Genomic DNA, 55,301 nt, shown 5'->3' on the forward strand with positions numbered 1-55,301 from the left:
TCGGTGATGCAGACCATACCGCCCTCGTACACCCGCGCCGCAAAATCCATGGGCGCGACCAACTGGACGACATTCTGGCGCATCTACTTCCCGCAATCCATTCCTGGCATTGGCGCGGGCTCAATCCTCGTGTTCATTCTGGCGATCGGCTACTACATCACGCCTGAAATCGTTGGCGGCACCAAAGGTGTTTTTATTTCGAACCGGATTGCCTATCACATCTCGTCCTCACTGAACTGGGGGCTGGCCGCGGCATTGGGAACGATCCTTCTGGGCGTCGTACTGCTGCTCTACTGGTGCTACGACAAGATTGTCGGCATTGATAACGTGAAGCTGGGATAATCGACATGGCCGCACTTACTCCGATATCCCGCAAACCTTTGTCCATGGTCTTGCCAAGCGTTGCGCTGGCAGGCGCCTTCGCCGGTATCTTTGTCGGCGCGGGCAATGGCTCGGTCTTCCTCGGCATCATTGGCGGGGCAGCCTTGATCGCCGCTGTGGCCTGGGTCTACATCACGTTACTCAAGAACGAAAAGCTGGCACGATGGATCAATATTCTTGGCTTTGGCATCGTCGGTTTTCTATTCTCTGGCCCAATGGGCGGCGTTCTGGGCCTGTTGGGTGGATGGTTCTTCGTCTGGTTTATCTTTTGGCTGTACGAAGGTCGATATCGCCAAAAATTGTTGCCCTATCTGACCGCGAAGCAAGTGTTCTATCACTACCTGTTCCGGGTGATCTGCGGCGCGATCTTCGTGTTCCTGATCACCCCGATCCTCGTGGTTTTGCCGCTCTCGTTCAACGCGCAGGACTTCTTTACCTTCACGCCAGAAATGCTGCGTCTGGACCCGGAAGGGTACTCGCTAAAGCACTACCGCGATTTCTTCACCAACAATGAATGGCAGCGTAGCTTCAAGAACTCGCTCATCATTGCGCCGATTGCGACGATCATCTCGGTCTCGCTGGGCACGCTGGCGGCCATTGGCCTCAGCCAGAGCCACGTTCCAGGCCGCCGCGCCATCATGGGCATCCTAATCTCGCCAATGATCGTGCCGCTGATCATTTCAGCCACAGGCATGTTCTTCTTCTACAGCGATATCGGCCGCTTCATGGAGGGAACACTGGGCATGAACAAGAATTTTGTGGGCTATGTGAAAGTGATCCTCGCTCACGCCGTTCTGGGTATTCCATTCGTCATCATCACCGTGACCGCAACGCTAGTGGGCTTTGACCGCTCGCTGACGCGGGCGGCTGCGAATATGGGCGCGGGTCCGGTGCGGACATTCTTCAAGATCCAGATGCCCTTGATCCTGCCGGGTGTGATCTCAGGCGGCTTGTTTGCCTTCATCACCTCGTTCGACGAGGTTGTCGTGGTGCTGTTTGTCGGATCGGCCAGCCAAAAGACCCTGCCATGGCAGATGTTCACTGGCCTGCGCGAACAGATCAGCCCGACCATTCTGGCGGTGGCCACGATCCTCGTGGTGATCTCGATTGCGCTGCTGACCACGGTCGAGCTGCTGCGCCGTCGGTCCGAGCGCCTGCGAGGCCTTTCCCCCGCTTGACGCAGGCCTAGGTCTGATCTAACGATTCACCTGTTCATCCCAGCCGCGATGGCGTCGCGGACGCACTGGGATGATCGGCTCTCGGACCCCGAGACCGCCTGTCCTGAACGCCGGGACAAGTGGCCGGGTTTGCCGCCCGGCAATGATGAGAGACCTAGTCATGACAGACACAACAAAACGCCCCGAATTCTTCACCTGCCACAATGGCGACAAGGCGCCCCTGCCGTTCAGCAAGGGCGAATACGACCGCCGCCTTGGCGCCCTGCGCGCAATCATGGCCAAGCATGACATCCCCGCCGTCCTGCTGACCTCGATGCAGAACATCGCCTATTACTCCGGCTTTCTGTACTGCTCTTTCGGCCGCCCCTACGGCTGCGTGGTAACACAGGACGCTTGCACCACTGTCTCGGCAAACATCGACGCGGGCCAACCGTGGCGGCGCTCGGTTGAGGACAACGTCATCTACACCGACTGGAAGCGCGACAATTACTGGCGCGCAGTGGCCAGCCTGATCGGCGGGGCCAAACGGATCGGGATCGAAGGCGACCACATGACATTGGCGGCGCGCAACACGGCGCTGGACATGCTGGGCGGACCGGAACTGATCGATATCGCACCTGACACGATGTTTGCCCGCATGGTGAAATCCGCAGAAGAGATCGAGCTGATCAAAGGCGGCGCGCGCACCGCTGACGTGGGTGGGGCCGCCATTCACGCAGCTATCCGTGAAGGCGCCACCGAGATCGAGATCGCCATGGCTGGACGCGACGCGATGGAAGAGGAAATCGCCCGCGCCTACCCGGATGCCGAATACCGCGACACATGGGTCTGGTTCCAGTCGGCGCTTAACACCGACGGCGCACATAACCCGGTGACTAAACGCGCGCTGCAAAAGGGCGATATCCTGTCGCTGAACACCTTCCCGATGATCTCGGGCTATTACACCGCGCTGGAACGCACGCTGTTCCTGGGCGAACCCGACGCCGACAGCCTGCGCCTGTGGAAGGCCAATGTCGCGGCGCATGAGCTGGGCCTGAGCCTGATCAAACCCGGCGCGACCTGCTCGGGCATCACGGCTGAGATCAACCGCTTCTTCGCGGATGAGGGCCTGCTGCAATATCGCTCGTTCGGGTATGGCCATTCCTTCGGCATCCTCAGCCACTATTACGGGCGCGAGGCCGGTCTGGAGCTGCGCGAAGATATCGACACGGTGCTGGAACCCGGCATGGTCGTCTCGATCGAGCCGATGCTGTGGATCCCCGAAGGCCAGCCCGGCGCGGGCGGCTATCGTGAACACGATATCCTTGTGGTTGGTGAAGACGGGGCCGAGAACATCACCGGCTTCCCCTATGGTCCCGGCCACAACATCATCGATGCATGAAAAAACGGGTGGGGCGACAAGCCCCACCTTCTACCGCTGGGCGCGTTCGTGAAAGATGAAGCCCAGAAAGTTCAGCAATAGCTGCGCCGCCAGAATTTGGGTACTTTCCGTCGGGTCGTAAGCAGGCGCGACTTCGACCAGATCGATGCCCACAACATCCCCGCGTTTGGCCAGACCCTGTAGAATTTCCAGTACATCGTAGTAGAGAAACCCGCCATGGCTGGGCGTACCTGTGCCCGCCGCGATTGAAGGGCAAAAAGCGTCGATATCTATCGTTACGTAATACCGTGCCCCCTGCGGGATACGCGCCAGCACTACCTCGGCCCCCAGTTTGCGCACCTGCCGCACAGACAGGATGTCCGACCCGCGCGCACGGGCGTCGTCATAGCCTTCCTTCGCGGTGGATGAGACATTCCGGATGCCCAGCTGCGTCATGCCTGAGACATAGTCTTTCTCAATCGCCCGCCGCATCGGGTTTCCGTGCCCGGCAGTCACCCCGTGGCGTTCATCGACAAAATCCAGATGCGCGTCGATCTGCACCACATGGATCGGGCCGTTCTGCGCGCAATCCTCGGCGAAGGCATTGATACAGGGGATGTTGATCGAATGATCGCCGCCGATGGTCACCGGCAGCGCGCCTGCTTTCAGGATTTTGCCCACGCCCAGTTCGATATTCGCATGGCTTTCCTCGGTCTTGGTATGGATAATATCCGCATCCCCCAGATCAACGATCCGCACGGAGCCATCCAGATAGGTTGCGTCATCTTCGTGATCATAAGCCCCGGCGTGGCCGAAACTGAACAGGGTCGAGGCTTCGCGCACGGCCCGAGGTCCAAACCGCGCCCCCGGTCGCCATTGGGTCCCGAAATCGAAGGGCGCGCCGAGAACGGCGATATCCGCCTCTATCTCATCCCAATTCTCAACATAAGGAGATTTGGCGAAGGTTGAGATGCCGACAAAAGGCAGGTTTAGTCGCCCCGCCTTATAACCATGGTCTTGCATGGGTATTTCCTTTTTCATTGCCACTGTCACGTTCGATGACATCAATCGCAGCAGCATCTTGTGCTCAGGATGGACCAATGTCGAGATGCCCGGCGTGCAGCTTCAGAAATTCGAGCCACTCACGCGAGTGTTGCGTGTATGTGATCTGCTTTGCGGGCAAGATCGAATATGAACCCGATCGGAGGATGCCATGTCGATTCCACGTCGCAGCTTTGTCGGCCTGTTGGGGGCAAGCGCTGTAGCACCTCGAGCTCTTTGGGCGCAGGATGACCCTGTCTACGATGCCGTACGTTCAACTTTGTATGGTAGTCGGACCGATTTCGAAGCCGGGATGGCGTTCCTGACCGAGCGCGGCAACCCGGACGTTGTGCCCGCGCTTTTGACGGCGATGCGCTATGGCAGAAGGCGAGAGCGAGACATTGCCAAAGTCATGGAAGCGTTGAGCGGCGCGCGCCACGGCACAGACTGGTTCGAATGGATGCTATGGCAAGAACGGAACGCTCAGATTGTACCTCATCCATCTTTGATACCGTTCAAACGCGAAGTTCTTTTGGGCATCGATCAGAACTTCGATGTGTTCCTGAAACCCGAATATTTGCAACGCGACAACATGAAGATTCGGCTGGAAGAGATCAGTTGGGGTGGTGTGCTCAAGGATGGTATCCCTTCGCTGGACAATCCCAAGCTGATCCCTGCGGCGCGGGCGGACTACATGAAAGACGACGATCTGGTCTTTGGCGTCTCGATCAACGGCGATGTACGCGCTTATCCGCTGCGCATCATGGGCTGGCACGAGATGTTCAACGAGGTGATCGGAGGCGTTTCGGTAGCACTGGCCTATTGTACGCTGTGCGGATCGGGGATTTTGTTTGAAACGCAGGTCGAGGGGCGGCGGAAGCCGTTTGTATTTGGCTCGTCCGGGTTCCTGTATCGGTCGAACAAATTGATGTTCGACCGTGAGACGCATTCGTTATGGAACCAGTACACAGGTAAGCCCGTGGTCGGACCGCTGGTCAACAGTGGGATCGAGCTGAAGCAGCGTCCTGTGGTGATCACCCGCTGGGACAGCTGGAAGGCGTCGCATCCAGATACGCAGGTGCTGTCGCTCAGCACCGGTCATCGGCGCAACTATGGCTCGGGCGTTGTGTATCGCGATTATTTTGCCTCACCCGATCTGATGTTCCCGGCCTTGGTCGATCAAAGTCGGCATCGCCAGAAGGACTACGTGTTCGCCGTGCGCCAGTTCGGCGCGGCGCGGGCGTGGCCGTTGGACGCGTTCAAGGGCAAGCCGGTGATCAACGATGCGATTGGCGGGCGGGCACTGATGCTGATGGGCGACCCGGACAAGCGCAGCGTGCGCGCCTACGAGCGTGGATCGCGCCAGTTCCGCGCGACCACCGATGGCGGGCTGCTGGACGAAACGGGCAACAAGTGGCGCGTCACCGAAGAGGCACTGATTGGCCCGGATGGCGCAGAGTTGCCGCGCGTCGCGGGACATATCTCGTATTGGTTTGCCTGGGACAATTATCTGGGCGACACAGCCAGCGTTTACGGACGCTGATCAAGAATGTTCCTCGGCCGCTGTGGCGGCCAGCGCGCGGTTGTAAGCTTTCAGCGCGTCGATGTGATAGAGCGCGCCAACGGGGTTTTCACAGCCGTCCTTGTCGATGATCACCACCGGGATGCAAGGGATGTCATCGCGGTCGAAATATGGCATCGCGGCCTCAAGCGTGGCGCTGGCCTTGACGCATAGGCCTTGTTCGATCAATGCCTGCGCGTCTTCCTTGGAGATCGAACGCGCGTCCCCCAGCGGGCGCATCACCGCGCCTGCCCGCAACATTGCCAGCAGGTACGCCTGCGGCCCGGCGGCCAAGTGCACATTGCGTCGTTCCAGCTGGGTCAGGAAGAAGGACCGGTCCACAAGGCGCGAGGCCAGCGCAGTGGACATCGAGACCGAAACCATCACGGCGAGGCCGATCTGCCAGTCTCCGGTCAATTCAAACACGATGAGCGTGGTTGAGATTGGTGCGCCCAGCACCGCGGCAGCCACCGCGCCCATCCCGGCAAAGGCATAGAGCGTATGGGTGCCTGACACATCTGGCAGTAATCCGGTGGCGATCAGGCCGAAGGCCAACCCGGTCAGCGCTCCGATCATCAATGAAGGGGAAAACACACCACCACCCATGCGACCGCCCATGGTAATCGCCACTGCGACGGTTTTGATGACCGCGAACAGGATCGCGGTCGTCAGCACGAGGTCCCCGGTCAAGGCACGGATCGTGGTTTCGTATCCCACGCCGATGATGTGCGGAAACCAGACCGCCAACAGGCCGAGCATCGCGCCCGAAACACCGGGGCGCAGCCAGCGCGGCAGAGACAAGCGGTTTTGGATATGCGTGCCGATATCCTCGGCGAAGAAGATCGATCGCATCAGCAGCAGCGAGACCAGCCCGCAAATCAGGCCTAGGATCAGGAAGGCGGGCAGCTCGACATAGAATTGCAACGACCCGGGCGTATCCAGCGTGAATTCGGTCACGTCACCATAAGCCAGCCGGTTGATCACGGTCCCCGCGACCGAGGCGATGACAATGGGCGCAAAGGCATGAACGGCGAAGTGGCGCAGCACAACCTCAAGCGCAAACAAGGCACCGGCGATGGGGGCGTTGAAACTGGCCGAAACAGCAGCGGCCACAGCGCAACCCAATAGGTCGCGCCCGGTGATACCGTCGGCGTGGATACGGTCGCTGACCCAAGTCGAGATGACCCCGGCCATATGCACAACAGGTCCTTCTCGCCCCGTGGATCCGCCTGAGCTGAGCGTGATCAGCGAAGCGAAAAAAGATGCGATACCGGCCTTCTTTTCGACCCGTCCATCAGTGATGGCCGCACCCTCGATCACATCAGCTACCGAACGCACACGGCCATCATCGGTGTACCTGTTCAGGATGATCCCGACGACCAACCCGCCGACCACAGGTGTAAGGAAAATCCAGAGCCAATGCAGCTTCTCAGCATGGCTGTGCAGGAACAGGATATCTTCGGTGTTGTAGAGATAAGCCTGCAACGACGAGATCGCCATCCGGAATCCCAGCGCCATGAAGCCTGCAGCGATCCCGATGACCAGAGCAATAAACCAGAACTGAATCTGGCTGGGGCCACGATGAAGCATTACCCGCCATGCATCCCGCAGCGCCGAGAGGGCTTGATTGAGCTGATTGCGCAGCACGGTGCGGGTCGATTGGGTCATTGGCCCTCGTTGGGGTGGTCGCCTGACCCTTAGTAAGCCACGCGCGCGCCTTAGAAAAGTCGGTTCACGACAAGATGCTCACAGAATGCGCGTCATGCATCCAACAGGGCACGGGCAGCGGCACGTGCCTCATCCGTAATGGTGTCGCCTGCGACCATCCGGGCGATTTCGTCGACGCGGTCGGGGTCGGCCAGCGGGATCACGGTGGACAGGGTCTGATCGCCGGTGACCTGTTTCTGCACCCGCCAGTGATGCGCCGCCCGTGCGGCCACTTGCGGCGAGTGGGTGACGACCAGCACCTGCCCGCCCTGCGCGAGTGCGGCCAGACGGCGGCCCACCGCGTCCGCCGTGGCACCGCCGACACCGCGGTCAATCTCGTCAAAGATCATCGTGCGGGCACTGTCTTCGCCCGTTAGGCAGACCTTAAGCGCCAGCAGAAAGCGGCTGAGCTCGCCGCCCGAGGCGATTTTGTTGAGCGGCCCTGACGGCGCCCCCGGGTTGGTGGCGACGGTGAAGGCCACCGCGTCGGTGCCTTCGGGGCCTGGGTCGGTCGCGGTGATCTCGGTCCGGAACACGGCGCGTTCCATTTTCAGGGGCGCGAGTTCAGCCATTACTGCGGTGTCCAACGCACTGGCGGCCTTACGGCGCGTTTCGCCGAGTGCGGTGGCCGCGTTGTCATACGCAGCTTGTGCCGCGTCCACAGCAGCGCGTTTGTTGCTGAGGTCGGCGTCACCTGCATCCAGCCGGTTCAGGCGGTCGCGCAAGGTATCGGCGAAGGTGCCCAGATCATCGGGGGCCACATCGTGTTTGCGTGCCAGCGCGCGAATGGCAAAGAGGCGTTCCTCGGCCTGTTCCAGTTCCGCTGGGTTAAAATCGAGCGCTTGCAGACAGGCGTTGACCCCATCCTGCGCCTCGCCCAGTTCGATCAGGGCGCGACCCAGCGCTGCAATGGGGCCTTCCAACTGGCCACCCGCATTGTCCGACACGCCTTCCAGCCAGCGCACGGCATCGGCCATCGCGCCCTCGGCCCCGTCGCCGCCTAGCAAGGCAAAGGCACGGGCCACGTCGTCGCGAATCCGTTCGGCCCCTTGCATCATGCGGCGGCGGGCGTCGAGATCGGCATCCTCGCCCGGTTGCGGGTCAAGCTGATCCAACTCGGCAACGGAATGACGCAGGAACTCTTCTTCGGCACGCATAGCCTCCAGCGCTGCCTCAGTCTGCGCCAGAGCTTTGCGGGCGATGGACATCTGGCCCCATGCGGCACGCACGGCGGCCAACTGATCCCCTGCCCCGGCATAGGCATCCAGCGTTGCGCGATGCCCGCGTGGGTTCAGCAGGCCTCGGTCATCATGTTGGCCGTGTAGTTCGATCAGAGTTTCCGACAGCGCCCGTAACACTTCGCCCGAACAACGGCGGTCATTGACCCATGCAGTCTTACGTCCCTCGGCCGTGTTGACGCGGCGCAGGATCAGCTCCTCGCCACCGGGCAGACCCGCCTCGGCCAGAATCGAATGGGCAGGGTGATCGTCAGGCAGTTCAAACTCGGCCACAACTTCGCCCTGTGCGGCCCCCTGACGAACCAGCTCGGCGCGCCCTCGCCAGCCCAGCACAAAGCCCAGCGAATCCAGCAAGATCGACTTGCCCGCGCCGGTTTCACCGGTCAAAGCATTCAAGCCCGGCTGAAACGTCAGCTCCAGCCGGTCGATGATCAGCATGTCGCGGATATCAAGGGCGCGCAGCATCGGGTCTTTAGCGTCCCAAGCCTTTAGCCATGGCCGTTACAACCACTCACCCTTGACGGTCTGGCGATAGATCGTGCTGAGCCAATTGTTACCTCGGCTCTTTAGATCGAGACCACGCGACGTCAGCAACGTGTACCCCGCGTCGTACCATTCCGAGGACTGATAGTTGTAACCCAGAATCGCACCCGCGGTCTGCGCCTCGTCCACCAGTCCCAGCGCCAGATACGCCTCGATCAGGCGATAGAGCGCCTCGGCGGTATGAGATGTGGTCTGAAAATCTTCGACCACCACGCGGAATCGGTTGATCGCCGCAGTGAAGTGATCCTGACGCAGATAATAGCGCCCGATCTCCATCTCTTTGCCAGCCAGATGGTCGAAGGCAAGGTCGAACTTCAGTACGGCAGATGTGGCATACTCACTGTCTGGGTAGACTTCGATCACCGTGCGCAGGGCCTGCAGTGCCTGAAAGGTCAGCCCCTGATCACGGCCAACTTCGTCGATCTGATCATAGTAGCTGAGCGCCAGAAGATACTGGGCATAGGCGGCGTCTTCGTCAGTGGGATAGAAATCGATATATCGCTGCGCGGCGGCGCGGCTTTCTTCATAGTTCTGGTCCGAATGGAATGAGAACGCCTGCATGATCAGCGCACGTTTCGCCCAATCGGAATAAGGATAAAGCCGCTCTACTTCAGAGAAATACCAAGCCGCGTCGTCCGAGCGATTCTGCGACAGCTCGTATTCACCGCGGGTGTAAATCTGTTCAGGCGTGAAACCTTCGAGGTTTTGGCTGCGGTCTGCCCCACGGTTACCAAACAGACCTCCGGCATTGCCACATGCCGTCAAAGTTGCTGCCAGAAGAAGCGCACCTGCGATTCTGACTGCCGCTTTGCTGCCAACCATTCCGCCCATCCTTGTCGTCTACTTAGCGGGAATTACCCCTGATCGGGCCTCGGTCTAGCACATAAAATTCCAGTGCAAAACGCCTTATCCACCCTCATGGCGCAAATGTCGTCAGAGTTGATCAGATCACGCAACCTGCGGGATTTCGCTTCGCACAAGGCCCTGGCCGGGCAGACGCGCGGCTTGTTCAGGGGTACAAAGGATCGGTCGCACAGCGCCCGGTGTTTCGAACAGTTTGCGCAGCAATGTGTTAGTCATCGAATGCCCCGACTTCTCGCCGACAAAGCGCCCCAGAATCGGACCGCCTGCAAGATAGAGATCACCCAGAGCGTCCAGCATTTTGTGGCGCACCGCTTCATCCGTGTGACGGAAGCCACCCGGGGTCAGGACTTCGTCGCCCTGTACGACTACGGCATTGTCCAATGTGCCGCCCAAGGCCAATCCGTTTTCACGCATCGCTTCGACATCTGTGCGGCGGCAAAACGTGCGACTGTCGCAGAGTTCACGCGCAAACGAACCATTGCGCATGTCCAAAACTTTTGTCTGGCTTCCAATGGCGTCATCTTCGAAATCAATGTGGAACTCGATCTCCAGACCTTCCGCAGGCGCGATAGATGCCTTTGCGCCCTCGCGTTCAACAGAGACGGGTTTGAGCACTTCATAAGCCAGTACCGGACTAGCCTGACGACGAACGCCTTTGGCCATGATGCCCCGAACAAAGGCCACGGACGAACCATCCATGATCGGGACTTCGGGACCGTCGATTTCAATCAGCGCATTATGGACACCACATCCGGCAAGTGCCGCCATGATGTGTTCCACAGTCGATACCGACACATTCGCATCGTTAACCAATCGTGTGCAAAGAGGCGTCCGCTCAACAACATCATAGATAGCGGGGATCAACGCATTGCCCAGCTCGATATCAGTCCGTTTGAACCAGATTCCATGACCTGCCGCTGCAGGCTTCAGAACCATCGTCGCAGGCTTGCCGCTATGCAGCCCAGTGCCCACAAACGTGACTGAAGATTTGAGCGTATGTTGCAATGTGAGCCTCGGTGAGTTGTGTCCAGCCTATCAGGGGCTGTGTTGCACCCTCAACTAAGGAAGGGGGCGTTAAGGCTCAACTCACCTTTTGCAACCGAATGAAACATGAATGTGACACATCGGCAAATCCCTGCTTACACCAGCTCAACACTTTGTGTTTCCACAAAAAAGGGCCGCGCGATGGCGGCCCTTCGGGATGATTTTGTTACCGCGATCAGTTGGCCTGACGCCTTAGGAAGGCGGGAATTTCGATGCGCTCCTGATCAGGATCGGCTTCATCCTGAACAGGTGCCGTTGCGTCAACCGACCGCATCGCAGGCTGTTGGCGTACCGGTTGAGCGGGCGTATCGGCCGCATGGCCGGTCATCCGGTCAATCAATCGGTTGAAGCCAAAACGCGGGCGATCCTCGGTCGCTTGCTGCGGCTGAGGGGCCGGTTCGCGAGGTGCCTCAGGCGTCGGACGCAGCCGGTTCGAAGGTACTTTCTGAACTGCGGCCTGCAACCGCTGCATCGCTTCCGGAGACGGTGTGCCGGGGGTCTGGGCACGCGGTGCGTCGTAGGAGTCGACTGTCTCTTCGACTTCGGGTTGCGGTTCGAACTGCGCAACCTGAGGCTGATAGGCGGGCGGAGGCAGCCCGTCATCGTCCTGCTCGGCAGCGGGTTGTTCGTCTTGCCAGCCTTCATTGAACTCAACATCTTCGATGGACTCGAAGAGCGTGGGCGCAATGTTGTCCTCAGCCGGGGCCTCATCTGCAGCGATTTGTTCAGGCGTGGAGTCTTCTGCCGAAACCGTGCGTGTCAGCGGAGCCGACATCGAACGGCGGGCGACCGGTACATCTTCGCTTTTCTCGCTGGCATCGATACCGGTGGCAACGACTGAAACGCGCATTCCGCCTTCCATCTCGGTGTCGAGGGTCGAACCGACAATGATATTGGCCTCCGGGTCCACTTCCTCGCGGATGCGGTTGGCAGCCTCGTCCAGTTCGAACAGGGTCAGGTCGTGCGCACCGGTGATGTTGATTAGCACACCCTTGGCACCCTTGAGGCTGATTTCGTCCAACAGCGGGTTGGCAATGGCCTTCTCGGCTGCCTGAATGGCGCGATCTTCACCGGTCGCTTCGCCTGTGCCCATCATCGCCTTGCCCATCTCGTCCATCACGGCTCGAACGTCGGCGAAGTCGAGGTTGATCAGACCCGGACGCACCATCAGGTCGGTTACGCCTTTGACGCCCTGATACAGGACATCGTCGGCCATCGAGAACGCCTCGGTAAACGTTGTCTTTTCGTTGGCCAGACGGAACAGGTTCTGGTTCGGAATGATGATCAGCGTGTCAACGACTTTCTGCAGCGCATCAACGCCGTCTTCGGCCTGACGCATACGCTTGGCGCCTTCGAACTGGAAGGGTTTGGTGACAACGCCAACGGTCAGGACACCCAGCTCCCGCGCTGCCTGCGCGATGATCGGCGCCGCGCCGGTGCCTGTGCCGCCACCCATGCCGGCGGTGATAAAGCACATATGCGCACCCGCTAGGTGATCGACGATCTGTTCGATGCTTTCTTCAGCTGCTGCAGCACCCACGGTCGGACGCGCACCTGCACCTAACCCTTCGGTGACTTTGACGCCCAGCTGCACCCGCGCCGACGAACGGCTTTGCTGCAGCGCCTGTGCGTCTGTGTTGGCGACGACAAATTCAACGCCGTCCAGCTGTTTTTCAATCATGTTGTCGACAGCATTGCCCCCAGCGCCGCCAACGCCAAATACGGTAATCCGAGGCTTGAGTTCGTCGTGCCCGGGCATCGAAAGATTTAATGTCATGCTCTGTCCGCCTGTTTTTTATGTTGCCGCAAAATGCGGTTTTTCTGACCTATCCACAGTCGATTTTACTGTGTCATTTCGGAAACGTCACCAGAAAAATCGCACGAATCCACAAAATATGGAGGAAATAAGGCAGCAAACAGCGGCATTTCGCTGTTACCGCGACATGTTGCGGCGAAAGGCTCATGCGCCACTACACACGGAAAGACCCCACCCGCCTTGAGGGGGTGCGAAAACTTTTAGTCACTCGTTTGGTCGCGGAAAACTGCTCAATGTCCTGCCGCTGGGCCTCTACCGGGCCTTGAACCTTATTTTGCGGCAATTTGGCAGTTGCCGCAACTGATTTCTTTCGCCTACCGGGGCACTTGGGCAATTCAGGCCATCTTCAGAGATGCTACGGACCTCTTGCGTTTCGCTGCCGACGAAGCGCGCCAGCCGCACCATCAGCCGGTCATTGTACAGGTAGGGCCACCAGCGGACTGGCAGGCCATCGGGCGCATCATCGTACAGAAAACAGATCTGGCCATTTGGCGTGGTGATCTGGCCATAGACACAGCCCCGCCCCTCCATCCGCCAGACCGAGAGAGTCGGGCTGAGAAATTCCTCAGTTCCGACCAACATACCGCTTCGGATTTCATGGAAGGTGATCGTTTTGCCAACGACGGCGCTCAGAAACGCCTCTGGCGTAATCAGGGTTTGAGCCGGGGCCGCAGCGGGCCCAAGGGCCGCGCCAACGGCTGCACCACGCAGGGCATTACCAATTGTCACGGAACCAGCGCACGGCGCGCTTGAACGGGCGCGCGGCATAGGTGTCGACCGGGATCTCAAAATCCCACCATTCGTCCTGAGGATGCGCCGCAAACAGGCTAAGCCCCACTGCCGAAGAAAAACCGGGCCCGGTCGCGGATTGCGGCAGGCCATGAACACGCAGCGGGCGGCCCAAACGAACACGCTGACCCAGAATCCGGCTGGCAAGACCGTCTAGCCCCATGATCTGGCTGCCACCACCAGTCAGAACGATCTGCTGGCTTGGCAGGTGGTCGAAACCGGCAGCGTCCAGACGAGTACGCACCTCTTCGAGAATCTCCTCGACGCGGGGGCGCATGATGCCGATCAACTCGGCACGGCTGACGGTACGGCGGTCATGCTCCCAATCGCCAGTATCGCCACCGATGTCGATCAGGTCGCGATCATCGGCTCCGGTCGCGTGAACGCCACCGTTAAAGGTCTTGATCCGTTCGGCCACCGCTGCGGGCACGCCGAGGCCCATCGAAATGTCGCTGGTCACGTGATCCCCGCCCATGCGCACGCAATCGGCATAGATCATGTGTTTCTTCATGAAGATCGAGATGCTGGTGGTGCCGCCGCCCAGATCGATACAGGCCGCGCCCAACTCCTGTTCGTCCTCGACCAATGCGGAAATGCCCGAGACATAGGCCGAGTTCGCAATCCCTGCCAGCTCCAGATCGCAGCGCTTGATACAGCGGACGATGTTCTGGATCGCCACCGCATCGACGGTTAGCATGTGCATATCCACTGCAAGGCTCTGCCCCAACTGCCCGCGCGGATCGATTAGTCCCGAGCGGTTGTCGAGCGCGAAATTCACCGGTTGCGCATGCAGTACCTCGCGCCCTTCGCCGTAATCGGGCACATCGCAGGCGTTCAGGACACGACCGACCTCGGCTTCGGTAACTAGTTGCCCTTCCAGATCGACCTGTGCATCCAGCCCGTACGAGCGCGGGTTCGCCCCTGAGAAGGATGCAATCACGTGATCCACGCGGATATCGGCCATCTTCTGCGCCGCCTGCAGTGCGGTGCGGATGGCGCGTTCGGTTTCTTGCATCGCAGTGACTTCGCCGAACTGCACCCCGCGCGAGCGGGTGGTCGCAGCGCCAATGACGCGGAACCCGGTCTGACCGGCCATGGAGCCGATCGAGTTATCCTCGGACAACCGCCCCGTCCCGTCGAAGCGCAATACAAGGCAAGCGATTTTGGAGCTGCCGACATCCAGGATAGCAACTACACCGCGTTGCATTGCCTGTCGGCGCATCTGCCGCATAGCCCTTTGGGACTGATAAAGATCGGTCATCATGGTCGTTACTGCCCGCTACTCACATCTACTTTTGTGTTCCACCAGTCTTCGCTGGCCGTTTTGTTCATTCGGATGGTCGGTCGCTGCCCCAGTCGCATGTCGACCACGGCCACGTCACGTTCTAAAAGGTCCTGCACCTCGTTCACCGCCAACACGCGTTCCAGCGCGCGCGCCGGACGTTCGGTCGGCAACATGATGCGCTGGTTGCGATCCAGCACCAGATCCCAGCGCCGTTCGCCAACGCGCACCAAACCGCGAACGCGGTCGCCCAAGCTGCGGGCAGTGGTCAGGATTTGCAGCGCCTCGGGGACATGTTTGTTCGCGCCCTTCCCTGCGATCAGTGGCAGGGCTGCGTGATCGGCGCGTGCTGAAACACGGTCAACATGGGCTCCGGTTTCATCCAATAGCTCGATCCCGTCTCGGGTGCGCCAGACGATGACCGGCTGGCGTTCGACCACATCAACCTGAAGAATCCCGCCGGGGCGAATGCGTACGGTTGCCGATTTCACCGGGTCAAGCCCGGTGATGGTGTCGCGGATCAACTCCACATCCAGATCCCACGAGCTGAGCGGGAAATCGAGCGGCACGATCTCGCGGATATCCTCAGACAGTGCGGTTCCTGCCCCGTCGATGGCCATCAAGTTGACCATGAATTCGGGGCGCTCCTGGATCGAGGTCTTGATGTCGGCGATATAGGTACTGACCGCCTCACGACGTTCTTCGGCGGCAAAGAAGCCACCCACCAAACCAAAGACGGCCAGAACCGGCAGGCCAATTTTTAGCCCGCGCCGGATGCCGGGGGTGAGCATCCAGCGCTGAAAGCGGTAGCTGAGGCGCGAGGGCGCGGGGTCCGCGTTGCGCGCGCGGCCAAAAAGACGCGCCCCGCGCAAATGCAGCTTAGGTTCGGTTTTGGGCTCGGGCCTTGGCGCGGCGGTGAAATCGGCATCCGGCCCCGCCAACGGTTTGGTCCGGTGGATCACCGGCGCGCGGGTGGCGGTCAGCGGTCGCATGAGGCATCCTCCACCATCCAGGCGCAGAGCTGGCCGAAACTGATGCCAAGATGCTCGGCCTGTTCGGGCACCAGCGAAGTCGGCGTCATGCCGGGCTGGGTGTTGGTTTCCAGCAGGAACAGCCCGTCGGCACCCTTGCTGTCATCCCAGCGGTAATCGGTGCGGGACACGCCGCGACACCCCAGCGCAATATGCGCCTTAACCGCATAGTCCATGCAGCGGTCAAAGATATCCTGCGGGATCTCGGCGGGCAGCACATGCCACGAGCCGCCGGGCTTGTACTTGGCATCATAATCGTACCAACCGCCATCGGTCATGATCTCGGTCACCGTCAGGGCGCGATCGCCCATCACGGTCACGGTCAGTTCCCGGCCCGCGACGTATTTCTCGACCATCACCTGATCAGGCATCGCCTCGTCCAGTTGCGGCGGGCCGTTGGCATTTTCATGCACGATATAGATGCCGACGCTGGAACCTTCGTTGTTGGGCTTAGCCACATAGGGCGGCTCCATCACATGGACCTCGACCACCTCGACCTTGGGAACGATCAGGCTGGGTACGATAGGTAATCCTTGGGCGGCGTAGACCTCTTTGCTGCGTTGCTTGTCCATCGCAAGGGCCGAAGCCAGCACGCCGGAATGCGTGTAAGGAATGCGCATCCATTCCAGTAGCCCCTGCACACAGCCATCCTCGCCCCAGCGTCCATGCAGGGCGTTGAACACCACATCGGGTTGGATATCGGTAAGGCGAGCAGCAAGGTCCGGACCTGCGTCCAGTTCGACCACTTCAAAGCCTTCACCCACAAGAGCGGCTGCGCATTCGCGCCCAGAGCTGAGAGACACCTCGCGTTCCGCCGAGGGGCCGCCCATCAACACCGCCACTTTGGGGTTTGTCCTGCTCGACATACCCAATGTGCGCCTCAATGTCCCCGGACCTTATGTGGTGGTCCGTACTGCGTTTATGCCTTTGATCCGTCGTCCTAATTTGCCTGTTATGGTCTGACGGTCGGGGCTTTATTCTTTCAGCGGATCACCGACCCGCATGATTTCCCACTCTAGCGTGATGCCGCTTGTTTCGTAAACCTTTTTTCGCACCTCTTCACCCAGACCTTCCAGGTCCGCGGCGGTCGCATCGCCCGTGTTGATCAAGAAATTCGAGTGCTTGGGGCTCATCTGCGCACCACCTTTGGTGGCCCCGCGCATACCCGCGTCATCGATCACTTTCCACGCCTTGAGGTCATGCACATCGTCCGCGCGCCCAGTCGACGAGAACCCGGCTGGATTACGGAAGGTCGACCCGGCGCTGCGGTCCTTGGTGGGTTGAGTTTCGTCGCGCTTTTTTAGCTGCGCCTCCATGCGAGCGTGCAGCTCAGCTGGATCGCCCGAGGGGCCTTGAAACGTCGCCGAGATCAGCACCGCGCCTTCGGGCAGGTCGGACTGGCGATAGCGGAAGCTGAAGTCTTGCGGGGTCAGGTCCACGATCTCTCCGGCGCGGTTGACTACGGTAGCCTTTTGCAGCACATCCGCAGTATAGCTGCCGTAACAGCCCGCGTTCATGCGCACGGCCCCGCCGATCGACCCGGGTATCGTGCGCAGGAAAGTCAGGTCCACACCTCCATCCGCTGCTTTACGCGCCACATGCGCATCCAGCGCGGCGGCACCCGCGCTGACGGTATTGCCGTCGACCGAGATACCATTGAACCCGCGCCCCAATCGGATCACCACCGCCCGCAGACCACCATCACGGACGATCAGATTGGATCCGACACCCATAGGAAAGATGGGAACATCCGCAGGCAGATCACGCAGAAACGACTGAAGGTCTTCGGTATCGGCGGGTTGAAACAGATAATCCGCTGGTCCGCCGACGCGCAGCCAGGTGAGTTCGGAAAGAGAACGCGCCGCGGACAGGCGGCCACGGACGTCGGGCAGCTCGCTCATGCGCCTTCCCGGGATGCAAGGCTGCGCCCGCCTACTCCACCCATGATCACCGCAAACAGGAAGGGCAGGACCGCACCGGTCAGCCAGACGAAGGGGCCGAACGCCTGTTCCTCTTCCCCGGTGCCGACACTGGCCAGCATTATGATCAGTACCAGACCAAGGGCCGAGGTCAGCCCGATCAGCCACAGCAGTGCCTTGAGGCCGATCCAGCGCGCGGCGACAAAACCCGCAAGCGTCCCGAGGATCAGGGTAATCAGCGGCAAATAGGCGAAAGTGGCGATGTCGACCATGGGGGCCTCCTGAAAATGGCCAGTTACTTGTTCGCCGCCTTCATGCCCTGCATTTTCGCCTTTGTCCAACGGGTGAGGTAAATCACCGGCCAACGCAGAACTGACATACCTGCAGCCAGAACCAGCAGCCCGATCCATGGACCATTTTCATAGGTGACATAGCCTAGGATAGGGACGCCAACGGCGATCAGGAAATAGGCGCGCCGCCAATGGTTGTCCTTGCTGGGCAACATCGCCAACACGTTGGCGACAACACCCCACAGACCGGCAAGCGCAATCGACCAGTTCATTCCGACACCTCTTTACCCGTCCACTTGCGCCAGTAGTAGCGGATCGGGTTGCGGTACATCGAAACAAAACCGCCAGCAGCCAGGATTCCGACGAACCAGCCATAGTCTAAACTCAGCCACAGAATCAGAGCAGGCGCGCTGGCAAACAGTACAACACCCGGTGGGAATTGCAGGCGCATCGGCAGCATCGCCACAATGGTGGAAGCGAAGACCCAGACGCAGGCGAGTATGAGCGATAGCGCCACGAGGTTAGCTCGCTTTGGCGATTAACCGGTCAGGCAAACCGTTGGCCCAGGTGCTGATCGTACCTGCGCCGAGGCAGACGACCATATCGCCCGGGCGGGCCTGTTCACGGACAAGGCGGGCCAGGTCTTCTTCGTTCAAGATCGCGCGCGCGTGGCGGTGGCCGTGGCGGATCAGGCCCTGCACAAGATCGTCACGGCTGGCACCTTCGATCGGATCTTCGCCTGCAGCAAAGACCTCCGCAATAGCGACCACGTCGGCGTCGTTGAAGCAGGTGCAGAAATCGTCGAACAGGTCGGACAGGCGGGAGTAGCGGTGCGGCTGGTGGACTGCGATGACGCGGCCCTCGGTGGCCTGACGTGCGGCCTTGAGAACGGCGGCGATTTCGACCGGGTGGTGGCCGTAATCGTCGATGATGGTGACGCCGTTAATTTCCCCGACCTTGGTAAAGCGGCGGTTGACGCCGCCGAAATCGGCCAGCGCATCGCGGATTTCACTGGCCTTCATGCCCAGATGACGGGCCACGGCCACGGCGCTCAGCGCATTAGAGACATTGTGGTCGCCGGGCATTGGCAAGGTGCAACCTTCGATCACCTTGTCTTCATGGCGTAGGTGGATGTCGAAATGGGCGACGCCACCCTTATAGGTCAGGTTTTCGGCCCGCACATCGGCCTGTGCGTTGAAACCATAGGTGCGCACGCGGCGGTCGGAGATGCGGCCAACAAGCGCCTGCACCTCGGCATGATCTGTGCAGCAGACGGCCAAGCCATAAAACGGCAGGTTCGAGACGAACTCGTAAAACCCGTCGCGCAGTTGGTCGAAATCGCCCCAGTGCTCCATATGCTCGGGGTCGATATTGGTGACGATGGCGATGGTTGCAGGCAGGCGATTGAATGAGCCGTCGCTCTCATCCGCTTCAACCACCATCCATTCGCCCTGCCCCATGCGGGCGTTGCTCCCATAGGCGTGGATGATGCCGCCATTGATGACGGTGGGATCGAAATCGCCGGCGACCATCAGTTCCGCCATCATAGTGGTTGTTGTGGTCTTACCGTGAGTTCCGGCGATGGCAATGTTCGAGCGCAGGCGCATGAGTTCCGCCAGCATGTCGGCGCGACGGACGACGGGCAGGCCCTGCGCGCGTGCCTCGTCCAGTTCCGGGTTCCCCGGTTTGATCGCAGTTGAGACCACGACCACGGCGGCGTTCTGCAAGTTCTCGGCACGCTGGCCTTCGAAAATCTCAGCACCCAGCCCAGCCAGCCGGTCAGTAATCTTCGAGGTTTTCAAGTCCGAACCTTGTACACGGTAGCCAAGGTTCAAAAGCACCTCTGCGATACCCGACATCCCGATCCCACCGATGCCCACGAAGTGGATCGGTCCGACGTCCTGCGGCAGTTTGGTTGCTGGATTCATGAGGTCTCCTTCTGCGCCAGTTGCTCGACAAGGGCGACCAGACGCTCGGTGGCGTCCGGTGCCCCGACCGATAGCGCGGCATGGGCCATTTGCTGTGCGGCTTCGGGGTTGGTGAGAACCGTGGTCATTTGCTGTGTCAGCGCGGGAACGTCAAGGGCGTTTTCGGGGATCATGATCGCACCGCCTGCCTGAACCAATCCACGCGCATTGGCTGTTTGATGATCTCCGGCAGCCGTGGCAAGCGGGATCAAAATCGACGGGCGGCCAATCACGGAAATGTCGGCGATACTGGAGGCACCTGACCGGCTGACAACCAGCTGCGCGTCGGACATACGGCGAGGTACGTCGTCAAAGAAAGGCTGTACATCGGCGCGTATGCCGTGATCGGCGTAAAAGGCCTTGACCCGTTCACCATCCTCATCGCGGGCCTGATGCGAGACGCGGATATACCCGCGCAGATCTTCAGGCAGCGCAGCGATGGCACCCGGCACCACGTCACTGAGGATACGTGCGCCCTGAGAGCCGCCCATCACCAGGACGGACATCGGGTACTCCCCAGGCGGGATATAGGGGGCAGCAGCGCGTTCAAGAACGGAGGCGCGAACCGGGTTACCAGTGTGTATGCCCTTGGACCCTTCAGGCAAATCGGTGGGCCAGACACCACAGGCCACTTGAGCCACACGGGTGGCAAACAGTTGGTTTACCCGGCCCAGAACGCCATTTTGTTCATGGATCATACGCGGCAGCTTCAGCAGGATGGCCGCGCCCAGCGCCGGTATCGACGGATAGCCGCCAAAGCCCACCACCACATTCGGCTTGTCACGCATCATCTGCACAGCCATGCCAGTGACTCCAGCAGCAATCTTGGGTCCAACCAACATCTTGGCCGCTAATCCGCCTCGGGCGAAGGTGGCCGAGGATGCCTCGACAATCTCGACGTCTGCGGGGAACGCGCCGGTATAGCGCGCTCCGCGCGGGTCGGTGGACAGGCGCACACGCCAGCCTTTCTGCAGCATCGCCTCGGCCAACGCCTGCGCGGGGAACATGTGGCCCCCGGTGCCACCTGCTGCGACTAGTAGATAAGGTTTGCCCATCAGCCTCGTCCGCGCAGAATGTCGCCCAGCTCGCCCTGCGGGCGGGTTCGGGTGAAGGCCAGCAACATGCCAACCGCGATGCCGCCAGCAATCAGAGACGATCCGCCATAACTGACAAAGGGCAACGTCATGCCCTTGGCGGGCAGAAGACGCACGGCGACGCCCATGTTGATCATAGCCTGCACGCCAAACATGCAGGCCAGACCAGTGCCAGCCAGACGGATGAACATGTCGCGTTCGCGCATCAGCCGCAGCAGCGAACGCACAACGATCAGCGAGTACAGCGCGATGATAATCAGCACCAAAATCAGCCCGTATTCTTCGGCCGCGACCGCGATGATGAAATCCGTATGCGCATCAGGCAGAGACCACTTGACCTGCCCCTCACCCACGCCGACGCCGAACAGACCGCCTTCGCGGATGGCATTGGTGGCATACCCAAGCTGGGTGGTCGGATCGAGTTCCTGATTAAGGAAACCATCGATACGACGGGCAAAGTGCTCGGAATTGGAATAGGCAAACATGCCGCCCAGAACGACCGCTCCGGCCATGCCGACCAGCAATAGCATCGGGGCTCCGGCGACAAAATACATCACACCCCAACCAAAAAGGATAAGGCAGGCCTGCCCGAAATCGGGCTGCATCACCAGCATTGCCACGATGGACATACACAGTGCAAAGGACCACAACCGCCCCGGCGGGCCGTTGATTTCCTGTGATGCGGCCAACAGCCATGCGGCCACCACGACAAAACCGGGCTTGAGGAACTCGGATGGCTGCAACGAGGCAAAACCCAGCGAATACCAGCGCACCGCGCCTTTGCCAAAGTCTGTACCGAAGACCGGCAAGAAGGCCAGCGCCACGAACGAGGCCAGAAAGCCCAGAATCGCCAGCCGCCGCACCAGTGTCGGCGACATCATTGAGGTCAGCAGCATCGCGACCAGCGCCAGCCCGCCAAAGATCGCCTGACGTTCTACATAGTGGAAAGGATCGAACCCGTTACGCCCCGCCAGTGGCGGCGACGAGGCCAGCCCAAGCAAAAGCCCGATGACAAACAGGATCAGAACGCAGGACATCGTCCAGCGATCAATCGTTCGCCACCACTTCGGAAGAATCGGTTCTCCGCGCTGGTCCTGGACCGCGCCATACACCATCTCAGTCATGAGATACCGCCACTATCTGCCTCGTTAACGTCCCGTTTTCGGGATCTGATTGAGAGTCTACAGGGATTTTTACATTTGGGCTAGCAGAATGACAGGCAGAACTGGAATTCCGGAACGATGAGCCGCCGTTGACAAACGCGCATGCATTCAAGCAGCGCATGCTGCCTGTTCTGATCGACGGCCCGTTGAGGCTCGGTTTGAGTTCATCCAAATATCAACCGCGCCCAACGTCATTGTTCAAAAAGTAAATCGTCAGTCTTTGATGGGGTATCTGTCAGGCTCTTCAAACACATCGATCACTCGGGAACCCGCCTTGATGCGCCCGCCATGCTCCACTCCGGCTGGGATAGAATAGCTGTCGCCGGGCAGATAAACTTTCGTCTCGCCGCCAATGGTGAGTTCAATTTCTCCTTCCACCACCGTACCCCATTGGGCACCATGTGAATGTAGTGGGAGTTCCATTTCTTTAAGAAAAGTAAAAAAGGCGACCAAACCAGCATCAGATCGAATGACCGCCGTCTGCACAACGTCTTCGGGAAATGGCACGTCTAGTCTTGGAAAGTCTGTAATGAAGTTTGGAAAACGCATGTTTTTACCCCTTTAAATGGATCTAACCGGCAAGCATTAGCACAGAGCCTAGCATGTCAGAATGCACTACGACTAAAAATCCACATACCATATGGCACAAACCCAAGTGCCGCTGAGAAATTCTGTGGGCCAAACCCACACCGTTTTGGTCTGCGCTCTTGCCATCGCTCACAATCCACGCCATGCGCAGCATATGGATTTCGAGACGATCATCCTCGGTGCTGGCGCGGCCGGCATGATGTGCGCAGCCCATTGCGGTGGCCAAGCGCTGGTGATCGACCATGCAAAAGCTCCCGGAGAAAAGATCCGCATCTCGGGTGGTGGACGATGCAATTTCACCAATATGTATGCGGGACCGGGCAATTTCCTGTCTCAGAATCCGCATTTCAGCAAATCAGCGCTGGCGCGATATACACAGTGGGACTTCATCGAACTGGTCGATCGCCATGGCATTGCATGGCATGAAAAAACGCTTGGGCAATTGTTCTGCGACGGGTCTTCAAAACAGATCGTCCAGATGCTGCTGAATGAAATGGTCAAGGCCGAGGCCGAGCTCTGGGTGCAGACGTCGCTGCGCAACTTGCGCAAAACCGAAAGCGGTTTCGCTTTGGATGTCGAAAGCGATGGCAAGCACATCCCTCTGACCTGTCGCAATCTGGTTCTGGCCACGGGTGGCAAATCGATCCCCAAAATGGGCGCGACGGGGTTGGCCTATGACATCGCGCAGCAATTCGGGCTGCAGATAACCGAGACACGGGCGGCGCTGGTGCCGTTCACCTTCTCGGACGGTCGGTTCAAGGATCTGTCCGGCGTCTCTTTGCCCGCTCGACTATCAAACGAGCGCAGCAGTTTCGACGAGGCTTTGTTGTTCACCCATCGCGGGTTGAGCGGTCCTTCGGTGCTGCAATTGTCTTCGTACTGGCGCGAGGGTGAGGCAATATGGGTCAACCTGATCCCCGATTTGCCTTTATACGATCTGCTTCGCGATCAGCGGCAGGCTGTTGGGCGCAAGGCGCTGACCACCGAATTGGCACGCCACCTGCCCACGCGTCTGGTGGAATACCTCGCACACCATATCCCGATGAAGGGCAATCTTGCGGATCAGTCTGACACGGCGCTGTCGGAACTGATCGCCGCATTGTCCAACTGGCGGCTTACGCCGTCGGGCACCGAAGGTTATCGCACCGCCGAGGTCACTCTGGGCGGGATCGACACGGATGGGCTGTCGTCCAAAACGATGGAGGCCAGGGATGTCCCCGGCCTCTATGTCATTGGTGAAGCGGTGGATGTCACCGGCTGGCTGGGCGGTTACAATTTCCAATGGGCGTGGTCCTCGGGCCACGCCGCAGGAAGTGCCATCGCAAGCCGTTAGCCTACGACGTTGTATCCACGTCCGCGCATGCAATTGCGCACGATGACTTCTTTGTTCTGGTTCTTGTTGATCACATCAGCACCTGCACCAACCAGCGCGCCTGCAACTGCGGCGCGACCCAGATTGTCGCTGCTGTCCTGAACGATGCCGGTGACGGCTGCGGCACCTGCGGCACCGATTGCGGCGTTGCCTGCGGTCGATCCGTCAACGCTGGCCTGCGAGGCTGCAAGCTGCTGGCACTGATAGAGGTCCGAGTTGTAGTTCGGACCCACCGGGCCATCGATCACGGGCTGATAGTTCGCCCCGGTATTGGTGCAGGCCGCAGCCGCCAGCAGTGCGGGAACGACCAAAAGAAGTTTACGGTTTGGCATATTCATGACCTCGTGTTGAATTTCCTGAAGGCAAAAACCAATGCAGGCTGTGCGTCAAGCAGATAGGTCCTCAGCTTCGCCGAACCGGCGATCTATTGCAAACGCATTGCTTTCAGAGGCGTTTTTTAACCTGAACCACGAAGTCATCGCCACGTTGTTCGAAGTTGTCATACTGGTCGAAACTGGCCGCAGCAGGTGCCAATAGAACGGTTTCACCGGGCTGCGCATCGGCCATGGCCTGCATAACCGCCGCTTCCATAGTGGTGCAGACTTGCGCATCGGCCTGCAACTGCATTGCAAAGCTCGCCGCCTCACGCCCGATGACGTAGGCCTTGATTACGTGGTCCCCTGCCCCGTTCAGCGCCTCAAGCCCGCCTTCTTTCTCAAGCCCGCCACAGATCCAACGTATCTTCTTGAACGCGCTCAACGCTTTGAGGGCGCTATCTACGTTGGTGGCTTTCGAGTCGTTCACATAGGTCACGCCATCCGCCTCGGCGATGATCTGGCTACGATGCGGCAGACCGGGGAAACTATGCAGCGCATCTTCTATGACGCGCGGCGCAAGGCCCAATGAGCGACAGGCGGCATAGGCGGCGCAGGCGTTCTGGTGATTATGCGCACCGGGCAGGCCCTTGATCTCACGCAGGTCGATCGATCCGGCCTGACGGCCCTTGCGGTATTCCGACAGGAAACCCTTGCGGGCAAAGACCTGCCAACCCGACCCGGTCAGCTTGCGCGCCACCGAGACGCGGATCACCCGGTCATCCGACGGTCCCTCGGCCAGTTGCCCGGCCAGAAACGCGCCCTCGGCCTCATCTATCCCGATCACGGCGCGGTCTGGACCTCCTTCGGCGAACAGGCGACGTTTGGCGGCAAAGTAACCACCCATTCCACCATGTCGATCCAAGTGATCAGGTGAAAGATTGGTGAAAACCGCCACATCCGGCGTCAGTGCGCGGGCCAGTTCGGTTTGGTAGCTCGATAGCTCCAGTACCACGACAGATCCATCGCCACCTGGGCCGATGTCCAGCACGCCGCGCCCAATGTTACCCGCCAGTTGCGAGTCGCGCCCGGCCTCGGTCAGGATATGTTGGATCAACGCAGCGGTGGTTGATTTGCCATTCGATCCCGTCACCGCGATGACGCGCGGTGGGATGTCGTAGTTGTTCCATTCAGGGCCTGCGAAAGAGCGAAAGAACAGACCTATATCATTGTCGACCGGAACTCCGGCTTCCAACGCAGCGGCCACAACCGGGTTCGGCGCGGGGTAGAGATGAGGGATGCCGGGCGAGACAATTAGTGCGGCAATATCGTCAAACGCCCCGTGGCGGCGCAGATCGACACACGAGAATCCCTCGACCTCTGCCGCTTCACGCGCGGCGGGGTTGTCATCCCAGCAGATCGGCTCAGCCCTGCCAGCGCGCAGCGCTCGTGCGGTGGTCAGACCCGACCGACCTAGCCCCAGAACCGCTACTTTCTGCCCTGAAAACCCTTTGACCGGGATCATTGCCATACACCTTCTATCCGAGCCGCTCTTCCAGCCAGTCCACCCGCCAAGAGACCGGCCCTTTTGGAACGTTTTCTATTACGAACCCATAGTCTGGTAACCGGTCGCACAAAGCATCGTATTCCGCAATAGCTGCGGCCAAGTTGTGCCGCCGGTCATCATCCTGTTCGAATATCTCAGGCCAAGGAGGAAAGAGAAACACGCATGGGTCGTAGCCCAAGTGCAGTATCTGTTCACGCACTTTGGTCTCCAACGGTGTACCGGTTCGATCAAACCAAATCAGCGCGTCCAATGCCGAACGATCAAATAGCACAAGTTAATCTTTGGCATTGCTGAAGTCAGATATCGCAAGTTCAATGATCCTGCGGCAGAATACCTCGGAGTTGACCCAAGGCAGAGCGCGACCACCACCTTGTCTTTCCTCGGCAATGACACGACGACCCGGCTCGGAAACTGTTGAATATCCGCGACGGGCCATCTCCTCCAGCAGTGTTGATTTACCACCACCGGAGCATCCAGAAAGCACGACGCAACGCGGGCTCATCTGACTTTCAGCGTCGCCAGCCCGATCATCGCTAAGATCAGTGAAATGATCCAGAACCGGATCACGATGGTGGGTTCAGCCCAGCCCTTTTTCTCATAATGGTGATGGATCGGTGCCATCAGGAACACGCGCTTTCCGGTCCGTTTGAAATAAAGAACCTGGATGATCACACTCAAAGCTTCAACCACGAACAGCCCGCCCACGACTGCCAATACCAACTCGTGTTTGGTAGCCACGGCGATCGCGCCCAGCGCACCGCCCAGAGCCAGTGATCCGGTATCACCCATGAAAACCGCCGCCGGAGGGGCGTTGTACCACAAGAATCCCAGCCCCGCACCGAACAGCGCTGAAGTGAAGATGAAGATTTCACCGGTGCCAGGCACATAGTGAACATCAAGATACTCGGTGAAGTCGACCCGCCCAACCGCATAGGCAATCACACCAAGGGTCGAGGCCGCGATCATCGCGGGCATGATCGCCAGCCCGTCCAGACCATCTGTCAGGTTCACCGCGTTGGCCGCACCCACAATGACGATCACCGCAAAGGGGATATAGAAAAGGCCAAGATTGATCAGCGTATCCTTGAACACCGGCAGAGCCAGTTGGTTTTGCAAATCGCTGGGATGGTGCAGCGTCGCCCAGAGTGACGCCAGCACGGCGATGATGATCCCCAGCGCCAACCGCATTTTACCGGAAACGCCCTTGGTGTTCTGCTTTGAGACCTTGGCATAATCGTCCGCAAAGCCGATGGCCGCATAGGCCAGCGTCACGAACAGTACCATCCAGACATATGGATTGTCCCAGCGCGCCCAGATCAGGGTCGAGGTGACCAGCGCACCCACGATCAGCAGCCCGCCCATGGTAGGGGTTCCAGCCTTGGACAGATGCGCTTCGGGGCCGTCATCGCGGATCGGTTGACCTTTGCCTTGCCGTTTGCGCAATACGTTGATCAAGGGTTTTCCGAACAAAAACCCAAAGATCAGCGCAGTCAGAAAGGCGCCCCCTGCCCGGAAGGTGATATAGCGGAAGAGGTTCCAGAAATCCCCTCCGTCCGACAGGGCGGTTAACCAATAGAGCATTACAAAACCTTTCTCACAATACGGCGGCTCTCTGGCGCGCTGCCTTGCCCCATTTGCCGCAGACCGTCAACGATCTGCGCCAGAGCCATGCTGAGAGAGCCCTTGGCCATCACTACATCGCCGCTACGGATCAATTCCGGCAGATGGGCGGCCATCTCATCGCTGGTTTCCGTCGACAACCCGCGCTTGCCCTCGGGCAGAGCCTGATGCAGCGCTTGCATCAACGGGCCGATGCAATGAACCTGATCGACATGCGCCATCGCAGGCACCTCGGCCATGGCGGCGTGCATCGCCTGCTCTTGCGCACCAAGCTCTTTCATGTCGCCCAGAAACGCGATCTTGCGTTTGCCCGCCGACGCAGACAGCACGTCGAGAGCGGCCTCCATCGAGGTTGGATTGGCGTTGTAGCTGTCATCGAGCAGTTCAATCTGCCCGCCATCTGGCAGCGCGATCACCTCGCGCACACCGCGCCCTTTGACCGGAGACCAGCCGCGCAGACCGGCAATCGCCTGATCCAGATCGACCCCCAGCGCGACACAGGCCGCCAGAGCGCCCAGCGCATTCATAGCAAAGTGAGTTCCCGCGGATTGGACATCGAATGTGATGTCTGCGCCGCCGACAATACCGTGTCCCCGCACCGAGTCAGGGCCTTGGAGCACGTTGGTCAGCGCATAGTCCCGCGCCTTGTGGCCAAATTCGACGATCCTTGCACCATGCGCAGCGGCGCAGTCGCGCAAGATGCCCGCGTGTTCGATATCGGCGTTGACGATAGCGGTGCCGCCCTCGGCCAGCCCGTCGAAGATCGCAGCCTTTTCAAAAGCAATACCCGCAACCGAGTCGAAGGCTTCGAGGTGGACGGCGGCTACTGTGGTCACCAGCCCCACATGCGGTTGCGCCTGACGCGCCAGCGGAGCGATTTCGCCCGGATGATTCATGCCGATCTCGATCACTGCGAACTCGGTGTCGCGCGGCATTCGCGCCAGCGTCAAAGGCACGCCCCAATGGTTATTGTAGCTGGCGACGCTGGCATGAGTTTTGCCTTGCGTCTCCAGAATGCTGGCCAGCATTTCCTTGGTCGAGGTTTTACCCACGCTGCCAGTCACCCCCACCACGCGTGCACCTGTCCGGGCGCGAGCCGCCTGCCCCAACGCCTCTAGACCCGTCTGCACATCGTCGACGATCAACAGCGGTGCATCTTCGGGCACGCCTTCGGGAATATGCGACACAAGCGCTGCGCCTGCGCCTTTTTCAAGCGCTTGGGCGACGAAATCATGGCCGTCGCGGGCAGCCTTCAACGCAACGAACAGGTCACCCGGCTGCAGGGTGCGCGTGTCGATGGAGACGCCGTTCACCTGCCAATCGGTGGTGGCGCGCCCGTTGGTAGCCTCTGCGGCCTCGGCTGCGGTCCAGAGCGTCATGCGACCCTCCCGTCCAGCGCGGCAACGCTGATACTGGCCTGTTCCACATCGTCAAAGGGCAGGACCTGATCTCCGACGATCTGGCCGGTTTCGTGTCCCTTGCCCGCAATCAGCAGAGCGTCGCCCGGTTGCAGCGCGTCGATGCCGCGCAGGATGGCCTCGGCCCGGTCGCCGACTTCCGTGGCTTCGGGTGCGCCCAACATGACAGCACCGCGGATGGTGGCCGGGTCTTCGCTGCGTGGATTGTCATCGGTAACAAAGACCACATCGGCGTTTTCAGCAGCGGCCCGCCCCATCAATGGGCGTTTAGTGGCGTCTCGGTCACCGCCTGCACCAACAATGGCGATCAGACGTCCCATGACATGCGGGCGCATCGCCTTCAGTGCAGTGGCCACGGCATCCGGCGTATGAGCGTAATCGACAAACACCGCCGCGCCGTTGTCACGTGTGGCAGCCAGCTGCATCCGCCCGCGCACGGTGATCAGGTGCGGCAAGGTATCGAACACGCGGTCGGGGTCCTCGCCCGCCGCGATGACCAATCCGCAAGCCAGCAAAACGTTCTCGGCCTGAAAGCCGCCGATCAGATTCAGGCGGGCTTGATAGGCCTTGCCTTTCCATGAAAAGCGCAAATCCTGCCCGGTCGCGTCAAAGCGTTGATTCAGAAGACAAAGATCAGAACCCTCAGGGCCTACGGTGATGATATTCTGGCCGCGTGCCTCGGCGATCTTGCGCATCTCAGCACCCTTGGGATCACCAAGGTTGACCACAGCGACCCCGTCTTCGGGCAGCACACGATCAAACAGACCCGCCTTGGCTGCGAAATAGGCCTCGAACGTGTCGTGATAGTCCAGATGATCCTGCGTGAAATTCGAGAACCCGGCAGCGGTCAGATGCACCCCGTCCAAGCGACGCTGTTCAAGCCCGTGCGAGGAGGCCTCCATCGCCGCATGGGTCACGCCATTTTCGGCAGCCTCGGCAAGACAGCGGTGCAGAGTGACCGGCTCGGGTGTGGTATGGGCCAGCGGCGCAGTCCATGCGCCCTCGACCCCAGTGGTGCCCAGGTTGACGGCGGCAAGTCCAAGCTCGGTCCAGATCTGGCGGACGAAACTGGCGACCGAGGTTTTTCCATTGGTGCCGGTGACCGCCACGATAGTCTGCGGTTGCGCGCCAAACCATAGGGCGGCGGCCCCTGCCAGTGCCTGACGGGGGTCTTCCGTGACGATCAGCGCAGCATCGGATGCGGCCAGTTCGTCGGTGGCGATCTCGGCCCCTTTCGCGTCCGTCAGGATCGCGGTGGCCCCCATGCGCAAGGCGTATTGGATGAAGTCTCCACCATGGACTCGGGTGCCGGGAAGGGCTGCAAAGAGGAAACCGTCTTTGACCTCGCGGCTGTCGACAGCCAGACCGGTGATTTCGGGATTGGCCCCTCCCCGTGCGGTCAGGGCCAGTTCGCTGAGTTTCTTTGACCGATTGCCCATGACCCACCTTTCGCTGGACAGCCTAATTTGAGGTCAGCGTTATAGCAGCGCGCGCCTCAGGCTCAAGCCGGGGTCTGAGACCCAATAGCGGCGCCACCCGTCCAATCAGTTCGGCAGCAACGGGAACGGCAGTCCAACCCGCCGTGCGGCGCTTTTCGCCATAGGCTACGATGGACGGTTCATCCAGCGTGACGATTAGCACATATTTCGGATCATAAGCCGGGAAGATGGTGGCGAAGGTGGCAATCACCTTGTCCTCATAGTACCCGCCACGCGGCTTGGGTTTATCGGCAGTACCGGTTTTTCCCGCCACGTCGTACCCTTTGACATCACCAAAGCTGGCGGTGCCATCCGTGACCACTTTGCGTAGCATATTTTGCGCCTGCTTGGCGGTGTTTTCGGACATCACGCGAGGGCCGTATTGCGGGCCATTGCGGCGCAAGATCGTGGGGCTGACATAGTACCCGCCATTGGCAATCGCTGCGTAACCAGCGGCCAGATGCATGGGGCTGGTCGAAAGGCCGTGGCCATAAGAAATCGTCACGGTGCTCAACTCGCCCCATTTCTTGGGCTTGAGCGGTTGCCCGCCCTTGGCCTCGACAATCTCGAATGGGGTTGGGTCGAACATGCCTAGCGCGTTCAGAAAATCCTGTTGCCGGTCGGCCCCGATTTGCAAGGCCAGCCGCCCGGTGCCTCGGTTCGAGCTGTATTTGATTACATCCGAGACACTGATCTCACCATAATTCTTGCCGTTAAACTCGCCAATCGGGAAGCGCCCGATTTTCATTGGGCCGGAAGTGTCAATGATGGTGTTGGAGTTCACCAGACCTAGCTGCACCGCCTGCGCGGCGGTGAAGATTTTGAACACCGAACCCAGCTCATAGACACCCTGTACGTAGCGATTGAACAGCGGGCTGTCCGAGGGATCGAAGCCCGAGGTCGGTGGGCGCGGACGGTCATTGGGGTCAAAAGACGGCAACGACGCGGCCGAGACGACCTCGCCCGTATGGGCGTTCATCAGAACCGCCGAGGCTCCTTTGGCGTTCATGATCTTCATGCCGCCATAAAGCACCTGTTCCACCGCCGCTTGAACGGTCAGATCCAGCGACAGTTGCAGCGGCTTGTTGCCGTTGGCCGGGTCGCGCAGATAGCCGTCGAACTGTTTTTCGACGCCAGCTACGCCGATCACCTCAGCTGCGCTGACACCTTCGCGGCCAAAGCCCGAGCCGCCCAGAATATGCGCCGCGAGTCTGCCATTGGGATATAGCCGCATTTCGCGCGGGCCGAACAGGATGCCGGGATCTCCGATGTCATGCACCGCCTGCTTCTGCTCGGGCGAGATGCGCTTCTTGATCCACAGGAATTTTCGCTTACCGGTGAAGTCTTTGACCAAACGCTCTTTTTCCAGATCAGGGAAAATAGCGACCAGTTGCTCGGCTGCGGCGATCGGGTCAATCATCAGCGGTGGCTGCGCATAGACAGAATAGGTGTCCAGATTGGTCGCCAGAATACGGCCTTCGCGATCCACGATATTGGCGCGTTGCATGGCGATGGAGGCCCCCGGCGCACTTGCCAATGGTTCTTGCGCCTCGGATGTCGCCAGAACGCCCATACGAAAGCCTACGATCGAAAAGGCGCAAAAGAAGAAAAGACCCAACACCAACAGGCGGCCCTCGGCGCGTGCGCGGGCGCGGTCTTTCATGTCTTCGTGGCGTTTGCGGATGTTCTCTCTCTCAATCGCCTTGGGGTTTTCACCCTTTGCACGGGCGTCGAGGATACGGGCCAGAGGGCGAAGTGGTGTGCGGGTCATGGAACCTGCACCTCGATCAGTGCCTGAATGTCAGTGACGTCCTGTATTTCAAGCGGGTCGACGATGGGCAGATCCGGGTCCTCGCCATAGGAAATCTGATCGGCGCGACCAAACTGCTCAGCCCGCAGAGGCAGCAAGCTGAGACGTTCGAAATTCAAGTCCGCCAGCTCACGCAAACGATCAGGCCGGTTTAGATAGGCCCATTCAGCATTCAGCACGGCGAGTCGCGCCTGCGCCATACCAATCTGGCCTTGCAGCGACTGCGTTTCCTTCAGCACCTGCTGCGTGCGGTAGTTCTCTTGATAAGCCCAAAGCGCCAGCCCGAACACGGATAGTGCAGTCAACACATACAGAATACTCTTCATCTTGCCCTTCCCCCCAATTGCGGCATGCCGATGGCCCGGGCCTCAATTTCCCCTGCCGGGGCATCCGTTCTTATCGCGACACGCAATTTTGCCGAGCGTGCACGTGGGTTTTCTTCAAGTTCCTGCTCATCCGGCCCAACGGCCTTGCGGGTCTTGAGTGTGAATTGCGGCTTCTCCTGCTCCATCTCAGGCGCATAACGGTTGGCGCGTCCGGTTTTGCCCGCGCGCGATTGGAAGAACCGCTTCACCATCCGGTCTTCTATGGAATGGAAAGTCACAACGGCCAGTTGCCCCCCCGGCTTCAAAGCGCGCTCGGCGGCCATAAGCCCCTGAAACAGTTCTTCGTATTCTGCGTTCACCGCGATCCTTAGCCCCTGAAAGCTGCGCGTCGCCGGGTGCGATTGGCCCGGTTTGGGGCGCGGCAGGCAGGATTCGATAATCTCGACCAGCCGCAGAGTTGTTTTGATCGGTTCTTCGGCCCGCGCCTTGACGATGGCCTTTGCTATACGACGACTGGCGCGTTCCTCCCCGAAATGGAACAGGATGTCGGCCAATTGCGTCTCGGTTGCCGCATTCACCAGATCAGCTGCGCTTTCACCATCTTGGCTCATCCGCATGTCCAACGGACCGTCTTTCATGAAGGAAAAACCGCGTTCAGCCTGATCCAACTGCATGGATGAGACACCAAGGTCCAGCACCACGCCATCCAGGTCCTTTGCATAATCATCCATGCGAGAGAACACGCCCTGCTGCATCACCAGCCGGTCACCATATTCCCCAGCCCAGTCAGCGGCCATTTCAAATGCCAGTGGGTCGCGATCGACGCCAATGACTTTCTCGGCCCCGGCCTCCAGCAATGCACGAGTATAGCCGCCTGCGCCGAATGTGCCGTCCAGCCAGGCACCGGATACCGGCGCCACAGCGGCCAGCAACGGGCGCAGCAGTACGGGGATATGAGGTTTGTCCGATGAGGTCTGAGCGCCGGCCATGCCGTCACCCATCCCCGATGCCATCGAGATACTGCATCGGATCGAAATCATCCGGCAGATCGTCCAGCCATTCCTCGGTCGTGGCCAGTTCCTCGGCCTCGTATGTCTCGGGCTTCCAGATCTGGAAGGTATCACCGGCGGCGATAAAGAACGCCTCGTTTTCAAGGTCGATCTTGTTGCGCAGCTTTGCGGGCAGCACCAAACGACCCGTTTCGTCCACATTGGTCGGGAAGGACTGACCATGGAACATCCGCTGAAGCATCCGACGCTGCATCGAGCCACGTGGCAGCGCATCGATCTTGGCATCCACCTCGTCGATCGCTTCCATGGTGTAACATTCAAGGTATTTGCGGCGGTGGTCGCCATAGACAATCACGAGTTCAGGATTGTCACCGGGTTGCCAGCTGGGGTCCGAGGCCTCAAGCACACGACGAAACGAGGCCGGGATCGAGACCCTGCCCTTCGTATCCACCTTATGCTGGCTTTCGCCTCTAAACCTGCGCGCCAAGACGACTGTCCCTTTCGCTTGCGCCCCACCTCAAAATTCACGTTCCCCCGGAAGTAAAACGGCGGGTTGATCTGCTGCCACTGATCAACCCGCCGCATTGACCCGCTTTGCGGGATGTCCAGCTGCGCGCGCCACCTGGGGGGATGTCTGCTCGCCCGCGCGCCGGATCTGTTAAGTGATGAAAGCGAGATGCCTGTATGAAACCTGTTTTTGTATTTTTGGTTCGGGGTCGTTTGGCGCCCCTTAACTGTCCTCGCCCTCATCGGGTACACAAGGGATGCCATGGGAATTCATGGAAATCAATAGGAAATTTGCATATGGAGGCCTGATGCAGACTTCAGATCAAGACTAATACAATCGAAACTTGGATCAAATATGCCACAAATTGTGCCCCTGATGCTCACCAACACTAAATATGTAAGAATTGACGCCTAAATTATTCCTCCCATGAATTCCCAATAATTTTCAGAATTATGGATTATTTGGCGCAGACACTCATGAATGACAGCCGAAGAGGACGAATCGCGGTCCCTTTACAGGGCCTTTCCCATAGTCGCCCCATGCTTTCCCATAGCGCCATCACCCCAGGCGCCGGACCTGCCGTGAGAAGATTTGCCCCTCTTGAGTTGACACAACATGCCCAAACAAACACCAATTCCGCTCAATAGATAAGCGGTCACCATCACAGGGTCTGGACACACGAAACGTCAACCACACGTGAAAACCAGTATTTTAAAGGCAATTATTGGGGCGTACCGGATTATCCTGCCAATCCATGCATTTGCTGCATAGCAGCATTGACGACGCGAACTATTGTGCAATCGCAGCATTTGCCTATCTTCAGTCTCAAGCAAACGCCGGACGATGCCGGCAACAGTAAGAATGAACGGATCATGAAGATGGCAGTCGCAAGCACACAAACGGCTCTGAAAGGCACACCGGCAAATGGAATCTCAACGCTGGTTGAGACCGTGAAAACCCGGGTTGCTCGTTATCGCCTGTACCGTCAGACAGTCAACGAATTGTCGGGACTGTCAGATCGGGAATTGGCTGATCTGGGCTTGCACCGCTCGATGATCCGCCGGCTGGCCCAACAGGCCACCGAAGAGCAGATCGCGCGGTAAGCGCAACAAGAACACCGAGATCAGGTCCGTCCTCCTCCCTTTCGGACCTGTATTTTAGCGGCAGCGTCTCTCCTCCTCCCTGACGTTGCCGCACCTAATACCGGCCCTGACCGCCGGAACCTGATACATCGGGGCTCTCCTCCTCCCTGCCTCGATGTTGAAAGCGCGCGGCGACGTCTTCCTCCTCCCTGACGTCGCCGCGTCTTCCTCATACCGGGATCAAACCCGGGTTCGGATACATCGGGGCTTCCTCCTCCCTGCCCTGATGTAGAAAAGAACGGCGGTTCCCCTCCTCCTCCCTGGGAACCGCCGTTTTTCGTTTTTTGCGCACAAGATGTAGGCTGGGGTCGTGAACGATTTGTCAGGAGTCTCCCATGGCCGCTTATTTCATCGCCCAGATTTCCATTCATGACCCGGATGGGTACCAGAAATACCTCGAAGGATTCATGCCGATCTTTGACCGGCATGGCGGAAGGCTTCTGACCGTATCCTCAAAACCCGTTGAAGTGATCGAAGGCAGTTGGGAAGAAGATGGGATCGTCCTGATGGAGTTTCCGGATATGGCTGCCGCAAACGCGTGGAAGGACGATCCGGACTATGTCGAATTGGCTAAGATCAGGCAAAAAACGGCGACGGCGAATCTTGTGCTGGTCGAAGGGTTGTAAGCTTCAGAACGGCACGTCATCCTTGTTGGTCAGAAAGCGCGAGACCACTTTCTTAACCCCTGCCTTGTCGAAATCGACCTCGACTTTATCACCTTCGATGCCGATCACTGCGCCATAGCCGAATTTCTGGTGAAACACTCGCTCGCCCAGCGTAAAGCTGGCCACGGCGGTCGCATCAATCACAGTATTCCGGCTTTCTTTTGGCTGAGACATGCCATATTGACCCTGCCGCGCCTGCATCCGCTTCCAGCCCGGAGAGTTATAGACATTCGCCTCGGCTGCGCGGGTTTCGATCCCGGCTGCCTGCTGACCACCACCATAGAGCCCCGGAGGTGTCAGCACTTCCACGTGATCTTCGGGCAACTCATCAATGAACCGGGACGGCATCGAATTCTGCCATTGTCCAAACACCCGTCGGTTGGCTGCAAAGGAAATCGTACAGACTTCTTCTGCGCGGGTAATACCGACATAGGCCAGCCTTCGTTCTTCTTCGAGGCCTTTGAGACCGGATTCGTCCATCGAACGCTGAGAGGGGAACAATCCATCCTCCCACCCCGGAAGGAAAACCGCGGGAAACTCCAGCCCCTTGGCCGCGTGCAGCGTCATGATCGAGACTTTGGCCCCGTCGCTGTCCTGCTCGTTATCCATCACCAGACTGACATGCTCCAGAAACCCCTGCAGGTTCTCGAAATTGTCCAGCTGGTTGACCAGTTCCTTAAGGTTTTCCAGCCGCCCCGGCGCCTCGGGCGTCTTTTCGTTCTGCCAATGCGCGGTATAGCCGGATTCGTCCAAGACGATCTGCGCCAGCTCGATATGCGAATGCTCGGGCGCGCCGTATCGGATCGGTGAAACACCGTCATCAATCACCGTATCATCGTCCACCTCAATCCGAGGCCCACGCGTCATTGCATTCCACCGCGCCAACCCGTCGATCAGTTCGCGCAGCGCCTTGCCACCCTTGCCCTTGATCAGGCTGTTATCGACCGCGATCCGCGCCCCTTCGACCAGAGACACGCCATTCTCGCGCGCCACAACCTGAATCGTTTGCTGCGCCTTGTCGCCGAGGCCGCGTTTGGGTGTGTTCACGATCCGCTCGAAGGCCAGATCATCCTCGGGGCTGACCACAAGCCGGAAATAGGCCATGGCATCGCGAATCTCCATCCGCTCATAGAACCGAGGGCCGCCGATCACTTTGTAAGGCAGACCGATGGTCAAAAACCGATCCTCAAACGCCCGCATCTGGTGCGAGGCGCGCACGAGGATCGCCATCTCATCAAGGTTCATCGGCCGCACACCGCGCGTGCCACCTTGCATCGCGTCGATCTCTTCCCCGATCCAACGTGCTTCTTCCTCGCCATCCCAATGGCCGATCAGACGGACCTTTTCACCCTCTTCGCGGTCGGTCCAAAGCTCTTTGCCCAAGCGGCTTTCATTGCCACGAATTACGTTGGACGCAGCGGCCAAAATATGCGGGGTCGAGCGGTAGTTCTGTTCCAGCCGGACCACGAAGGCGCCGGGGAAGTCCTTTTCGAACCGCAGGATGTTGCCCACCTCGGCCCCGCGCCAGCCATAGATCGACTGATCGTCATCGCCGACGCAACAGATGTTCTTGTGGCCCCCGGCAAGCAGGCGAAGCCAGAGGTATTGGGCGACGTTGGTATCCTGATACTCGTCCACGAGGATGTAGCGGAACCAGCGCTGGTATTGCTCCAGAACGTCCGGATGGGTCTTAAAAATCGTGACCATGTGCAGCAGAAGATCACCGAAATCCACCGCGTTCAGCTCGCGTAAGCGGGTCTGGTATTGGGCATAGAGTTCGATGCCCTTATGATTATAGGCCCCGGCATCTGCGGCAGGCACCTTATCGGGCGTCAGGGCTCGGTTTTTCCAGTCATCGATGATCCCTGCCAGCATCCGTGCGGGCCAGCGCTTATCGTCGATATTGGCGGCTTGAGTAAGCTGTTTCAGCAGCCGTTTCTGATCATCGCTGTCCAGAATGGTGAAATTCGACTTCAGCCCGACCAATTCCGCGTGGCGACGCAAAAGCTTGACGCAGATTGCGTGGAACGTGCCCAGCCATGGCATGCCCTCAGCGGGTCGACCCAGCATGCGCCCTACGCGCTGTTTCATCTCGCGCGCGGCCTTGTTGGTGAAGGTCACCGCCAGAATCTCATTCTCGCGCACCCGATGGGTTCTCAGAAGATGGGTGATCCGAGCGGTCAGAGCTTTTGTTTTGCCCGTGCCCGCACCAGCCAACATCAGCACCGGACCATCCAGCCGCTCAACCGCTTCGCGCTGCGCCGGGTTGAGATCGTTGAGGTACTCAGCCGAGGTCGCAGGCATCGCCCGCGCCGACAGCGATGCGCCTTCGAAGGCGTCCATTTCGTCAAAACTGCTCATGCCGGTAAACTACGCCGGATGGGCGCGGAGGGAAAGGGTTTGTTCACGGCTTGTTCGCTCAAATCAAATAGAATCATCCCTCCAAAGGGCGCAGCGAAGATTTTCGGGGAAACGGGCATAATCTGCTCTTTTCTACGAGGGATTGATGCCGCAATGCAGCATGTGCAATAAGTTTGCGCAAAAGGGCGGCGTTTGCGAGCGTTAACATGCCGGTTCTACCCAGAACTACATATGTACGTGGCCGTATTGTCCGCCTATGCACAAGGCCACAGCCATTAAGACCGGGACCTGAAATGACAGACTTCAAGAAAATCCTGATTGCCAATCGCGGCGAGATTGCCATCCGTGTGATGCGGGCAGCCAACGAGATGGGCAAGCGCACCGTCGCGGTCTTCGCCGAGGAGGACAAGTTGGGCCTGCACCGGTTCAAGGCGGATGAGGCCTATCGCATTGGCGCAGATCTGGGACCGGTTGCGGCGTATCTGTCGATTGACGAGATCATCCGGGTGGCCAAAGAAAGCGGCGCAGATGCGATCCACCCCGGTTACGGTTTGCTGTCCGAAAACCCGGATTTCGTGGATGCCTGTGTTCAGAACGGCATCACCTTCATCGGACCCAAGGCCGAGACCATGCGCGCGCTTGGCGACAAGGCCAGCGCTCGGAAAGTGGCGATTGCCGCCGACGTTCCGGTTATCCCGGCGACCGAGGTGTTGGGCGACGACATGGTAGCCATCAAGGCCGAGGCAGCCGAGATCGGCTATCCGCTGATGCTGAAAGCGTCTTGGGGCGGTGGCGGACGCGGGATGCGCCCGATCCTGTCCGAGGATGAGCTGGAAGAGAAAGTGCTGGAAGGCCGCCGCGAAGCCGAGGCCGCCTTTGGCAACGGTGAGGGCTATCTGGAAAAGATGATTACCCGTGCCCGCCATGTTGAGGTGCAGATTCTCGGCGATAAGCACGGTGAGATATACCACCTCTATGAACGCGATTGTTCGGTCCAGCGCCGCAACCAGAAGGTCGTGGAACGCGCGCCTGCCCCGTACCTGACCGAAGAACAGCGCGCCGAAATCTGCGAGCTGGGCCGCCGTATCTGCGCCCATGTGAACTATGAATGCGCGGGCACCGTCGAGTTCCTGATGGATATGAACACCGGCAAGTTCTACTTCATCGAAGTGAACCCGCGCGTGCAGGTGGAACACACCGTCACCGAGGAAGTCACCGGCATCGACATCGTGCAGGCTCAGATCCTGATCGCCGAGGGCAAGACCCTGATCGAGGCCACCGGCAAGGCCACGCAGTCCGACATTCGCCTGAACGGCCACGCGCTGCAGACCCGCGTGACCACCGAGGACCCACTAAACAACTTCATCCCCGACTATGGCCGCATCACCGCCTATCGCTCGGCCACCGGCATGGGCATTCGTCTGGATGGCGGCACCGCTTATGCAGGCGGGGTGATCACGCGGTATTACGATTCGCTGCTGACCAAGGTGACCGCTTGGGCCCCAACGCCAGAAAAGGCGATTGCGCGGATGGACCGTGCGCTGCGGGAATTCCGTGTGCGCGGTGTTTCCACCAACATCGCATTTGTCGAAAACCTGCTAAAGCACCCGACTTTCCTGTCGAATGAATACACCACCAAATTCATCGATGAGACACCGGACCTGTTCCAGTTCAAGAAACGCCGCGACCGGGGCACCAAGGTTCTGAACTATATCGCCGACATCACTGTGAACGGGCATCCCGAAACCAAGGATCGCCCGATGCCGCGCCCCGACCTGAAAGAGGCCAGGCCCCCCGCGCCCAAGGCCGAACCGCAGATGGGCACCCGCAACCTGCTGGAGCAAAAAGGCCCGCAGGCGGTGGCTGACTGGATGAAGGCGCAGCGTCAGCTGCTGATCACCGACACCACCATGCGCGACGGGCACCAGTCGCTGCTGGCAACCCGGATGCGCTCGATCGATATGATCAAAGTAGCACCTAGCTATGCTGCGAACTTGCCGCAGCTATTCAGCGTCGAATGCTGGGGCGGTGCAACCTTCGATGTCGCCTATCGCTTCCTGCAGGAATGCCCTTGGCAGCGCCTGCGTGATCTGCGTGAGGCGATGCCAAACCTGATGACCCAGATGCTGCTGCGCGGGGCGAACGGGGTTGGCTATACCAACTATCCCGATAACGTGGTGCAGGAGTTTGTGCGTCAGGCGGCCAAGGGTGTCGACGTGTTCCGCGTGTTCGACTCGCTGAACTGGGTCGAGAACATGCGCGTCGCCATGGACGCGGTGATCGAAAACAACAAGATCTGTGAAGGCACCGTTTGCTATACCGGCGATATTCTGGACCCGGACCGTGCTAAGTATGACCTCAAATACTATGTCGGAATGGCCAAGGAACTGCGTGACGCTGGCGCACATGTGCTGGGCCTGAAGGATATGGCCGGACTGCTGAAACCGGCCTCCGCCAAGATCCTGATCCGGGCGCTGAAGGAAGAGGTCGGGCTGCCGATCCACTTCCACACCCATGACACCGCAGGCATTGCAAGCGCCACCATTCTGGCCGCCTCCGAGGCCGGTGTGGACGCGGTGGATTGCGCGATGGACAGTTTCAGCGGCAACACCTCTCAGGCAACGCTCGGCACCGTGGTCGAGGCGTTGCGCCATACCGAGCGAGACACCGGGCTGGACATCAAGGCCATCCGTGAGATCAGCGACTATTTCGAGGCAGTGCGTGGCCAATACGCGGCCTTCGAGTCCAGCCTGCAGGCCCCGGCCTCCGAGGTATATCTGCACGAAATGCCTGGTGGTCAGTTTACCAACCTCAAGGCACAGGCGCGTTCGCTTGGACTCGAAGAACGCTGGCACGAGGTTGCTCAGATGTATGCGGACGTGAACCAGATGTTCGGCGATATCGTCAAGGTGACGCCGTCGTCCAAGGTGGTCGGTGACATGGCGCTGATGATGGTCAGCCAGAACATGACCCGCGCGCAGGTCGAAGACCCGAACACTGATGTCGCCTTCCCCGAATCGGTGGTGGACATGATGCGCGGCAATCTGGGTCAGCCTCCGGGCGGGTTCCCCGATACCATCATCCAGAAGGTCCTGAAGGACGAGGCCCCCAACACCGAACGCCCCGGCAAGCATGTCGAAGCGGTCGATCTCGAGGCCACCCGCGCCGATTTGTCCAAACAGCTTGAGGGCAAAGAGATCGATGACGAGGACCTGAACGGATATCTGATGTATCCCAAGGTGTTCCTCGACTATATGGGCCGTCACCGCACTTATGGCCCGGTCCGTACCCTCCCCACGCGTACCTTCTTTTACGGCATGGAGCCGGGCGAGGAGATCACCGCCGAGATCGATCCCGGCAAGACGCTGGAGATTCGCTGTCAGGCCATCGGCGAGACGGACGAGAATGGCGAGGTTCGCGTGTTCTTCGAACTCAACGGTCAGCCCCGCGTGATCCGCGTGCCGAACCGTTTGGTGAAAGCATCAACCGCTCAGCGGCCAAAGGCCGAAGTTGGTAACCCCAACCATATCGGCGCGCCAATGCCGGGTGTCGTTGCAACTGTTGCCGCTGTCACAGGTCAAGAAGTCAAAGAAGGCGATCTGCTGCTGACCATCGAAGCGATGAAGATGGAAACAGGTATCCACGCCGAGCGCGACGCGGTGGTCAAGGCCGTTCACGTCCAGCCCGGAGGTCAAATCGACGCCAAGGATCTGCTGGTCGAACTGGAATAACCGGTTTAGCCTTCTAAGCTAATAAGGGCCGTTCGGGGAACCGGGCGGCCCTTTCAACATCAGGAGGCCGCATGCTGACCATCACCCCGATCTACGCCGCGTTGATCGCATTTCTGTACGTCGCACTCAGCGTGAATGTCATTCGGCAACGCCGGGTGGGCAAAATATCGGTCGGGGATCATGGCGACAAGGCCATGATCAAGGCAATGCGAACGCATGCGAACTGCGCCGAATACGCTCCCTTTGCTTTGCTGCTTATCGCCATGGTCGAACTGCAAGATGCTGGCGGCTGGCTTGTGAACCTGCTGGGGATGTTACTTTTGGCGGGCAGGCTTCTGCACGCTTATGGTTTTGGCAAGACCCCACAGATCATCATCCTGCGCCAGATCGGAATGGGTCTGACCTTTACGGCCATATTGCTGGCGGCCATGGCGAATCTTGTTCTGGCTGTATGAGAACGTTTAGCCCGTCAAAACCTGCGTCTCGATCAAAGGAGCATGCGGGAGGCTAGGCTGCGCCTCTGCCAGTGTTTCATCGCTCTGACTGTAGATCACGGTGGTAAGAACAATCAGCGCCGCCAATGCCGCCATTTTAATGTCTGCAATATCTTTCATTTCCTCTGCCCAATCCCTTATTTCGTTCATTGCTATATCTCTTGAACACCGCAGCCCCGAATTTCCGTCGAAAGATTTTTTGCTGTTTTTTGTGTTTTTCCGCTTGCAGCCTCGTGTGGGAATTTATACATCCCTCCTCACTCAACGGCGCGGGCGTAGCTCAGGGGTAGAGCATAACCTTGCCAAGGTTAGGGTCGGGCGTTCGAATCGCCTCGCCCGCTCCATTGAGAGGTCTTCGGACCATATAAGTATCTGATGCGGGCGTAGCTCAGGGGTAGAGCATAACCTTGCCAAGGTTAGGGTCGGGCGTTCGAATCGCCTCGCCCGCTCCAGATACCAAACTCTCCGAACATGCTGGCTCTTTCGCGATTGCTGCGGCATCTTTGTTGCACATGAAATTACGACGGAGATGCGGGTATGTCCGATTACGTCATTCGCGCCTTAACAGCAGACGAACTTCAAACCGCTGTAGATTGGGCGGGACAGGAAGGCTGGAACCCCGGGCTGCACGACGCGGTCTGTTTTCGCAGTTCGGACCCCGAAGGATTCAAGGGCGGTTTCCTGGACGGCCAGATGATCGCGTCCGCTTCCGCCGTGAACTACGATGATGCCTACGCGTTCCTAGGCTTCTACATCGTGCGACCCGAGTTTCGCGGCTCGGGATACGGATTGCAGGTCGCCGAAGCGGTCAAGGCACATTGCCAGGATCGTAACATGGGCATGGATGGTGTGGTCGAACAGCAGGACAACTATCGGAAATTCGGCTTTGAACTGGCGTATGACAATTATCGATTCGCGGGCACCGTCGGCGGCATCCTGGATGCCTTGGGTCGCGTGGAGGACACTCGGGTTCGTCCAATCAACGCACTAACCGATGATCTAAAGTCGTATGACCGAGGCCTGTTCCCCGCCGCGCGCGACACGTTCTTGCGCGGCTGGTTGGAGGCACCCAGCCACGTTTCGCGGGTGTTTGAGGAAAATGGGCGGATCAAAGGCTATGCAACGTTGCGGCGCTGCCTGAGCGGGTACAAGGTCGGGCCTCTGTTTGCCAACAATCCACAAATCGCGCAGGCGCTTTTGGTTTCCCTTCTGACGACGCTACCCGCCGATCAGGCAAAGGCCGAGGTATTCATCGACAAGCCTAATCCAAACGCACAAGCCATGGAATTGGCCAAACAGTTGGGGCTGACCAAGGTATTTGAAACGGGGCGCATGTATTCCAGTCACGCGCCAGACATCGACCTTGAACGGATATATGGCATCACGACATTCGAACTCGGCTAGAATGCCTTGAACGTCATCGTGGTCAGCGAGCGTTCGATATTGGGAATCACAAGCAGGTTTTCGTTGATGAAATGGCCCACATCCTCGGTTTCGGGGATATAGAGCTTCAGCAGCAGGTCGTATTCGCCGCTTGTGGAATACAGTTCGGAATGGATTTCACGCAGCGCGATCTCTTCGGCCACTTTGTAGGTGGTACCGGGTTTGCAACGGATCTGGATGAAAACGCAGGTGGACATGGGCCGGGCCTTGTTGGTTCGTGTTGCCCGCAGGCTGGCACGGGCCGCGTCCGGGTGCAATCCCCTGCAACAGTTTGCGACGAAGGCTTAAAGCGGTCTGGATAGGCCGTTCATCCGGGTCTATAAGCGCGCCTGTAGCAAAAGGAATTCGCCCATGCGCAGCGCTAAGATCAGCCGTCAGACCGCCGAAACCGAGATTTCGGTCGAGGTCAATCTGGACGGCACCGGCCAGTATGACAACCAGACCGGCGTCGGGTTCTTTGACCACATGCTGGACCAGTTGGCGCGCCATTCGCTGATCGACATGACGATCCGGGCCAAGGGTGATTATCACATCGACGACCACCACACGGTCGAGGATACCGGAATCGCGCTGGGTCAGGCGCTGACGCAGGCGCTAGGGGACAAGAAGGGTATTCGCCGCTATGGCGAGTGCCATCTGCCCATGGATGACGCACAAGTACGCTGTGCGCTGGACTTGTCGGCTCGTCCGTTCCTGATCTGGAATGTGGACCTGCCGACGCAAAAGATCGGCACGTTCGACACCGAGCTGGTGCGCGAGTTCTTTCAGGCGCTCAGCACCCATGGCGGGATCACCCTGCATATTGATCAGTTGCATGGCTTCAACAGCCACCACATTGCCGAGGCCGCTTTCAAGGCCGTTGCCCGTGCTTTGCGCGATGCGGTCGAAACCGACCCACGCAAGGCGGATGCGATTCCCTCGACTAAGGGCGCGCTGTAGATGCTGACAGCCATCATTGACTACGAGAGCGGTAACCTGCACTCGGCGGAGAAGGCGTTTCAACGGATGGCCCGCGAACTGGATGCGGGCGAGGTCGTCGTGACATCGGATGCAGATGTTGTCGCGCGGGCTGATCGATTGGTTCTGCCCGGTGATGGCGCTTTCCCGGCATGCGCCGCCGAGTTGCGCGGCCACAAAGGCATCTATGACTCTATGGTTGAAGCCGTTGAACAGAAAGGCCGCCCGTTTCTGGGCATCTGCGTCGGAATGCAGCTGATGGCGACCAAGGGTCATGAATACGCTGAGACCGACGGTCTGGGCTGGGTCGCCGGTGATGTTGTGAAGATCGAGCCCTCGGACAGCGCGCTCAAGGTGCCACATATGGGCTGGAACGATCTGGTTCTGGAAAGCGACCATCCGGTCTTTGAAGGGATAAAATCAGGCGATCACGCCTATTTTGTGCACTCCTACCACTTCCGGGTGATGGATCCGACGCAACGGTTGGCCTATGTGGACTACGGGCAAGAGGTCACGGCCGTGATTGGCCGCGACACTATGGTTGGGATGCAGTTTCACCCTGAGAAAAGCCAAGACGTTGGCCTGCGGATGATCGGCAATTTCCTGACCTGGAAGCCCTGAGATTTACTGAACCCGTGTCCAGACCTGACCTCGGCAGACCAGACCCCCAACGGCACATCCCTTAACGGTCAGTTTGTTCTGGCTGTCCAGCGTCATTTTCGAGCTATAGGTTTTGTCGCGATCCGGGGCCCAGATTTTGCCGTCGTCATAGCTGCCGTTGCCCTCGGGGATCATGTCCCAGATGATCTGCTTGCCAAGGTTTTCGTACTCCAGCTGTTGGTTGCCTTGAGCATCAAATGCGCTGTCGATAGTTCCGCAGATGGCGCTGCCACATTCCGAAATCGACACATGCAAATAGCCGCCCGTATCGCCCGGAGCGGTCTTCCACAGCCCGTCTACTGGATCGGCAGCAAAGGCGGTGGTGGCCATCGCAGCGAAGACCGCTGCAAGAGAATATGTCTTCATGGTTATCTCCCTGTCTTTCCGGTCAGTCTGACCTGCCGTTCGGCACCGGGCAAGAATGACTTAGCGTCGCGTTGCGCCCCTGCCCTGCCTGTGCGATATCCCGCGCGTGTAACAGTGATATAGGGCCGCCCGACATGATCCTCTACCCCGCCATCGATCTGAAAGACGGCAACGCCGTGCGCCTGCTGCGTGGTGAAATGGATAAGGCGACGGTCTTTAACGAAGACCCTGCTGCGCAGGCCCGCGCCTTTGTCGAGGCTGGTTGCGAGTGGCTGCATCTGGTTGATCTGAACGGTGCTTTTGCCGGGGAGCCTGTTAATGCGGCACCCGTTGAGGCAATTCTGAAAGCCTGTGATGTGCCCGCTCAGCTGGGTGGTGGTATCCGGGACATGGCCACAATCGAGACCTGGATCGAAAAAGGTCTGGCGCGGGTGATTCTGGGCACCGTTGCAGTCGAAAACCCAGATCTGGTGCGCGAAGCTGCCAAAGCCTTCCCGGGCAAGGTAGCCGTCGGTATAGATGCACGAAACGGCATGGTTGCCACCAAGGGCTGGGCCGAAGAGACCGACGTACAGGTCACCGATCTGGCGCACAGTTTCGAGGACGCTGGCGTGGCAGCGATCATCTATACAGACATCAACCGCGACGGTGCGATGCAGGGTCCGAATATCGAAGCCACGGCGGCGCTCGCGCAGGCGGTTTCGATTCCGGTAATTGCCTCGGGCGGCGTCAGCTCACTGGACGACCTGATCGCCCTGCGTGATTGTGGCGTCGAGTTGAACGGCGCGATCTCTGGCCGCGCGCTATATGATGGCGCGATTGACCTAAAAGAGGCCATTCGCGCCCTGAACTGAGTTATTGAGCAGCGGCGGCGGTCAGTTTCGCCAAAGCGCCGCGCATCTTTTCGATGATGGGGGATTTCTCTACTTCGTCGAGCTCGTCCATCGTCTCTTTCGGATCTTCATAAGCCAGCCAGACCTGTCCGTTTGCGTCTTCGTAGGCCTGCACCTTCAGCGGCAAGAACAGCCCCGCGCGCGGGTCGATCTGCATGGCGGGAGTGCCCAGAGCAGGGTTGCCGAAAATCAGCACCTGATTGGCCGGGATTGGCGTTCCGACCTTTTCCGCCCCCGCCGCGTGATCCACGCGGGCAAACACGGTGGCGCCCGCATTACCCACGGCGGCTTCCAGCGCGTCCAGCGCCTCGGCCACGGATTTGTTGGTTTCCACTTTGATGATGTCGTCAGCCATGGCGGACAGGGCGCCTCCGAATGTGAGAATTGAAGCCAAAAGAAGTTGTCGCATCTGGGTAATCCTTTTCATAAATTTCACCCCTAATTTCCATGGCTTCGCGACAGATCACAATCACAAGTCTGGCATCGGCGGGGCTTTGCCGGTACAGGTGCCCCGAGCAAAGGAAAGCCCATGCTGAAAACCCGCATCATTCCCTGTTTGGATGTCGCCGATGGCCGTGTGGTCAAAGGTGTGAATTTCGTTGGCCTGCGCGATGCCGGTGACCCCGTGGAATCGGCCAAGGCATACGACGCCGCCGGAGCGGATGAGATCTGCTTTCTGGACATTCATGCGACGCATGAGAACCGCGGCACGATGTTCGATGTGGTCCAACGCACGGCAGAGCAGTGCTTTGTGCCTCTGACTGTAGGTGGTGGCGTGCGCACCAAAGATGACGTGCGGGCCCTGTTGCTGGCGGGGGCTGATAAGGTCAGCTTTAACTCGGCCGCCGTCGCGAATCCGGACGTCATCGCCGAAGCAGCGGATCAGTTCGGCAGCCAATGCATTGTCTGCGCCATTGACGCCAAGACCGTCAGCCCCGGCAAGTGGGAGATTTTCACCCATGGCGGGCGCAAGCCAACAGGCATCGACGCGGTTGAATTTGCCAAAACCGTTGTCGCCAAGGGCGCGGGGGAAATCCTGCTAACCTCGATGGATCGCGATGGTACCAAGGCCGGGTTCAACCTGCCTCTGACCCGCGCGATCAGTGACGCGGTGGAAGTGCCGGTGATCGCCAGCGGGGGCGTGGGCAATCTGGACCATCTTGTCGAAGGTGTGACTAAAGGTGGGGCCAGCGCGGTGCTTGCCGCCTCGATCTTCCATTTCGGCGAATACACCATCCACGAGGCCAAAGAGCATATGGCCGCCGCTGGCATTCCGATGAGGCTGACATGAGCATTCTGCACGATCTGGCGGCTACGATTGAAGCCCGTAAAGGGGCAGACCCAGACAGCAGCTGGACCGCCAAGCTGTTGGCCAAAGGTCCCGAGAAATGTGCCGAGAAATTCGGCGAAGAAGCCATTGAGGCAATCATCGAAGCCGCCAAAGGGGACAGGGAAAAACTGACCTCCGAGGCGGCTGATGTGCTTTATCACCTGCTAGTGATGCTGGCTGCGCGCGATGTTGCGCTGGATGATGTGCTGGGCGAACTGGCCCGTCGACAGGGCACCAGCGGCATCACGGAAAAGGCATCCCGACCAAAAGACTAAGCGGGTTTCGTGCGATGACCCGGCCCGCTATACTGCGGCTTCGGGTGCATTGAGGCAAAGGACGCGCAGATGATCAGAGCTTTGGTGTTCGCGGCAGCGCTTGCCACCCTCGCCGCCTGTGCCACCCCTCCCCCGTCTTCCGGAGATGAGGTCCAGCGGCTGGCGGCTGAAATCCAAAGCCTCGGCCCCGATATCGACCCGGAAGAGGCCACCCGCGCCGCCCGCATCGCCTATGCCTATACTGCGCAACTGGCGCAGGAATACGAGATCACCGACCCTCCGCTTATCCACAACGCCAAGGTCAACAAGGGTCTGCGTCCGCGTGGTCTGTGCTGGCACTGGGCTGAAGATATTGAGCGGCGACTGGATCAGGAGCAGTTCCGCACTCTGGAAATGCACCGCGCCATCGCCAACGCGGATAACCCGTTCCGCATCGACCACAGCACTGCCATTATCAGCCGCAAGGGAGAGAGCATGTACGAAGGCGTCGTCTTGGATCCCTGGCGCTATGGCGGAGTGCTATTCTGGTCGCCCCTGGTTGAGGACACCCGTTACGAGTGGGTTCCACGCGAAGTGGTTCTGGAAAAGCGGCGACAGGAACAAGCATCCAGCCTGTGAGACTGAGCTTCTGCGGGCAGCGATCGAAGCGCCACAGCGACCCGACGAAAGCGTTACCCGTCGCGCCCAGGCTCGTTTGGATTGCTGGAAAACAGCGCGATTTTGTTGCCCTGAGGATCGCGCAGATAGCCGACATAGAAATTCGGACCATACGAGGCGCGAAAGCCCGGCTGGCCTTCGTCAGACCCGCCTGCGGCAAGCGCAGCGGCGTGAAGGTCGCGAACCTGCTGTTGGGTGCGCGCCTCAAACGCCACCATGGACCCGTTGCCAGCCGAAGCCGCGCCTCCATCAAAGGGTGATTTTACATAGAACTCGGGCTGAACCGGGGATTGCCCCGGCGGCACTGGCAGCGCATAGCTCAAGTCTCCGTGATACCGCTCCAACGCATAACCAAGGGCGGGCAGGAACGCCGAATAAAACCGCTCGGCACGCGTGATATCGTCAACACCAACAGTCACATAAGCAATCATTCCGCATGGTCCTGTCTTATTGGTTTGCTGAATGGGTATAGGTCAATTGGACCTCCCCCTCAACAAATGCACCATTTCTGTTCAATTCAGGCCGGGACGTAGACACAAACGTCAGGGCCGTCACAGCTTGGACGAAATCACTCCAGTCGCAAACCCACCCATACGCAGTTCGCCAAACAAGCGCTGATATTCGATCTTGGGGCAGCGGTTCATGACTACGTCGATATCGCGGGCCTGCGCTTTAGCAGCGGCCTCGGCATGTTCAACTCCGATCTGCATCCAGATGGTGCGCAAGTCGGGAAACGCATCCAGCGCCTCGTCGACAATGGGTGGCACGGCCTCGGAGCGGCGAAAGATGTCAACCATATCGACGGGCTCGGGAATATCGGACAGCGAAGCCTGCACCGTCTGGCCAAACAGCATCTTGCCTGCATGGCCCGGATTGACCGGAATCACCCGATATCCCTTGAGCGACAGATACCGCGCCACGTAATAGCTGGGCCGCACCGGGTTCATTGAAACCCCAACCACCGCAACCACTTTGGTGCGCCTAAGGATTTGGGTCAGAACATCGTCGGAGTAGTCATTCATGAGCACACCATAAGCAAGCGCATGCAAAGAAAAAAGCGCCCAGGAAACTCCTGAGCGCCAGTTGTTGGAACGAGGGACAGTGAAATGACCCGCGGCAGTTCCATTCCGCGGTCACTGTGACATTTAAGCATGAGTTTTCTAAAAAAAAGAGGTCGCGCGCATTTTTGTGATGACACTTCACAAAAGGCGGAATGCCGCCGAATGAAACCGTGCGCATTTCCTTCGGCGATCATGGTCAGAACGGCTCGTTACATAAGCCGCGCGCCGATCTAAAGCCAAGAGCAATAGGCTTTATTGGTAAAGAACCGCAGGCCAATGCCCCTCGGCCTCGCGGATGTAATTGGTGACATCGCGTTCCCAGATACGTTCGATCGCTTCCGAGTGGGTCAGATATAACCGCCCATCCACAATCTGCCATGCCATGGGATCGGTACTGCTTAGCAGACCTTTCGCCATCGCATAGGCGCAGTAACCACCAAACTGCGGGGCATAGGCGCGCGGATTGCGTTCAAATCGATCGCGATTTTCCTCTGACGCAAACCGCCAAATCGCACCCTTCCACATCAGCGCTATGTCGGGCTGACCCAACTCTGGTGCTCCAGCCTTGAAATAAGAAACCGCATCATAGCCTGAGACCGCCATCCCATCGTCCACGTAGAACATGGGCATTTCCTGCGCACCGACGACAGAGGCAAACGGGGTACAAGAGAGACTGATCAAGAAGGAACGTCGAGACAACATAGGTGATTCACTGGATTGCGGTTAGAGGGCTTCAAGATGCATATTTCAAACCGTATCTGAAACCCCCATGACGCCGATGTGAACTGGCGTGCGGTTGTTAATCGAAAACGTCTTCGATCACGTCCCAGGCTTCGTCCAACACCTTTGAGAACAGACCCCGCTTTTTCTTCTTTTTGTATTTTTTGTGCTTCTGTGCCGGCTGGTAACTTTTGATCGGCCGATCTGCCAGTTTGGCTTTTGGCACCATCTTGAGATTATGCAGGGGTGCGCCACAGCTTGCGCAACTCAGCTCGTGCTGTTGCTTTCCCCGAAGAACCAATGCGGCACGGGTACCGCAATAGCAGCAGGTGGCAATTTTATGTGGAGTGGATATGGGGGCCTCCTGTCATCTGGGTTTGGATGCATATAGTGCGATAGCCGCGGCATTTGAGACGTTTAGAGAACCAAATCCCCCCGCCGCGTCAATTTTTACCAAATGATCGACGGTTTCCTTGGTTTTCTGACGCAACCCGGGCCCCTCAGCCCCCAGCACCAGCGCCACCGGGCGATCACGCTTGTCGCCCAGCGTGGCTTCTATCGTCTGTTCGGCCTCACCATCCAGACCCAGGACTAAATACCCCATGTTCTGCAGCTCGATGATCGTATCGGCCAAATTGCGCACGCGTAGATAGGGTTGTCGTTCCAACGCGCCGCTGGCAGTTTTTGCCAAAGCGCCGGTCTCGGGCGCTGAATGGTGGCGGGTGCCAATGACGGCGCTGGCGCCCAGCACTTCTGCCGAGCGTAGAATCGCCCCGACGTTGTGTGGGTCTGTCACCCGGTCCAGCAGCAGCACACGTGGGTTTTCCTGCCCAATACAATTCTCGGCAAGCCCACCCCATTCCAGCGGCTTGACCTCAAGTGCCGCGCCCTGATGAACCGATCCCGGATCAATCGGTGCGGTGAATTTTCGCGGATCAACCATCTCGGGTACAATCTCCGCAAATTCAATAGCTTCCAGCAGTTTGTCGCGGGCATTGCGCGTCACAATCAGGCGCAGCTTCTGCCGTTTCGGGTTCATCAGCGCGTCGCGTACGGCGTGTAGACCGAACAGCCAGACGGTTTCTGCCGCAGCCGCTTTGCGCGCCTGTTCCTTCTCAACGACCCACTTTGGTTTCTTCATGATACGGGCCTCCGGGCCGGGAATTCGGTTTCCTGCGTCAAAGCGGTATTTTCCTGTTGACGCCCTTTAGACGCGCTAGTAATCACGCCTCCACGTCAGGTGCAACGCCTGACAGTGGGCGACAGGCCGCAAGGTGTGGCAGGGGACTGTAACTCCCTCGCGGAGACGCACGCCTGGTTCGATTCCAGGGTCGCCCACCACTTACTCACCGAAAAAATTGAGCCATTCGTTCGGGCCGATATCTGGGTGATAGCAACGTTCGATGTCAACTTCCATGGTCCCGGCGCTATTGCGATACAGGTCCAAATGACAGCGACATCTCTTCGTTGTTGTCAAAGCGGTATGGCGCAACCAAGGTTTTCACCTGTGCTGGGTCGACGTCCTTCGGGGCATTTCGAGCCGATTCCCAAACCCGAAGAGCAGCATTTGGCGCGCGCGGGTCCCGATCGCTGTAAACAGGATAATCGGGCGCAAAATAGGCCATGTTTCCGGAAATCCAATTGTCAGCAACAATTGCATTTTCGGGCGCTGTTTGCGCGATTACCTCAGAGGTCAAAGTAGCGAAAGGGGCCGCGCGTTTGGCATCCCCTGCCAGATTGTGATGCAGCATCGCCAGTCCAATAAACACCGCCAGAACGGCGCTGACCTGGGCAAATCGCCTTACGCCTTTACGACCTGCACTCGGTAACAACCACAAACACAGCACGGGACCGGCATAAATCAATATCGGTTGCAGCCAGCGATCCTTTACGTTGGTGCTTCCGCTCACAAGCACTACAGCCGCCATAAGTAACAACGCCCAGACCAGAGTACGCGTCATCAATCGCCACAGATCATCGCCTTTGGCGGCCACCCCTTGCCTGAGATAGATCGACCAAAGGACGCCCAGTACGATCAGCAAGAGCGATACAAACCCAGCCGACGCCAAGGCCAGCTCAACCAAGCCTTGCAGCGCGATCAATGTGGTTGGGCCATCGCTGCTCATGTCCAACTTGCGCGCGCTTGCAAATGCGTGTTCGGGATTGTTCAGAACCCATAGCATCGGTGGTGTGACAAGCAATGCGGCGACACCCAACGAAAGCAGCAGTCGAGGCGACCAGAGAGGCTTGCGCGTCTCAGATGCACTGAAAGCCGCCAGCAACATGGCCAGCAGCGCGATCGCATAGTTGTATTTTGACAAACTTCCCATTGCCACGACTACGCCCAGCAAGACGAATCCCCAAGTCGTCGGTTTGCGAATTAGCCCCCAAATCATCGCGAAGGTCAGAACCGAGCAGAGATTGGCCAGAACGGTATGCGTCAGCGCGCGTTGCGCCTCCCAACTAAACTGATAGAGCATCAGAAGTGACAGGACCGACAGCCCTGCCCACAGTGGCGCATGACGGGTTCGTATGGTCAGGTACAGCGTGACAACCGTCGCCAGAAGCATCCCGTTCTTCAGCAGTGACAGCCCTAATATGCCGGGACCGGTTATCTGAAAGATGCCCCATTGCAGCCATGCATAAAGTGGCAGTTGCGGACCGTAGCCCCATTCCAAGCGGCGCGCATCAAGAAGTATCTCAGCCTCATCCAGACCAAGCGCGCCGCCGGTTGCAACTCGCAATACGACATGAAGCAGAAAGTAAGCCGTTACTATGCTTAACCAGAAGCGATCTGTCGACATCAACCCATCGAGACGGGATTGCTTTGCTGCCGGGTCATCGACTCCGCAAGCGGCTTCCAGAGATCGCTCATCTGAGGCGCACTGATCTTCGATCATGGATAAGCCCATTTCGTCGGCACTCGCCCAGGATATCTGGCCGCCGGATTGCAACTTTGACCGAAGCTAGACCCGATGTGTGGGCTCAAGTCCACCATTTTTGCGGCAGTTGGGCGCGTGAAACAATGCGCGCGGCTCAGCAGATGGATGCCTGGGCTTCAGCCGCCAGATGCCGCGGCGGGTTGAACGTCAGTTTGGGATATTTTGTCAAACCACTCAGTCAGGCTGCTGACATCGGGGCCAAGCGCCTCGGCTATGCCGCCGGCGAATTCCTGAAACTTTTCAATGTTCAATTTATTGACGCCCACCAAGACGGGAATCTCACGCTCTAGTGCGTCGGCGATAATTGGGCGAAAGCCCCGCCCGTCCGCCTCGTGCTTTCCGAACTTGTTGATGATCAGCAATTGAGGGCCATCCTCAAGCGACCGCGTCACGAGGCCGACGGCCCGTTCCAATTCAGCCGGATCCAGACGGCAACCCCGAGCGTTCTTGCCAAGGGATTGTGAGATGCGAATGGTTTCCCCGGTCGGCAAGACTTTCAGATCCATATCGCATTTATATCCGTCGGCACATTCGGTGTTGGTCTGCACAACCCCGGCAATCGGTGTTCCGACCAGCACAAGACCATCCGCAAATTCGCTAAGCAGGCGGTCAGTCGCACCGCGATCGGTTGTCGTTACATAGGCCAGATGCATTTTTTGGACCTCAGATTTCAGTCGATGACGTTTCAGATAGCACGCGCCGGCTTGTCCGACCACCTTCATCCATTAAGGCAATGGAGAAAGCCCGATCACAGATGCGTGCAGGTGGAGGAGAACCGCGTAAGAAGCCAAAGCAGTCAACCAGACCCAAAGGCTGGGCCAAGGGCGGGGCGCGCTGAGTGACAGGCGCGCCGTATTGCGGGAAAGGCGTACCCATTCCGTCCCCAAATTGCGCGCGGTGCGGTGATCAATGAGCGCCATGCCCATCGCCGCAAAGCCAGCAAACAAGCCGAACAAGATGACATGCGACAGGCTTCCATTGGCCAACAGATGTGCCAAAGCCCATAGCATCAACGCCGCAAGTATCGGATGACGCGTCGTGTGCAGGATTCCAGGGTTTTCGGGATCGAACGGACGGTGCCCCAGCCCTCCGAATGAGAACGGGTTCCGGATCGACAGGCCCGCAATGGCCAACCAGCAGACTATAGGCATGACCAGCAAAGGCACCCAGCGAAAGATTGGAAGCGGCGGGATTACTTCGACATAGGGCGCATTTGCGGCGGCGATGATCAACCAGGCCAAAACTGCTAGAGAAATCATTGAATAGCTGGCGAAATATGCGCGCTTTCCCATCGTACCGATCAGCCAGCCGCGCACTGCTGGGCG

General features: G+C 59.0%; 56 protein-coding genes, 3 tRNA genes and 1 pseudogene (2 of these 60 only partly in view). 19 read left to right on the forward strand and 41 right to left on the reverse strand.

Going from position 1 to position 55,301, the window contains the following annotated elements; genetic code table 11:
• The 3 genes from I5192_RS09930 to I5192_RS09940 form a co-directional block, all read left to right on the forward strand.
• Positions 1-342: the end of an ABC transporter permease gene (locus I5192_RS09930; RefSeq protein WP_170392001.1), read on the forward strand. 933 nt of this gene lie to the left of the window's left edge; the window shows 342 of its 1,275 coding nt (coding positions 934-1,275); its start codon lies beyond the left edge, outside the window; its stop codon occupies positions 340-342.
• A gap of 5 nt (positions 343-347) precedes the next feature.
• The gene (locus I5192_RS09935) at positions 348-1,559 is read left to right on the forward strand and encodes an ABC transporter permease (RefSeq protein WP_170512243.1); all 1,212 of its coding nucleotides are present in this window, start codon (positions 348-350) and stop codon (positions 1,557-1,559) included.
• A gap of 160 nt (positions 1,560-1,719) precedes the next feature.
• Positions 1,720-2,940: an aminopeptidase P family protein gene (locus tag I5192_RS09940; protein ID WP_223116772.1), complete on the forward strand. Its 1,221-nt coding sequence runs from the start codon at positions 1,720-1,722 to the stop codon at positions 2,938-2,940.
• Positions 2,941-2,970: 30 nt separating this feature from the next.
• Here the strand turns inward: I5192_RS09940 and speB are convergent, their stop codons facing one another.
• A complete protein-coding gene (gene speB, locus I5192_RS09945; protein WP_223116773.1) occupies positions 2,971-3,942 on the reverse strand; it encodes an agmatinase in 972 nt (323 codons plus the stop codon).
• A 190-nt stretch (positions 3,943-4,132) separates the two neighbouring features.
• Here speB and I5192_RS09950 point away from each other — a divergent pair, with 190 nt between their 5' ends.
• Entirely contained in the window at positions 4,133-5,503 is a 1,371-nt protein-coding gene (locus tag I5192_RS09950) for a DUF3179 domain-containing protein (RefSeq protein ID WP_223116774.1), read from the forward strand.
• On the opposite strand, the gene I5192_RS09955 is transcribed toward I5192_RS09950, so the two are convergent.
• The 17 genes from I5192_RS09955 to I5192_RS10035 form a co-directional block, all read right to left on the reverse strand.
• Positions 5,504-7,189 (reverse strand): chloride channel protein, encoded by a 1,686-nt coding sequence (locus I5192_RS09955; protein WP_170392011.1) that lies wholly within the window; start codon positions 7,187-7,189, stop codon positions 5,504-5,506.
• Between the two features lie 92 nt (positions 7,190-7,281).
• On the reverse strand, positions 7,282-8,931 hold the full coding sequence (gene recN, locus I5192_RS09960; protein WP_223116775.1) for a DNA repair protein RecN: 1,650 nt from the start codon (positions 8,929-8,931) through the stop codon (positions 7,282-7,284).
• A gap of 36 nt (positions 8,932-8,967) precedes the next feature.
• Positions 8,968-9,831 (reverse strand): outer membrane protein assembly factor BamD, encoded by an 864-nt coding sequence (locus I5192_RS09965; protein ID WP_170392015.1) that lies wholly within the window; start codon positions 9,829-9,831, stop codon positions 8,968-8,970.
• A gap of 126 nt (positions 9,832-9,957) precedes the next feature.
• Positions 9,958-10,878 carry a UDP-3-O-acyl-N-acetylglucosamine deacetylase gene (gene lpxC / locus I5192_RS09970; protein ID WP_170420844.1) on the reverse strand — a complete coding sequence of 307 codons (921 nt, stop codon included), beginning with the start codon at positions 10,876-10,878 and terminating at the stop codon, positions 9,958-9,960.
• A gap of 214 nt (positions 10,879-11,092) precedes the next feature.
• Entirely contained in the window at positions 11,093-12,694 is a 1,602-nt protein-coding gene (gene ftsZ / locus I5192_RS09975; RefSeq protein WP_170661999.1) for a cell division protein FtsZ, read from the reverse strand.
• A gap of 291 nt (positions 12,695-12,985) precedes the next feature.
• Positions 12,986-13,462, reverse strand: a complete 477-nt coding sequence (locus I5192_RS09980; protein WP_223116776.1) for a hypothetical protein — start codon at positions 13,460-13,462, stop codon at positions 12,986-12,988.
• Complete coding sequence (gene ftsA / locus I5192_RS09985; protein ID WP_170392023.1) at positions 13,449-14,783, reverse strand: cell division protein FtsA; 1,335 nt, start codon at positions 14,781-14,783, stop codon at positions 13,449-13,451. Before ftsA ends, I5192_RS09980 begins: the two co-directional genes overlap by 14 nt.
• 8 nt (positions 14,784-14,791) lie before the next feature.
• Positions 14,792-15,796, reverse strand: coding sequence for a cell division protein FtsQ/DivIB (locus I5192_RS09990; protein ID WP_170420838.1), 1,005 nt, complete (start codon positions 15,794-15,796; stop codon positions 14,792-14,794).
• The gene (locus I5192_RS09995) at positions 15,784-16,701 is read right to left on the reverse strand and encodes a D-alanine--D-alanine ligase (protein ID WP_223116777.1); all 918 of its coding nucleotides are present in this window, start codon (positions 16,699-16,701) and stop codon (positions 15,784-15,786) included. The genes I5192_RS09990 and I5192_RS09995 overlap by 13 nt, the downstream gene beginning before the upstream one ends.
• Before the next feature lie 108 nt (positions 16,702-16,809).
• The gene (gene murB / locus I5192_RS10000) at positions 16,810-17,736 is read right to left on the reverse strand and encodes a UDP-N-acetylmuramate dehydrogenase (RefSeq protein ID WP_223116778.1); all 927 of its coding nucleotides are present in this window, start codon (positions 17,734-17,736) and stop codon (positions 16,810-16,812) included.
• On the reverse strand, positions 17,733-18,026 hold the full coding sequence (locus I5192_RS10005) for a hypothetical protein (protein WP_170392030.1): 294 nt from the start codon (positions 18,024-18,026) through the stop codon (positions 17,733-17,735). Before I5192_RS10005 ends, murB begins: the two co-directional genes overlap by 4 nt.
• 23 nt (positions 18,027-18,049) lie before the next feature.
• A complete protein-coding gene (locus tag I5192_RS10010; RefSeq protein WP_170392032.1) occupies positions 18,050-18,316 on the reverse strand; it encodes a DUF2484 family protein in 267 nt (88 codons plus the stop codon).
• Positions 18,313-18,561: a DUF2484 family protein gene (locus I5192_RS10015; protein ID WP_170420832.1), complete on the reverse strand. Its 249-nt coding sequence runs from the start codon at positions 18,559-18,561 to the stop codon at positions 18,313-18,315. Before I5192_RS10015 ends, I5192_RS10010 begins: the two co-directional genes overlap by 4 nt.
• A gap of 4 nt (positions 18,562-18,565) precedes the next feature.
• On the reverse strand, positions 18,566-19,972 hold the full coding sequence (gene murC, locus I5192_RS10020; protein WP_170512296.1) for a UDP-N-acetylmuramate--L-alanine ligase: 1,407 nt from the start codon (positions 19,970-19,972) through the stop codon (positions 18,566-18,568).
• A complete protein-coding gene (locus I5192_RS10025; RefSeq protein WP_170625283.1) occupies positions 19,969-21,066 on the reverse strand; it encodes a UDP-N-acetylglucosamine--N-acetylmuramyl-(pentapeptide) pyrophosphoryl-undecaprenol N-acetylglucosamine transferase in 1,098 nt (365 codons plus the stop codon). The genes murC and I5192_RS10025 overlap by 4 nt, the downstream gene beginning before the upstream one ends.
• The gene (gene ftsW, locus I5192_RS10030) at positions 21,066-22,229 is read right to left on the reverse strand and encodes a putative lipid II flippase FtsW (protein ID WP_170392040.1); all 1,164 of its coding nucleotides are present in this window, start codon (positions 22,227-22,229) and stop codon (positions 21,066-21,068) included. Before ftsW ends, I5192_RS10025 begins: the two co-directional genes overlap by 1 nt.
• A 252-nt stretch (positions 22,230-22,481) precedes the next feature.
• Positions 22,482-22,817 carry a cupin domain-containing protein gene (locus I5192_RS10035; RefSeq protein ID WP_170392042.1) on the reverse strand — a complete coding sequence of 112 codons (336 nt, stop codon included), beginning with the start codon at positions 22,815-22,817 and terminating at the stop codon, positions 22,482-22,484.
• A 193-nt stretch (positions 22,818-23,010) separates the two neighbouring features.
• On the opposite strand from I5192_RS10035, the gene I5192_RS10040 reads away from it, so the two are divergent.
• Positions 23,011-24,189, forward strand: a complete 1,179-nt coding sequence (locus I5192_RS10040; RefSeq protein ID WP_223116779.1) for an NAD(P)/FAD-dependent oxidoreductase — start codon at positions 23,011-23,013, stop codon at positions 24,187-24,189.
• Here the strand turns inward: I5192_RS10040 and I5192_RS10045 are convergent.
• The 10 genes and pseudogenes from I5192_RS10045 to mraZ all read right to left on the reverse strand — a co-directional run bounded on the left by I5192_RS10045 (position 24,186) and on the right by mraZ (position 34,258).
• Positions 24,186-24,560 (reverse strand): glycine zipper family protein, encoded by a 375-nt coding sequence (locus I5192_RS10045; protein WP_255611713.1) that lies wholly within the window; start codon positions 24,558-24,560, stop codon positions 24,186-24,188. The genes I5192_RS10040 and I5192_RS10045 overlap by 4 nt on opposite strands.
• Before the next feature lie 112 nt (positions 24,561-24,672).
• On the reverse strand, positions 24,673-26,067 hold the full coding sequence (murD, locus tag I5192_RS10050; protein ID WP_223118291.1) for a UDP-N-acetylmuramoyl-L-alanine--D-glutamate ligase: 1,395 nt from the start codon (positions 26,065-26,067) through the stop codon (positions 24,673-24,675).
• A 13-nt stretch (positions 26,068-26,080) separates the two neighbouring features.
• Positions 26,081-26,611: pseudogene (locus I5192_RS22485) on the reverse strand (AAA family ATPase).
• Positions 26,608-27,690 (reverse strand): phospho-N-acetylmuramoyl-pentapeptide-transferase, encoded by a 1,083-nt coding sequence (gene mraY, locus I5192_RS10065; protein WP_170392049.1) that lies wholly within the window; start codon positions 27,688-27,690, stop codon positions 26,608-26,610. The pseudogene I5192_RS22485 and the gene mraY overlap by 4 nt, the downstream one beginning before the upstream one ends.
• Positions 27,690-29,108 carry a UDP-N-acetylmuramoyl-tripeptide--D-alanyl-D-alanine ligase gene (murF, locus tag I5192_RS10070; protein WP_223116782.1) on the reverse strand — a complete coding sequence of 473 codons (1,419 nt, stop codon included), beginning with the start codon at positions 29,106-29,108 and terminating at the stop codon, positions 27,690-27,692. Before murF ends, mraY begins: the two co-directional genes overlap by 1 nt.
• On the reverse strand, positions 29,105-30,586 hold the full coding sequence (locus tag I5192_RS10075) for a UDP-N-acetylmuramoyl-L-alanyl-D-glutamate--2,6-diaminopimelate ligase (protein ID WP_223116783.1): 1,482 nt from the start codon (positions 30,584-30,586) through the stop codon (positions 29,105-29,107). Before I5192_RS10075 ends, murF begins: the two co-directional genes overlap by 4 nt.
• 22 nt (positions 30,587-30,608) lie before the next feature.
• Positions 30,609-32,396: a penicillin-binding protein 2 gene (locus I5192_RS10080; protein ID WP_223116784.1), complete on the reverse strand. Its 1,788-nt coding sequence runs from the start codon at positions 32,394-32,396 to the stop codon at positions 30,609-30,611.
• Entirely contained in the window at positions 32,393-32,761 is a 369-nt protein-coding gene (locus tag I5192_RS10085) for a cell division protein FtsL (protein ID WP_170392057.1), read from the reverse strand. The genes I5192_RS10080 and I5192_RS10085 overlap by 4 nt, the downstream gene beginning before the upstream one ends.
• Positions 32,758-33,750, reverse strand: coding sequence for a 16S rRNA (cytosine(1402)-N(4))-methyltransferase RsmH (gene rsmH / locus I5192_RS10090; protein ID WP_170422402.1), 993 nt, complete (start codon positions 33,748-33,750; stop codon positions 32,758-32,760). The genes I5192_RS10085 and rsmH overlap by 4 nt, the downstream gene beginning before the upstream one ends.
• Positions 33,751-33,754: 4 nt before the next feature.
• A complete protein-coding gene (mraZ, locus tag I5192_RS10095) occupies positions 33,755-34,258 on the reverse strand; it encodes a division/cell wall cluster transcriptional repressor MraZ (RefSeq protein ID WP_170401403.1) in 504 nt (167 codons plus the stop codon).
• Between the two features lie 899 nt (positions 34,259-35,157).
• Between mraZ and I5192_RS10100 the strand changes: the two genes are divergently transcribed.
• Together I5192_RS10100 and I5192_RS10105 are read left to right on the forward strand one after the other, a co-directional pair.
• Complete coding sequence (locus tag I5192_RS10100) at positions 35,158-35,382, forward strand: DUF1127 domain-containing protein (RefSeq protein ID WP_170392061.1); 225 nt, start codon at positions 35,158-35,160, stop codon at positions 35,380-35,382.
• A 374-nt stretch (positions 35,383-35,756) separates the two neighbouring features.
• Positions 35,757-36,047, forward strand: a complete 291-nt coding sequence (locus I5192_RS10105) for a DUF1330 domain-containing protein (protein ID WP_170401405.1) — start codon at positions 35,757-35,759, stop codon at positions 36,045-36,047.
• A 3-nt stretch (positions 36,048-36,050) separates the two neighbouring features.
• Here I5192_RS10105 and I5192_RS10110 read toward each other — a convergent pair whose 3' ends face one another.
• Entirely contained in the window at positions 36,051-38,447 is a 2,397-nt protein-coding gene (locus tag I5192_RS10110) for an ATP-dependent helicase (protein WP_223116785.1), read from the reverse strand.
• A 293-nt stretch (positions 38,448-38,740) separates the two neighbouring features.
• On the opposite strand from I5192_RS10110, the gene I5192_RS10115 reads away from it, so the two are divergent.
• Together I5192_RS10115 and I5192_RS10120 are read left to right on the forward strand one after the other, a co-directional pair.
• Positions 38,741-42,178, forward strand: a complete 3,438-nt coding sequence (locus tag I5192_RS10115) for a pyruvate carboxylase (protein WP_223116786.1) — start codon at positions 38,741-38,743, stop codon at positions 42,176-42,178.
• 71 nt (positions 42,179-42,249) lie between these two features.
• Positions 42,250-42,633: an MAPEG family protein gene (locus I5192_RS10120; protein ID WP_170401416.1), complete on the forward strand. Its 384-nt coding sequence runs from the start codon at positions 42,250-42,252 to the stop codon at positions 42,631-42,633.
• Between the two features lie 6 nt (positions 42,634-42,639).
• On the opposite strand, the gene I5192_RS10125 is transcribed toward I5192_RS10120, so the two are convergent.
• Complete coding sequence (locus tag I5192_RS10125; RefSeq protein WP_170609401.1) at positions 42,640-42,792, reverse strand: hypothetical protein; 153 nt, start codon at positions 42,790-42,792, stop codon at positions 42,640-42,642.
• Positions 42,793-42,941: 149 nt separating this feature from the next.
• On the opposite strand from I5192_RS10125, the gene I5192_RS10130 reads away from it, so the two are divergent.
• The 3 genes from I5192_RS10130 (at position 42,942) to I5192_RS10140 (ending at position 44,076) form a co-directional block, all read left to right on the forward strand.
• Positions 42,942-43,016, forward strand: a tRNA-Gly gene (locus I5192_RS10130).
• A 33-nt stretch (positions 43,017-43,049) separates the two neighbouring features.
• A tRNA-Gly gene (locus I5192_RS10135) sits at positions 43,050-43,124 on the forward strand.
• A gap of 85 nt (positions 43,125-43,209) precedes the next feature.
• Complete coding sequence (locus I5192_RS10140; RefSeq protein WP_223116787.1) at positions 43,210-44,076, forward strand: GNAT family N-acetyltransferase; 867 nt, start codon at positions 43,210-43,212, stop codon at positions 44,074-44,076.
• On the opposite strand, the gene I5192_RS10145 is transcribed toward I5192_RS10140, so the two are convergent.
• Positions 44,073-44,312 carry an Lrp/AsnC family transcriptional regulator gene (locus tag I5192_RS10145; RefSeq protein WP_170325761.1) on the reverse strand — a complete coding sequence of 80 codons (240 nt, stop codon included), beginning with the start codon at positions 44,310-44,312 and terminating at the stop codon, positions 44,073-44,075. The two genes, I5192_RS10140 and I5192_RS10145, sit on opposite strands and share 4 nt — an antisense overlap.
• Before the next feature lie 154 nt (positions 44,313-44,466).
• Here I5192_RS10145 and hisB point away from each other — a divergent pair, with 154 nt between their 5' ends.
• Positions 44,467-45,054 carry an imidazoleglycerol-phosphate dehydratase HisB gene (hisB, locus tag I5192_RS10150; protein WP_170374919.1) on the forward strand — a complete coding sequence of 196 codons (588 nt, stop codon included), beginning with the start codon at positions 44,467-44,469 and terminating at the stop codon, positions 45,052-45,054.
• Entirely contained in the window at positions 45,055-45,693 is a 639-nt protein-coding gene (gene hisH / locus I5192_RS10155; protein ID WP_223116788.1) for an imidazole glycerol phosphate synthase subunit HisH, read from the forward strand. It abuts the gene before it with no gap.
• Positions 45,694-45,696: 3 nt separating this feature from the next.
• Here hisH and I5192_RS10160 read toward each other — a convergent pair whose 3' ends face one another.
• Positions 45,697-46,098 carry a DUF2147 domain-containing protein gene (locus tag I5192_RS10160; RefSeq protein WP_170563813.1) on the reverse strand — a complete coding sequence of 134 codons (402 nt, stop codon included), beginning with the start codon at positions 46,096-46,098 and terminating at the stop codon, positions 45,697-45,699.
• Between the two features lie 134 nt (positions 46,099-46,232).
• Here I5192_RS10160 and hisA point away from each other — a divergent pair, with 134 nt between their 5' ends.
• Positions 46,233-46,952: a 1-(5-phosphoribosyl)-5-[(5-phosphoribosylamino)methylideneamino]imidazole-4-carboxamide isomerase gene (hisA, locus tag I5192_RS10165; RefSeq protein ID WP_170401433.1), complete on the forward strand. Its 720-nt coding sequence runs from the start codon at positions 46,233-46,235 to the stop codon at positions 46,950-46,952.
• Position 46,953: 1 nt separating this feature from the next.
• On the opposite strand, the gene I5192_RS10170 is transcribed toward hisA, so the two are convergent.
• Positions 46,954-47,400 (reverse strand): DUF302 domain-containing protein, encoded by a 447-nt coding sequence (locus tag I5192_RS10170; protein ID WP_255611717.1) that lies wholly within the window; start codon positions 47,398-47,400, stop codon positions 46,954-46,956.
• Between the two features lie 120 nt (positions 47,401-47,520).
• On the opposite strand from I5192_RS10170, the gene hisF reads away from it, so the two are divergent.
• The 3 genes from hisF to I5192_RS10185 all read left to right on the forward strand — a co-directional run bounded on the left by hisF (position 47,521) and on the right by I5192_RS10185 (position 49,214).
• The gene (hisF, locus tag I5192_RS10175; RefSeq protein WP_170392081.1) at positions 47,521-48,282 is read left to right on the forward strand and encodes an imidazole glycerol phosphate synthase subunit HisF; all 762 of its coding nucleotides are present in this window, start codon (positions 47,521-47,523) and stop codon (positions 48,280-48,282) included.
• Positions 48,279-48,596 (forward strand): phosphoribosyl-ATP diphosphatase, encoded by a 318-nt coding sequence (locus tag I5192_RS10180; RefSeq protein WP_223116789.1) that lies wholly within the window; start codon positions 48,279-48,281, stop codon positions 48,594-48,596. The genes hisF and I5192_RS10180 overlap by 4 nt, the downstream gene beginning before the upstream one ends.
• A gap of 69 nt (positions 48,597-48,665) precedes the next feature.
• On the forward strand, positions 48,666-49,214 hold the full coding sequence (locus I5192_RS10185; protein WP_170661969.1) for a hypothetical protein: 549 nt from the start codon (positions 48,666-48,668) through the stop codon (positions 49,212-49,214).
• Between the two features lie 53 nt (positions 49,215-49,267).
• Here I5192_RS10185 and I5192_RS10190 read toward each other — a convergent pair whose 3' ends face one another.
• From I5192_RS10190 to rlmB, 5 genes are all read right to left on the reverse strand, one after another.
• Positions 49,268-49,684 carry a VOC family protein gene (locus tag I5192_RS10190; protein ID WP_170392087.1) on the reverse strand — a complete coding sequence of 139 codons (417 nt, stop codon included), beginning with the start codon at positions 49,682-49,684 and terminating at the stop codon, positions 49,268-49,270.
• 120 nt (positions 49,685-49,804) lie between these two features.
• Positions 49,805-50,275, reverse strand: coding sequence for a CoA-binding protein (locus I5192_RS10195; RefSeq protein ID WP_170392089.1), 471 nt, complete (start codon positions 50,273-50,275; stop codon positions 49,805-49,807).
• A 291-nt stretch (positions 50,276-50,566) separates the two neighbouring features.
• Entirely contained in the window at positions 50,567-50,938 is a 372-nt protein-coding gene (locus I5192_RS10200; protein WP_255611718.1) for a YHS domain-containing (seleno)protein, read from the reverse strand.
• Positions 50,939-51,113: 175 nt separating this feature from the next.
• A complete protein-coding gene (locus I5192_RS22490; protein WP_255612144.1) occupies positions 51,114-51,389 on the reverse strand; it encodes a hypothetical protein in 276 nt (91 codons plus the stop codon).
• A 12-nt stretch (positions 51,390-51,401) separates the two neighbouring features.
• Positions 51,402-52,175, reverse strand: coding sequence for a 23S rRNA (guanosine(2251)-2'-O)-methyltransferase RlmB (gene rlmB, locus I5192_RS10205; RefSeq protein ID WP_170401451.1), 774 nt, complete (start codon positions 52,173-52,175; stop codon positions 51,402-51,404).
• Between the two features lie 116 nt (positions 52,176-52,291).
• On the opposite strand from rlmB, the gene I5192_RS10210 reads away from it, so the two are divergent.
• Positions 52,292-52,375: transfer RNA gene (locus I5192_RS10210), tRNA-Tyr, on the forward strand.
• 86 nt (positions 52,376-52,461) lie between these two features.
• On the opposite strand, the gene I5192_RS10215 is transcribed toward I5192_RS10210, so the two are convergent.
• From I5192_RS10215 to I5192_RS10225, 3 genes are all read right to left on the reverse strand, one after another.
• Positions 52,462-53,934 carry a glycosyltransferase family 39 protein gene (locus I5192_RS10215; RefSeq protein WP_223116790.1) on the reverse strand — a complete coding sequence of 491 codons (1,473 nt, stop codon included), beginning with the start codon at positions 53,932-53,934 and terminating at the stop codon, positions 52,462-52,464.
• A gap of 158 nt (positions 53,935-54,092) precedes the next feature.
• Entirely contained in the window at positions 54,093-54,629 is a 537-nt protein-coding gene (locus tag I5192_RS10220) for a DUF2478 domain-containing protein (RefSeq protein ID WP_170625269.1), read from the reverse strand.
• Between the two features lie 72 nt (positions 54,630-54,701).
• A protein-coding gene (locus tag I5192_RS10225) for an NnrU family protein (RefSeq protein WP_223116791.1) crosses the window boundary here: on the reverse strand, positions 54,702-55,301 show its 3' portion. 66 nt of this gene lie beyond the right edge of the window; only the last 600 of its 666 coding nucleotides appear in the window; the start codon falls outside the window, past its right edge — the gene reads right to left on this strand; it ends in the stop codon at positions 54,702-54,704.

This window comes from Ruegeria sp. SCSIO 43209 (assembly GCF_019904295.1).
Lineage (GTDB): Bacteria > Pseudomonadota > Alphaproteobacteria > Rhodobacterales > Rhodobacteraceae > Ruegeria.

What these genes read in the sequence shown, in the direction of transcription:
- I5192_RS09935 (WP_170512243.1), top strand. Translation starts at nt 348, where the DNA reads ATGGCCGCACTTACTCCGATATCCCGCAAACCTTTGTCCATGGTCTTG.
- I5192_RS09940 (WP_223116772.1), top strand. Translation starts at nt 1,720, where the DNA reads ATGACAGACACAACAAAACGCCCCGAATTCTTCACCTGCCACAATGGC.
- speB (WP_223116773.1), bottom strand. Translation starts at nt 3,942, where the DNA reads ATGCAAGACCATGGTTATAAGGCGGGGCGACTAAACCTGCCTTTTGTC.
- I5192_RS09950 (WP_223116774.1), top strand. Translation starts at nt 4,133, where the DNA reads ATGTCGATTCCACGTCGCAGCTTTGTCGGCCTGTTGGGGGCAAGCGCT.
- I5192_RS09955 (WP_170392011.1), bottom strand. Translation starts at nt 7,189, where the DNA reads ATGACCCAATCGACCCGCACCGTGCTGCGCAATCAGCTCAATCAAGCC.
- recN (WP_223116775.1), bottom strand. Translation starts at nt 8,931, where the DNA reads ATGCTGCGCGCCCTTGATATCCGCGACATGCTGATCATCGACCGGCTG.
- I5192_RS09965 (WP_170392015.1), bottom strand. Translation starts at nt 9,831, where the DNA reads ATGGTTGGCAGCAAAGCGGCAGTCAGAATCGCAGGTGCGCTTCTTCTG.
- ftsZ (WP_170661999.1), bottom strand. Translation starts at nt 12,694, where the DNA reads ATGACATTAAATCTTTCGATGCCCGGGCACGACGAACTCAAGCCTCGG.
- ftsA (WP_170392023.1), bottom strand. Translation starts at nt 14,783, where the DNA reads ATGACCGATCTTTATCAGTCCCAAAGGGCTATGCGGCAGATGCGCCGA.
- I5192_RS09990 (WP_170420838.1), bottom strand. Translation starts at nt 15,796, where the DNA reads ATGCGACCGCTGACCGCCACCCGCGCGCCGGTGATCCACCGGACCAAA.
- I5192_RS09995 (WP_223116777.1), bottom strand. Translation starts at nt 16,701, where the DNA reads ATGTCGAGCAGGACAAACCCCAAAGTGGCGGTGTTGATGGGCGGCCCC.
- murB (WP_223116778.1), bottom strand. Translation starts at nt 17,736, where the DNA reads ATGAGCGAGCTGCCCGACGTCCGTGGCCGCCTGTCCGCGGCGCGTTCT.
- I5192_RS10005 (WP_170392030.1), bottom strand. Translation starts at nt 18,026, where the DNA reads ATGGTCGACATCGCCACTTTCGCCTATTTGCCGCTGATTACCCTGATC.
- I5192_RS10010 (WP_170392032.1), bottom strand. Translation starts at nt 18,316, where the DNA reads ATGAACTGGTCGATTGCGCTTGCCGGTCTGTGGGGTGTTGTCGCCAAC.
- murC (WP_170512296.1), bottom strand. Translation starts at nt 19,972, where the DNA reads ATGAATCCAGCAACCAAACTGCCGCAGGACGTCGGACCGATCCACTTC.
- I5192_RS10025 (WP_170625283.1), bottom strand. Translation starts at nt 21,066, where the DNA reads ATGGGCAAACCTTATCTACTAGTCGCAGCAGGTGGCACCGGGGGCCAC.
- ftsW (WP_170392040.1), bottom strand. Translation starts at nt 22,229, where the DNA reads ATGACTGAGATGGTGTATGGCGCGGTCCAGGACCAGCGCGGAGAACCG.
- I5192_RS10035 (WP_170392042.1), bottom strand. Translation starts at nt 22,817, where the DNA reads ATGCGTTTTCCAAACTTCATTACAGACTTTCCAAGACTAGACGTGCCA.
- I5192_RS10040 (WP_223116779.1), top strand. Translation starts at nt 23,011, where the DNA reads ATGGATTTCGAGACGATCATCCTCGGTGCTGGCGCGGCCGGCATGATG.
- I5192_RS10045 (WP_255611713.1), bottom strand. Translation starts at nt 24,560, where the DNA reads ATGCCAAACCGTAAACTTCTTTTGGTCGTTCCCGCACTGCTGGCGGCT.
- murD (WP_223118291.1), bottom strand. Translation starts at nt 26,067, where the DNA reads ATGATCCCGGTCAAAGGGTTTTCAGGGCAGAAAGTAGCGGTTCTGGGG.
- mraY (WP_170392049.1), bottom strand. Translation starts at nt 27,690, where the DNA reads ATGCTCTATTGGTTAACCGCCCTGTCGGACGGAGGGGATTTCTGGAAC.
- murF (WP_223116782.1), bottom strand. Translation starts at nt 29,108, where the DNA reads ATGACGCTCTGGACCGCAGCCGAGGCCGCAGAGGCTACCAACGGGCGC.
- I5192_RS10075 (WP_223116783.1), bottom strand. Translation starts at nt 30,586, where the DNA reads ATGGGCAATCGGTCAAAGAAACTCAGCGAACTGGCCCTGACCGCACGG.
- I5192_RS10080 (WP_223116784.1), bottom strand. Translation starts at nt 32,396, where the DNA reads ATGACCCGCACACCACTTCGCCCTCTGGCCCGTATCCTCGACGCCCGT.
- I5192_RS10085 (WP_170392057.1), bottom strand. Translation starts at nt 32,761, where the DNA reads ATGAAGAGTATTCTGTATGTGTTGACTGCACTATCCGTGTTCGGGCTG.
- rsmH (WP_170422402.1), bottom strand. Translation starts at nt 33,750, where the DNA reads ATGGCCGGCGCTCAGACCTCATCGGACAAACCTCATATCCCCGTACTG.
- I5192_RS10100 (WP_170392061.1), top strand. Translation starts at nt 35,158, where the DNA reads ATGGCAGTCGCAAGCACACAAACGGCTCTGAAAGGCACACCGGCAAAT.
- I5192_RS10105 (WP_170401405.1), top strand. Translation starts at nt 35,757, where the DNA reads ATGGCCGCTTATTTCATCGCCCAGATTTCCATTCATGACCCGGATGGG.
- I5192_RS10110 (WP_223116785.1), bottom strand. Translation starts at nt 38,447, where the DNA reads ATGAGCAGTTTTGACGAAATGGACGCCTTCGAAGGCGCATCGCTGTCG.
- I5192_RS10115 (WP_223116786.1), top strand. Translation starts at nt 38,741, where the DNA reads ATGACAGACTTCAAGAAAATCCTGATTGCCAATCGCGGCGAGATTGCC.
- I5192_RS10120 (WP_170401416.1), top strand. Translation starts at nt 42,250, where the DNA reads ATGCTGACCATCACCCCGATCTACGCCGCGTTGATCGCATTTCTGTAC.
- I5192_RS10125 (WP_170609401.1), bottom strand. Translation starts at nt 42,792, where the DNA reads ATGAAAGATATTGCAGACATTAAAATGGCGGCATTGGCGGCGCTGATT.
- I5192_RS10140 (WP_223116787.1), top strand. Translation starts at nt 43,210, where the DNA reads ATGTCCGATTACGTCATTCGCGCCTTAACAGCAGACGAACTTCAAACC.
- I5192_RS10145 (WP_170325761.1), bottom strand. Translation starts at nt 44,312, where the DNA reads ATGTCCACCTGCGTTTTCATCCAGATCCGTTGCAAACCCGGTACCACC.
- hisB (WP_170374919.1), top strand. Translation starts at nt 44,467, where the DNA reads ATGCGCAGCGCTAAGATCAGCCGTCAGACCGCCGAAACCGAGATTTCG.
- hisH (WP_223116788.1), top strand. Translation starts at nt 45,055, where the DNA reads ATGCTGACAGCCATCATTGACTACGAGAGCGGTAACCTGCACTCGGCG.
- I5192_RS10160 (WP_170563813.1), bottom strand. Translation starts at nt 46,098, where the DNA reads ATGAAGACATATTCTCTTGCAGCGGTCTTCGCTGCGATGGCCACCACC.
- hisA (WP_170401433.1), top strand. Translation starts at nt 46,233, where the DNA reads ATGATCCTCTACCCCGCCATCGATCTGAAAGACGGCAACGCCGTGCGC.
- I5192_RS10170 (WP_255611717.1), bottom strand. Translation starts at nt 47,400, where the DNA reads ATGCGACAACTTCTTTTGGCTTCAATTCTCACATTCGGAGGCGCCCTG.
- hisF (WP_170392081.1), top strand. Translation starts at nt 47,521, where the DNA reads ATGCTGAAAACCCGCATCATTCCCTGTTTGGATGTCGCCGATGGCCGT.
- I5192_RS10180 (WP_223116789.1), top strand. Translation starts at nt 48,279, where the DNA reads ATGAGCATTCTGCACGATCTGGCGGCTACGATTGAAGCCCGTAAAGGG.
- I5192_RS10185 (WP_170661969.1), top strand. Translation starts at nt 48,666, where the DNA reads ATGATCAGAGCTTTGGTGTTCGCGGCAGCGCTTGCCACCCTCGCCGCC.
- I5192_RS10190 (WP_170392087.1), bottom strand. Translation starts at nt 49,684, where the DNA reads ATGATTGCTTATGTGACTGTTGGTGTTGACGATATCACGCGTGCCGAG.
- I5192_RS10195 (WP_170392089.1), bottom strand. Translation starts at nt 50,275, where the DNA reads ATGAATGACTACTCCGACGATGTTCTGACCCAAATCCTTAGGCGCACC.
- I5192_RS10200 (WP_255611718.1), bottom strand. Translation starts at nt 50,938, where the DNA reads ATGTTCTACGTGGACGATGGGATGGCGGTCTCAGGCTATGATGCGGTT.
- rlmB (WP_170401451.1), bottom strand. Translation starts at nt 52,175, where the DNA reads ATGAAGAAACCAAAGTGGGTCGTTGAGAAGGAACAGGCGCGCAAAGCG.
- I5192_RS10215 (WP_223116790.1), bottom strand. Translation starts at nt 53,934, where the DNA reads ATGATCGAAGATCAGTGCGCCTCAGATGAGCGATCTCTGGAAGCCGCT.
- I5192_RS10220 (WP_170625269.1), bottom strand. Translation starts at nt 54,629, where the DNA reads ATGCATCTGGCCTATGTAACGACAACCGATCGCGGTGCGACTGACCGC.